Source organism: Haloarcula taiwanensis (assembly GCA_002844335.1).
GTDB lineage: Archaea > Halobacteriota > Halobacteria > Halobacteriales > Haloarculaceae > Haloarcula > Haloarcula taiwanensis.
This window is the reverse complement of record CP019157.1, coordinates 1-57,671: the sequence shown is the minus strand read 5'-3', so window position 1 is coordinate 57,671 and position 57,671 is coordinate 1. Positions and strand designations below refer to the sequence as shown.

Sequence of the window (57,671 nt, the reverse complement as noted above, 5' to 3'; positions counted from 1 at the left end):
GATGACGCCCTCGAAGCAGCCATCGAGAAACGACTGGTCGATATCGACTCCGGGCGCTACCGAACGAACGTCGCGAGCGTCCTCCGCAAGTTCGCCACATGGGCTCGCGACCGCCACGGCGTCGCCAGCCCCGACGACATCGACGAGAATGTCTGCCGACAGTACGCTCGCGACCTCGCGCGAGCTGAAGATCGGGACGACATCTCCCCCGAAACGGCACGCCGGTACTTCGCGTACGTCCGCTCCTTTCTCACGTGGGCCGTCTACGAGGGCCTGGTTCCAACAAACCCGGCCAAAACCAACCACGCTGAGGGACCACTGCCGACAGACGAAACCGAGAGTGACCAGCAGTACTGGACCACACGGGACCGCGACGCTATTTGTGCGACAGCCACCGCTCGCGTCGACGAAGCCAGCGAAAGCGACGGTATCAACCGCAGGGCGGCTTACCGTGACCAAGCACTCGTCTTCCTACTTGCCTACTCAGGTGCGCGTAGCGCCGAACTCGTCGCCGTCTCTGATGACGAAGCACGGAACGGGCTCCAGTGGCGACACGTCAACCTTGAGGACGGCACCATGCAGGTGTTCGGCAAGAACCGCACCCGGGAGGCCGCGCCGATCCTCGACGAGGCAATCGACCCGCTCCGACGCTGGAAGCAACTCCGTGACCCTGCCGAAGACGAAGCCGTGTTTCCCCGACTGGACAATGCGGCGAAAGCAATAGAGCCGACGCCCTCGATCACTACACAGTCTGCTCGAAACATCCTGGCCGACCTGTGTGAGTGTGCAGACTACGAGTTTGAAGAGCCGCTAAAACCTCACGGTGCCCGCCGTGGGCTCGGGCGGGAGATCTATCGTGAGAACCCACAGCTGGCACAGGATGTACTCCGCCACAAATCCATCGAGACCACGCATGAAGGCTACGCTCAGGAGGCTGCAAAGCGGACACGTGACGAAGCGAACGATATCATCTCTGGTGGGTAGACTAACCAACGAAAACGCGTAAAACTCTTTTTGTTGGTTAGCTCTTCCGAGACAGTCCCTGCGGAGAAGTCCCCAGGCTCCCTCTGGGATTACTCTGGTGGAACGATGTCTTCACACGTTGGACACTCGGCCCACATACCCTCCGTGTCGTCAGTTTTCTCGTATTCAACCAGCAGCCATGCAGTCGTGATACGCTCGTCGCAGTTTGGGCAGCGACCGAGACTGTGCGTGTCGTCGGACATGGAAAGGGTATGGAAGGAGCGCGTGACAGTGTTCCTTCCACGCAAAAATTCGATCGGTATCGAGTATAAGCGTCTGCTATGGTTCAGAGTGAATACATTTAGTACTGTTATCGCTAAGCTCTCGACACCTGCCCTTTGGTCCTCATCTTGGAGTGAACGTGAGCGATGTTCCAGAAGTTAGATTGTTGATACGGAACTTACGATTCGCTTCTGCCCCGAAAGCACAGCCTGTAGAGCATTCGATACCGACATCTCTGGTGAGGAAACGACCTGTGGTGTCGCTGCTCGTTCCGCCGCCGTGTCCGCTATCTTGTATTCTCAGACCGTCATTTGTGGTTTTTTGCGATGGCTGGACCGGTGTTGCAGACGAATTCGATACGGCCCCTGCATCTTGCATCGCATCAGAGCTACTGGGGAACGGACTATCTTCAGGAGGGTTGACCTGTATGAGCTGGTCGAAAAATGTTCCGACCTCGATAGTGTAACTATTGGGGGGTGTAATCTCTAATATCCAGTCATAGCGGCCAGGCTCCACATTCGAGTCAGCGAAATTAAATTCAAACACACCTTCGTCAGGTCGTACCTCCGGGGTGACCTCGGATTCGCCACTTGGATACGACAGTCTGAGTGTTCGTTCCCACTCAGCCGAAATTGATGGATGATGGGTGATGAATGCCGCCTCTGTGGACTGTGCAAAGACGTACTGATAGCCATAAATGAGAAGTTTCTCACCACTTGAAGCGATAACTGACCCGTCCTCTAGAACCTCAAACGAGTACCTTGCACAGGTCTGACGAGACATGATGGAAGTATCACCTTCCCACGTGCCGTTGATTTCTACTCGATTCCCGTTCGCTCTGGCGTACAGGGTTTCCGTATCACGAAGATCTCCATCGTCGAAATGGTCTAAATAGAACCTGTTTATTTCATGGGAACCGCTGCTTGCGGCTGAAGTGCCGGCTGCGTTTTCATCAACAGGTTGCGCTTCTGTGGTGGTGTCGGTACTTGGGTTCGGCGTCACCGTTTCTTCTCCACCGGAGTCGCCCTGCAACCGGAGACAGCCTGCGGTGTGTCCGATACCGACAGCCCCACCGATTTTAAGCAAGTCACGGCGAGATAGACCTGTCATATACTACGTGAAAATTACTAATAGTTATTAAGTATTTGGTTATATTATAAGGACGAAATGTAGATTAGCGTTGCTATAGTACTAAAAATGGGAATTACATATAGGATAAATCTAATAACGAACTGTATGGGCGAACACAGTGGATCCAGACGAAAATTCCTTACTGGCGTGGTGGGGTCGGGTATAATCGGATTGAGCGGGTGTTTACGAATGATTGGCGGTGGTGGGTCGAATGAGCTACAAGATGCGTCGTTTCGATTCGAACGCACTGGTGAGCGATTGAATATTGTCTATGAAGGTGGCGGGTCACTGGTGGCACGACAACTTCAGGTTCGTAGTAGTAGCGGCACTGTTTCGACATGGAACCAGCTCGGCTCGACGCAGGCCCAGGCAGACACGACACTATCCTCGGGGGCCGAAGCAACGGTCGGTCCAGCAATAGTCAATTGGGGCCAAGCTATCCGCCCGGGCACGACGGTTAGATTAGTCTACATGATCGACGGCGAATCACCGTCGACTCTCGCAACATTTGAACAAGAACGTGAGGCGTCACAGACGCCTACTCCTGACCAAACCCAATCAGACGCGATTAACACTCCAAGAGGCACACTGATCGCCGGTGACGACTTCGAGAGTGATCATCAAATGAACCCATATCGCATGGACACAGTTGACTCTCGATCGTACGACTGGGGAACGGTACAAATTGATGCACCCGACGGGGGAGAGTACTGCGGTCGCATAATGGAGAACGACTCGGGTCAAGGGACCCGTGTCACCGCGATTTCGAATAAGACGACAACTTGGGACAGGTCATACACATTCGAATTTCTCCTCCGTTGTTCCGAGTACTCCGTTGACGGACCTTGGAATAAGAACGACATCATGTGGCGAGGCCATCGAGAGGGGATGACCGACCGAATGTTGGGTCTCCGAGTGTTTGATACCGATGGAGCCGGCGTTGACGAACCGTTCAAATGGATCGGTGGTGGCGTAGCCGATTCATCAGATGGACATAGCATGGATTGGCAGCCGTCGGTGTGGTACAAAATCGAAGGCTATGTCGACGAAGAGACCGGAGAGGCAGAGGCGATGATCTGGCCCACAACTGATTCCCGACCCGAAGAGTACCAGATTTCTGCGACTGTCGAGACAGGAGTCAGCGATCCGCTCCCATACGCCGTCCGCGTTGCAGGACGGCGCGGATACAAGATCACCATGGACTTAGCACATCTCTATTGGAACGCCGTTGAAAACGACCGCTGAAGAATGTAATCGGTGTTGCGTTTTCGATATTGTATTGGCATTACTGGTTGCGCTGATTACAACGTTCCGTTTTGACGGTCGGATAATGTTACTCGCAATTTTTGATTGGTTAGCACTACTCCACTGAGGCGGCTCGGAGCTCAAGTGTTCTGTATCCCGAGTTGATGACGACTCCAGAGTTCGTCGCAGCGATGAACGTGAGATCGGCCGACATTGAAAACGCTGTTTCGCCTGATGTCGGAACAAGGCCGTACAGTTCCTCAACAGCAGTACCGTACCACAGGAGGCCGCCTTGGTACACCAGCAGCTCCGGGGTAAAGCCACTGTCATTCTCCAAGGTACGCGACCAGCGCTGTTGCCCATCTCTGACACTAGCACAGAGGAGGCCATCCGTTGTCGGGACGATAACGTTCTCTCCCACGATCACTGGTCGTCCGGCGACCTCACTTCCGACACTCCACTCGTACTCTAACGTCCCGGGATCGAGTCTGCGTAGCTCTCGATCCACATCGGCGACCAGATCGCCCTGGTAAGTCACTGGGTATCCGACGTTCAACGGTGCGCGGTACTGGATCGTTCCATCTGCCACCGCAAAGCCGGCGAAAAAGTTCGCAAAGCCGATATGGAGTGTGTCATTTAATCGGCATACTCCACTTGGGTACGCGCTGTTTCCGACCGTATTCCTCCATTTTTCATTGAGACTAGTTCGATCTAATACAATGATACGGTTCGCGTATCCTTCATACTCGGTTGACTCTTCGACTGTGCTGCAGACGAGCAGGTCTCCGACCGTGGTGAGTCTCGATATGTTTCCCTGAATCTCGGTCTCTGCCTGTCGCTCTCCATTCTCCGCGTCGAACCGGTAAATCGTCGAGACGGTGTCGTCGGCTGCCTGGCTGCCGACGTAGCAGTCCGAATCGGTCAATTCGACGACCGAACTGTTGACCGGCGCTGCAAGCGTAGCTAGCGGGGTCGACGAGCCAAAGTCGCGGAGTTGAACCTCGTCGAGCGTGGCGACCAGATACGATGTTCCAGCAGATGAGAGTGCGCTGATATCCATCGAGAGTGTTTGTACTGTCTCAACCGATGCGGCTGTCGACGCATACTCCGACGGTGTGCTGGTCGCTCTTTGTGTGCCTTGAGAACCGGCCGTCGCGGCTGACCCTGCCTGTGTCGCTGTTTCCGACTCATCAGCGTCTTGGAAACTCAGGCAACCACCGGTTCCGGACGCTGCCAGTACTGTGAGTAACTCCCGTCGTTTCATGTGTTTGTCTCCAGCGAGAACGCCACCATCTGGTTTTCCATCACGACTGCCAACGTGTTTCCTAACGCGAGGGCGTCGTGTGTTGACGCAGCGAAGCGAGTTCGGACCTGCTGTTCTCCTGTTTCAATGTCGAACCCGTACAACTCTCGATTGCGCTCTTCGTCGGGCAATTCGGTCGGCGTAACCCATACGTGGTCGCCGACGATAGCTGGTGATGATTTCATTGGTCGGTCGGTGGTCGTCTGCCACACCGTCTCACCTGTATCAAGGTCGACTGCGTGTACCTGTGAGTAGGACGCAAAATACGCACGATTGCGATGGAAGGTCGGTGCCGCAGTGTAGACATACATGGAGTCGGTCTGTTCCTCGAGTAGATGCCGCCAGGCAACCGAACCGTCGGAGTCGATTTTCACTAGCTCCACGCCACCCCCACCAGCAACTGGCGCGTACAGACTTCCGTCGTACTGCCGGAGCGGCGCGGTCACGTAGCCGTCAACGGTCCAAGTGACAGTTCCCGTGGCCGGATTCCGAGCTTCGATTCGATTTTGATCCCTAGTACCGAATCCGACGATAGCCTGTCCATTAAACGCAATACCGCCCGTGTACGATCTGTCCGTTTCAGAAACCGACCAAACCTGACTGAAATCACGTTTCGATAATCCGACGACTTTGTTTGTTGTGCCATCATTTGAGTTGTGGTCGGTTCCAACCACGACATAATCGTCCGTAACGGCAGGTGGCCCGCCAGCAGGACCGATATCCGCTGTCCCGGCGATTTCTCCGGTTTCAGTGCTCGCTTTGTACAGCCCAGGCTCTAAAAACGATGTATAGTAGAGTGTATCGCTGTCAACTGTTCCGAGCAGTGAGATGCGGTCTTGCTTCGTCTGCCAGCGCTCTGCACCATTGGTCACAGAAAGCGCCCGCACACCCTCACGGGATCCGGAATAGACCACGTTGTCGTCTACGACAGCGCTTCCTATCGGATTGAAAAATGCGTTCCATTCGCGGGCCAGTGACACTGGTGGTTCCGGTGTACTTGTCACCGAAGGTGATGTCGTCACTTCGGTTGTCGAACTTTCTGTGGTCGACTGCGCCTCGGTTGGAGTCGCTGTCGATGGTGTCTCAGTCCCCGTTCTCAGACACCCAGTGAGGAGTCCGCTACCAAGCGTCGCCAGTAGCGTCCGTCGACTATATTTTGTCAGACTTGACTCGGTCATGAGCGACACCAGAACAACTGAGAGGCATTGCCTCGGTGTGACTCAGAGATAGTCAACCGGGGCAGCCGTTTTGAAGCCTGTTGCCAATGTGTAGTTCTCGATGAAAACGGCTCAAAATCCAATTTTGTTCTCAAGCGAGCCAGAGGTGGTATGGTGGCTTGTATCAACGGTTCGAAGACGCTGCTAATGACAACGAAGAGCAGTAATCGGGGCCGATAGCGCAGCATAATCATGCCAAGAATATCTATAATAAAATGGTTTTCAAACGGGCAACATACCTGATATATATTGCTATTACAACGTGTATGAGCTATCAGACGTCAGCCATTCCGACATCAACAGTAACCCACTCAAACATTCACGGTTCTCAGAGAATTGGACCAGGGCGAACGAACAGGAACACGACGGCGTTCAGTGCTAATCCGAACAGCATGGTGACGCTTCCGGCTGTCAGCATAAGCGCCCCTTCCCGGGTGCTGTACTGTCGCCGAACCACGTAGCCACAGACGAGGGCGATTGGGCCGAGTACGTACGGGGCAATGACAACAGCGAGTGTGGAACTGCAGACACCAGAAAAGAAGAGCAAGCCGTGACGAGTGTTCGCCTTCCCGTGCCGACGCCGGAACTGCGACAGGGCGTATGTTGCTCCGACGAGTAGATTGAGTCCTGGAACGAGGACACCGACGATGACCAGCCACGAGAATGTCCCAGATCGGAGACTGTCAAGAAGTACAACGGGCACCAGAACAACTGAAGCCCCCCAACAGGCGAAAAATAGCTCTCGGGGAGACCCGAGGGTGAGCAAGTACCCGAGCACGAGTCCGGCAGTCCAGAGTGACACAGCCACAGTAATGATCAGGGGTAATCTCCCAGCCCGGCGAGTCATATTCAACCAATACAATTGTCGATACTAAAAACAGACTATTCAGAAGTACTATGAAAGCAAAAAATAAGTATCCTTGATAAAATAGGGAGGGTATATGCCTGTGAGAGGTGTGGGGGCAATACTACGTGGTGGATTCGATGCCATCTTCCGCCCACACAAATTTGTGGAATTTCAAACAGATTCGTATGGGGCTTCCCGGCTTGGTGTGATCCGACAATTGGGTTCACTCTTGGGAGTCTACTTTGTGAACCTTGCCGCATACGCGGTCCCGCTTACCCTCGCCGGCATTGGTGTTCAGTCTTCACAGTCTGCTCCGGAGGACTTCGCTAGAATCGCTGGTTCATATGGTATTGATCCGGTGGCCAGTTGGCAGTTGCTCACGGCATTCGTTCAGAACTCCCTGTTTATTTCGATAGCAACTGCAATCACACTGGTGACGTTCCATGTGGGCGTCCTCATCGTTCGAGATTCGCAGGGGATCGTCCAGAGTATGCACACTGTCGTGTACACGACAAGTGCGTATCTCGTCGCGACGTTCTCCGCGGTCTGGTATCTGACTAATCAAGCAGGCGTCAGTGGTGCACGCCAGCTCATCAGGAACCTCCAGGCCGCGTTCGTTTACGCTATCATTGATGCGCTTGGAGCGGGCGTCGAGCTTCCCGGCGGTCGACCAGATTCTCTCGGTGTCACCACTATTTCAGCCGAAGGACAGTGGATACTGGCGATACTCACACTGACGCTACTGTATTATCTCTTCTCGCTGTACCTCGGTGCTCGAATAAATCACCGGGCAACGCGGAGTAACGCGGCGATTGCTGTCGTCGCCGTCGCCCTCTCACCGGTTGTGTACGTTACCGGGTCCATCGTCGCATACATCATCGCCTAACATGTCACAACAAGACCAACAGACTTCGAATGGATCGAGTCAGTCGACCACCGCAGACCAGCCGAATGACCACAACGAAGTCATTCTCGAAACCAATCCGACGACCAAGCCAACGTTGATTCGACTGGCTGTCGTCTTATTCCTCAGTCTGGGTGTGGTTGGATACCTCCAACTTAATCCTGAAGCGCTGGGGTCACCCGACATCACAAATACGGCTGCACTCGTTGTTTTGCTGCTCGGACTCGTCTTGACCGTCCGGTTTCTGGTCCGAACTATTATTCTCGTCCGGACAACCTATGTCGTGACGAGCAGCCGTGTTGAACAGGAGTACGAACTCCTATTCCGTACCCATTCGAAGGGCATTCGATTCGATAAAATTCGCAGTCATGAACTCAACCAGAATCGTATTCAGTCGATTTTGGGGTACGGAACAATCTCGATGAACCGTGGGCTGGGTCCGCTTCGACTAGAGAACGTTGACGAGCCTGAGGCTGTCTACGATACCATTCGAACGTGTGCCAAGCGCGTCGCCTGATCTTGCGAGTATATCGACGTGTGATATCTGGATAACTCGGCGCTGAGATTAATTGACGCCCGTACGATTATTCTCTCCAAAATGGATGTCGTCCTATATCTCTGTGATGATGTATCCAACTGCTTCTTCTGGGCATTTAGTGAAACACTTCTGTCGTACTGAGAAGATTATAATAACCAGGCCCTGAGACCCAATATTCGTTAGTGAGAGGCTGCTTGTTGTCGATTACGTAGCCTAATTACAACATCTAATAATCGATATAAAACTATATGTCATCTGGACATTCACGATAATACATGGTTTATAAGGGCTGGATGCGGCGGCGTGTACTTACGTCCGCTGCAGGGCTCGGCACAGCTGGATTGAGCGGTTGTCTCCGGATGATCGGTGGTAGTGAGAACTCTGGTGGATTAGAGGCTGCAAACTTTCGGTTCGAGCGATCCGATGAACGACTGCGAATTATATACGAAGGTGGGGGATCACTGGTAGCGCAGCAACTTGAGATTCGTAGCAACGCTGGAACTGTGGCCTCTTGGAACCAACTTGGTTCAACACAGGCACAAGCGGACACAGCCCTGTCCTCAAGCGCAACGGCGACTATTGGCCCAGCAGTTGTCAACTGGGAGCAACCAGTGGCCGCTGGTACGGCAATCAGGGTAGTCTACATGATTGACGGGGAATCACCAACAACGCTTGCGACATTTGAAACAGAAAATCAAGCGCGCCAATCGCAGCCGAGGCAGCAGTCTGGTACAGAAACCGAGACGGACGCAACGAGGCAACCTGCGACAGAGACCGTTGCAGAGGAAGCGCTGGTGAGTCGATGGCCGTTCCAGTCCGGATTTAGTGATGTTGCCGGTGACAACGATATCTCGATTGAGCGAGGCAATCCTGAACTCGGAACGTATCAGGAACGAGAGTCGGTTTCGTTGGATGGTTCTGTTGGTATGATGATCGCTCGCGGCGCAAACGAGGAGTTGAGCATCATGGCTTCTAACAGCGGACCAGCAAGTATCGGCGGCTGGGTGTATTTTGACCAGCCTTCCGGGATGCGGCATCAAAATAACGACCAGCCGATACATCACATCTTCAGGAATGACGCAGAGTATGTGGTTCAGGGTGTCCCCGTAGACGATCAAGTGCGACTACGACTGAGTATCAGATCACAGAGAGGTGGTGTTAGCTACTCAACTGAAGATCAGACCACTGGCGAGATGACTATCCCGATAAATGAATGGCATCATTTTATGTATGTCGTTGATCCGCAGTCGTCAGTGAGATTCTTCCTCGATGGAGAGCAGCGCTTCGTTGACGAAACCATGCCCGGGTACAGTCCCAACGTCTCAGACTACTGGTCGCATGAGACTGTCGGGAGCTGGTATGGTACCAGAAATCCGGACTGGTATAATCTGATGGTCGGAAAGTTAGCCGATCTTCGTATTTACCAGACTGGACTCACTGGTGACGAAATTGAGCAAATAGTAACCAATACTCGCTAAAGGCTGCTGTCTTTAGTAAGGGACAGTCTCTCCCGGGTTAGTCACAATTAGTTGTCTAAACAATCAGCACACCGGCCAGCGCCTATGAACGATGGGTCCCCACACTCTATGCACGCATCAACTGCGGTGTGGTTCTCTGCACCCGACTCAAGGTACTGTTTGACCGTTTCCCGCACCCGCTGAATCATATTCGCCCGTATCGAGGACGGGATGATTGCGGAACGATGGGCGAGTTACGATGCACTCGGCATGATGAGACAACTCGGCATCCTCCCGGACGCCCCGTGACCGATACGCGCCCTCCATCTCGCACGCGAGTTTTGACAAGAAGTGGATAGACAGACGGTGCGAAGCTTTCTATGACACGCTCTGTAGAACGGTTAACAGCACTCGATCAACGGCATTGGTTTGGAGAGCTATAAGTTCTGTCTCAGTAATCATAGTAGTATTTCAACGCCTGATAAACTAAATGACACTGTGGTAGGTGTTATTACCGAGACTGATGAGCTGACGGTGATAGAAGGTGCGTATCTTTGATGAGTCGCACCGAGGCTCTACCGATTACGGATGTCGAGACGGCGAAGTGACGGTCCACCCACCGAACCCCTTCGGAAATCCACCGTCCAGTATTCAGTCGTCCTGACTGGTTCAGCACGAACGGACGTCCCGATAGACGATACCCTGTCGGTCCTGCTGGCTCGGGAGACGTCGATTTCGACTCACACCACTCTGAAGCCGGCCTGATGAGAGGGGTGGTCAAGCTGTACTACAGCCCGATAATGTCGTCCAGTTCGACGTCGGTGAGATGCCCGTCACAAACGGCACACGCATCCACGTGGTCGGGTGCAGAGCCGCCTTCCATGTGCAGGTTGCCACACTCGGTGCATACTTCGAATTCTGCGTCAAGCATACAGATTCCACGCCAGAGCTCACACACAAGAGTCTGGTGTGGTTGAACTCTGGACTCTCATGACCTGATCAGGGTACCTATACCTTCCCGTGCTGTGGAGTCTGGACTGGGGATATCGAGTTCCGCATCCCGAGTGTCCGACCTCGTGGTGCGCTGTGCGAGTGGAAAGATACCCACCAGACCTGCCAGAGGGACTCCGTACCCCTCTGCACCGTGCTGTGGCTGCCAGTCGTGGAATGATTATCACCCCCTCACTGCTGGGAGGAGAATACCCCCGACTATTACATATAGTCGCCAGTATGTCCGAATCAGATGCCCTCCCGTAGAGCCTTTCTCCGGGGTGTCGCTGCTCTATGTCCACCGGGGCTCTCAGCTGGATGTACAGGAATCTTCGGCAGGGACAGACCGACGGAACGGTACTCCACCACTGACCGTGCCGACCGCTCGGCGACGGCCTCAGCCACCCCGACGGAAACCGAAACAACTGCCGAGCCACTCAACATCGCAACGGTGGCGCTCACTGGTCCGGTCGCCCGCGCTGCGACGCTCTGGAACGGGAACCCCCTGCCGACGGACGACGAGTACGGCAGGTCGCTGGCCGACACCCTCGGAAGCGACGGGCCCAGACTGGCGGGATATTTCGGGCGCCAGCACGGACTGTCCCCGACTCGACAGGCGTTGTCCCCACCTTTCGAGATTACGGTCGCCAGCGCAACCCAGACCGACGCCCGTGACGCGCTCGCTACAGGATCGATTTCGATTGCCGGGCTCGGCACCGAGGCGTACGCCCCGATCGACAGCGAACTGGATCTCTCTGGATTCGTCCGGCACGACCTCTTTCGAGCGGGGACGGTGATTGTCGTAAGTACGGCGCTCTACGACAGTGGCGTGACCTCGATCACGAGGGCGGACCTACTCGGCATCTACAACGGGCGCCTAGACAACTGGGCATCGCTGGGCGGGCCGGCTCGTGAGATCCACCTGGCCGGGACAGTTGACGTGCAAGGTGGGCCGGAGATATTCAAAGAGACCGTCCTCGCGGGGCAACCCAGAGGCGGCGCGGACGAACTGTTTGGCCAGGTCGACCGGAAGGTGGACACCGTCAGCGACAGAGACGACACAATTACGCGAATTCCGGTTCGAGATGTCAGGAGCCTTCGTGACGGCGGGACAACCGACTACCGGATATTGCAGATCGAAGTCGATGGCGAGCCCCGTGGACCGGGAGATATCGGCTACCCCGCTACCTATCCGGTTCCACTGTTCACGACTGGTGCTCCGGGCCCGCGAGAGGCTGCCTTCCTCGATGCCCTGTCGGCAGACGCCTTACAACCCGAGATTCTGGATAGCGACGGCCGCCTCCATGTGCTACCGACTGGGGCTGACCCGAACTACTGACACCACGGTTACCTGCTCGAACCCCCCTCAGGCAGCACTATCCAGGGAGCATTGCACAGGTCGACTCAATCAGCAATCGAGGTCGACACTCCACCGGAGGCATCCCCACCGGACCCAGCAGTCTAGGCCTGGTGGGCCATAATAAGCATGCTGACAACGAGACAGAGCCCCCACAGCAGCGTCGACATTCCCACGATTGCGATGTCCGTCGCGGTGACCACCCAAATCGCCGTCGGGAGGAGCCACTGACCCACGAGATACAGCCCAGTAGTAGCCTGACGTGCTCGACCGACCACGTTCAGAGCGTCTACTTGCGATCCGACGACGATCGCAAGGATCGATAACATACCTATGTGAGCGTGACCGACGGTCAGCCACCCCACGTTGCCGTCTATGACTATTATATCGACGCGATGTATCTCGTGTTCGAACCGGCCGGCGATGGACGGACGAATCTCACGTTCTGCTACAGCGAAGAGGCCGTCGAAAACCCCGACTACCGCGGGGAACAATCACCGAAACTTTCCGAGCCGGAAGCCGTCGCGCCGACGCAAGCGCTCGCCGAAACCATTGCTGACGCGGCCCAGACGTATCTTGATACCATCCGGGAGTACGATCCCGATGCTGATTCTTAGTACGTCGAACCACTGTTAGATGAGTTACGTGAGAGACTCGGCGGCACCGAGAAGTAGCTGATCGGTCCCCTCTTTTGACGAATTTCGCAACTGATTGCCCGCCCGCCAGCGGACGACTCAGAAGTTGCGCGAGATGGACTCGGATACCTGGAAGTGAATCAACGACAACGGTGCCAAATTCACGTCGAAGACTACTCGCGCCATCCGGACAACCGGCGAAACGGGCCCCAAAGCGCTCGAATCGCTCGGAATCAACGTCAACGGTAGGGCCGCACTGCTGCAACTCTCCGAGGCGACTACGACCGTGCGAACGTCGATTCAGGTCTAGAAACGCGGCGTTCTCTCTGATACTGCACTTCGACTCCTACAAACAGCTTGACCGGGCTGTCCGGAAAGTCGACGAGCTTGACGCCAGCATCGTCGGTCTCAGCGATACTCTTCAACGTCTACGACGCGCTTGGTCTCTTCGTGCGTGAGATCACTGTCACCGGAGACCACAGGTGCATCAAGTTCTCGGCCCACAGCGGCGATGAGACCGTCCATCCCCGCGAGGAACGGGCCTTGCGGTCCTACCTCGCTAGCGATTTCGCCAGCTATCTCGGCTGTCTCCGCGTCGGTCTCATAAACTTCACCCCACGACAGGTCAGCTTTTACCGCTGCTACATCGCCGTCCGGGGCATTCCCCTCTCCGACAAGGACCTCGGCGTATGCTGGAGCCGGGATAATGAACCGTTCATCGTCATGGGCTAGTAGATACTCAGCGGTGGCGTCGATACCGTTGAGATAGTCGATGAGAAATGTCGCGTCGAGTACTTTCATTCGTCATCCGCCAGCCGACGCATCCGGTCTTTCGACTTCTGCTTGGACTTCTCACGTGTCTCTCGGGCCCGGTCAGCCTGTTCGTCTGACCACCGGCCGAACCCAGCCATGAGGTCGCGGTCGTCCTCAAGCATCCGCTGCAACACATCGTTATAGCTCTCGCCCTCCCGGCGGCGGCGGTCAAGCTCTCGCTTCACCGTGTCACTAACTCGAATCTGCTCATCTGCGGTCGCCATTGGTACGTTGACGTTCGCGTTGACAGGCATTAATACTTGTGTGGCAAACGATGGAATCCCGCCGGGAACAGCTGCTGCTAACCTGAAAAACTCAACACGCACGCTTACTGAGCGGTCATTTCAATGTCTGCTCGCGCTCGGATTCGTCGTCGCGTTGGTGTTTCGCGGTCTCGGTCCGGAGCTCCGCGAGCAGCGCGACGACGAGCGCTGGAAGCGCTACACCGACTACGCGTTCATCAGCGGGAGCGTGTTCGCGCCGCTCCTGTTGGGGATGCTCGCGGGTCGCTGGCTGTTCGGCGGGGCGACGCTACCAGTAGCGTTGACTGGCGTCGGCCTAGTCGCCGTCTCGATAGTCACGGGGGCGGCGTTCCTCGCAGCCAAGACCGAGCCCGGTCTGGCATCGGAACTGCGAGCGTACGGTATCGGTGCGACAGTGGCGTACCTTGGCGGTGTGGTCGTCCTGCTGGGAACCGTCGTCCTGACCGATGTGGGCGGTGCTGCCGACGCGGTGCTCTCGCTGCCCGTCGCTGCAGTCGTCGCTCTCTCGGTCGCCGTCGGGCTGAGCGGGAGCGTACTGGCCAGACGCGACCGGTACCGAGCCTGGCTCGCGAGCGCACTGGCACTGCCCACACTGTTGACGATCTTGGTCGCAATGCTGCTGTACCCGACGATTTACCCGCCGACCGGGTTGTTGGTTAGAGAAGCGGTCGTGTCGCCACTAGCGCTGAACCTCGTGACCGTCCTCGGGTTTCCGGTCTTGCTGCTGGTACTGTGGTACTTCAAATTCCTCTACGGCGTGTTTAGCGGCCCAATCGAGGGAGAGGGCTACGAGAGGTAACCCCACCAACCTCTCGTCGTTCCATTCTCCGCTCAATACTGGTGACTCTCCGATCGGGGATGTGTACGATATGATGGAATCACATCCTCGCGATAGTGTATCACTCTCGGTGTCACACATCACCAGTGCCGCCAACTGGAACGCGACTAAGCGTATCGGCTTGGACTGCTACAGACTGCATTCTGTTGCAGTTTGTCGAGCAGACCTCCAGTTGGGGCCATCAAAGGAAGATAGTTCGATATACATTGAGAACGCCGGTCTCAGCTTCTGAGATTATGCGAGCCCACCAGACTGACGATGCTGATAATCGCCAAAGCCCAGCAGTGGGAAGAAGAGGATACCAAGGAAGGTGAGCCCAAGCCCAAACCCGATACCTCTCCCAAACGCTCGAGCTACTCCAGCATGAATCTTATACAGCGCGTATAGATTTATCACCGGAATAAATATGAGGAGCAACCACCACCATGCATTCTCCCCGATCCGAAGCATGATATAGAGGTTGTATAGCGGAATGATTGCCTTCCACCCTGCATGACCAGCTTTCTTGAATACCATCCACATCCCGGCAATCTGGATGCCAGCAATCAGTAGGTTGAACAGGAGGAGCACAATACCACCGGCATCACTGCTTTGGAGGGGGGTAACTAACACCTCGAGGGGAACCATATCAGTAGTGGTTTACTGATTTAGTAAAAAATTGGTGAATCTTATAGGCGTGCTTGAACACTGTCTCTGTCGGACGATAGTATTGACTAATAAACAGCTACTCCGGCGCAACGACGTCTTCACACATTGGACACTCGGCCCAGATTCCGTCTGTCCCATCGTCTTTCTCGTATTCAACCAGCAGCCACGGAGTTGTGATACGCTCGTCGCAGTTTGGACAGCGACCGAGACTTCGCGTGTCATCAGGCATGGAAAGGGGATGAATGGAGCGTGTGACAGTGGTCCGTCCACGCAAAAATTGCCTGTCTTCGGAAATAAGTGTTAGCCAGGGTCTCGACCTCCCGACACAACGCTGGGGCACGGGCTCGCCGTACTGTCCCGGTTACGAACAGCGCTGGCACTGTATCGGCGATTGGTTCGAGGCAACCGAGGATGGGGAGCTGCCAGAACCGACGACCTGCCCCGAGTGCTCTAACATAGCTGAGTAGCTCGTGAACGTCGTCTTCGCTCATCGTCGGGTATGTAGCGACATCGAGACGAACACCGACACACCGGCCTGCTGCAGCTCGTCTAACGCCTGCCAGCGCGTCATCGACAGAACATCGTACTTTGAACGAAACGATCACCGTGACATCCACGCCATCGTCAAGACTGTTGAGAAGCCCATTGTCGCGACGACCAGCACCCCGAGAAGAGAGGCTTTCGGCAGGTCGTACAGCTGGGTCAGGACGACGACAGCGCCGGCAGTTTCGCGACGAAGAGCGTGATCTTCGCGGGGAGTTCGTACTGATCGCTGTTCATGCTCCCTCCATGGCGCCGACGGCGAGTCGAGCGGGCGATGCGATCGGTGTGGACCGTCGTCCGTGGTCCGGTGGTGGCGTACACTGGATCGACGCTCACGAGTGACAGCGATGGCTCTCATGTCCTGTCGCTCGGATTTACTCCCAGTGTGAGTGTTTCCACCACTGCCACATGCACCAGACTACCTACGTGAGTAACACTATATTCCCCATTCCACGGCGTTTGCGTTCGACGAGATCACGGGCCTCCAGACTGTCGAGCGTGCGGCTGACCGTCGCTTTCGAGAGGTCCGTTCGGTCGACAATCTCACTCTGAGGCAGGACGCCATCGGCGTCAAGCACCGTCTGATAAACTAGTTTTTCGTTGCTCGCGAGTCGTTCCGAGGTGGTCTCCCATTCCCGTCGACGAGCCTGCAGCAACTCGTTGCTAGCGTCGTCGGGCTGCTGGGCCGGTGGATCTGAGCGTTCGGTGTCCGCTGTGGCCACCGCTGACGAACCAGCGCCGCTGAGCAGCACTGTCGCGCTCGCTCCCGCAGCACACGCCCCGACCGCGATGACGACCGCGTCACCGAGGGAGAACTGCCAGCTACTGATTCCAATACGCTCACCACCAGCCACGACGGTTGGGGTCGCCTGCAGGAACTGTGTGACGAGGATAGCGGTAGCGATGACGAGAATCCCAGCTGCGAGTACCTCGGATCGTGGGCGGGAGCGAAGCGGTCTCATCGGGCACCCCTGTCGAGTCGAACGAGCGAGTCGACGGTCTCGGTGCGAAGGTTGACGACGACACTGTACTCGGTCCCGGAGTCAGGTGATGTCACGACGACGAGCACGCGGTCGTCGCTCCATTGCGGCTCGCGTCGCTCGAAGACCACGGTGTCGTCGTGCTGTCGGACGGTGAACGCAGACGCGTTGGGGGCGACCACCGCCTGCAGGGACGCGTTCGGAGTGGCTCCGAGCACTGCTGCGCGGTCGCTGGAGAGCTGTGTCGGAATCCGATGGACGGTGTACGCAGCGCTGTCTGCCGCCGGGATGTCGCCGCCGACTGTCTCGACGGATGTGACGATTTGCTGTGCTCGGACACGCATTTGCGTACCGACTGCTGGCGGCTCACGGTCGACCGTTCGGACGACGTACTGACTGTCACTGTGGCTGATCTCGATTCGGGACACCGTGTGCACGTCTTCGACCAGTTCGTGCCGCTGTCCGCTATCAGTCGTGGCGATGAGTGTGTCGTCCTCGACGGCGAACTCGTGGGTGTCGTCGGGGACGATGCCACTGACACTGCCAAATACTGCGAGGCTGCTCCCGAGGACGATCAGCGAGAGGACCAGCACCAGTCTGGAGGGAGGGACTGGGGACATGGTTGATTCTCGAAACATCGGTGATATGAACCTGATGGTTTTCATCAGTTTCAGCCTGTGAAACGCCGGTGAAACGCGTTTCATTCGTGTTCCACAGCTGTTTCCAACGGTACTTTACAAGGACTTTCTTGTAAGCCACGACCACAGCAGTCGGACGACCGTATGCAGCCGACCGCGGCTCTGGCTCGACGCTGGCCGGGGTCGCCCTGCAGGTCCCCGCCCGACTGGTGTCGGAGTAACCAATGCACCCGAATCAATCCACATGGAGTGAAAATCATGCAACGTGACTACAGACTCGCGATGTACGCCCTCGGCATCTCGACCGTGTTGTTAATCGCCAGTGGCGCGACCCAATCTGGTGGGATCGACGGCCCAATCAACGAGACGTCCGACGCCCCGGCCAATGAGACGGTTGACATGCGACTGGACACGGACCAGCAGATCAACGTAACGGCGACCCGGACCGACGACAGTGAGTACACCTTCCAGCAAGCGCAACGCACATGCAGCGGTGCCCTTCGCCTCGACAGTCCCGAGCGCAACAGCACCCGCCATCAGGTCAGAGACGTGACCGTCACACTTGTCACCCACCACGATGGTGCGACAGTCGACGCAATCGGTCGCCAGCGGCTTGCCGAACTCGCCGTCGACGAGACGAGCGACCGCGCAGGGCTCGGTGAATACAGCCACCTCGAAGTACAGGTCAATCAGTACTACGAGTCCACAGAGCGAGTGGAACCGCTGGACGTTGCCGGAATTCACGTCCGACCTGTCGACGACTGCCTCCCGTCGGTTCGGGGGACAGTCAACCGAACCAACGAGACGGTCGACGTGCGAACTGTCCGGCCAGACGTCGACGAGGTGAATCTGAACTTCGTCGACGAGGTCGGCGTGCTCGATCAGGATGACCGAGAACTGATAGAGCATCTTGTCGTGGCCGACGGACAGACAAGCTACAACGTTCGGACACATCTGGACGCAACGACGCTGGAAGCGACAGTCACGGAAGCGACCGCCGATGGTGCCGTCGATATCGAACTCCAGCGGCCCGACGGAAACGGGAGTACGGTCATGCTGACGGTCGATCTCGACGCGGAGACCGTTACCCACACTTGGGTCGAACTCCAGATAGCTGAAGAGAACATCGAAATGGCCGACGGAGACGGCCAGGCCGAAGCCGAAAATACATCCGAACAGACTGATAGCGTCGCTATCGACCTCGACGAGTCGACCGTAACAGTGGTGAACAACACGAGCGGATAACGGCCTCTCGACACTATCGCACGGACGTTCGACTCTCTGGTAGCGACTGGGGTCAGGTGGCTTGTAGCGGTTTTCTGGGGACGGCTATGAATAGCCATACTGCTGATAGCTGAGTCGTCGTATAATGGTCTCGGTGACGCCGGGGTGTTTTGGTTAGCTACCCAACTGACACCCGTCATATCACCGCAACATCCACGCAATCGTCAAGGCCGTCGAGAAGCCGGGAAAGAGTGGGCGGCCCTGGGTGAGTAGTTCGCGTGAGGTCGGTCAGTACAGGGCATATGCCGACTGACGTAATGCTTTTGTATACACAGATTCAACACAAAATATGGCTGAATCGGAATCTCCACCTGAGAAAACGACGGTCAATATCCGGATGACAGAGACGTTCTTGGAAGATGTCGATACGACGTGGGAAGACCACGGATTCAACAGTCGGAGTGAATTCATCCGAGCTGTACTGCGTGACGCGCTCAAGCATCCCGAATTCAATCGTGCGGACCTGAAAGCGATGCTCGCGGGTGAAGTTGAGATTCGTGAAGGTCGCACCCACAGTAGTGATGATGTGAAGGCCGAGTACGGGCTTGACGAGACAGCACGCGACAGCGATGAGTGACTGGGACTGGGAACTCACCGACACGGCACGGCGGGATTTCGACGGATTAGATGAGTATGCACGTGACCGCATCGCCAGCAAACTCGACGAGATAGCTACCGACGAATGGCGCGACCCACCCGAACATCTTGAACCACTTCAGGGTGCGCCCCATCAAAAGCTCCGTGTTGGCCCGTTCCGACTCGGGTGTCGTATTGACCGCACCGAGAGAGTCCTCTACGTTTTGCGGATTCGTAAACGCGGTGGCGATGCCTACCGCAGTGACGACGACTAGTAGGTCTGCATTCATACCGAGCAGTCGTTTCAGGTGAGCAACCGAGCAACAAACGAAGTTCAGAAAGCGGATTGGAAAGTGGCTAACCAACGAGCGTGGGCGCTATCCACCGTTTGTGGGTTAGCGATCTGCTACTCTACACCGTCGCCGCCACGTGCTCATATCCAGCCTGCGACGGTGTTGGCTGGAGCGTCAACCCGGCCAACGCTAACTCCCTGAGCACTTCCGGCGGCACACCCTCCGCGTCCCGAAGCACGGCATCAAGTGTCAACTCACAGTACTGACTCGCACTCGGTGCAAGCACATCCACGGACTCAGTAGCCACCTCCTCCCGAATCGCCCTCGCAGCTCGACGAACACGCTTGCGTTCTTCCACAGTGCAGCTCACGCCTCAGCACCTCGGATAAGATCGCCGACGAGCGACCCACCGACGTGCGGCTCAACGTCCCACCCGCGCTCCGAGCGCGTGTATTCGCACCACTCAGAAAATGTCTCGAAAGGCGTCTCGGCCAGCTCGACTTTCTCAGCGTCCACATCAGCCGCCACAACAGCCACGGCAAACTCATAGCTGTCCCAGTAGTGGGCGGCACCCTCGCTGTCAACGCCCAAGAAGAGTGGTCGGCCCTGGGTAAGTAGTTCACGAGCGGTACGGTCAGTATAGACTATACACTGACGGAACTTTTCGCTCAAATGCCGAGGCTATCTTTGATTGCCGAGTCGATTTTCACCATGTCTGATGACGGGACAGACCCAATGTTCTTTTTTACACGTTCGTCGATGTCGACAACCCGGATTTGACTTAGGTCTGCCACTGAATCGTGATCAAGGACAGTATCCGAAGCCAGTACTTCTACCTCGAACGGGTACGTGTCTCCAGATGTGTACTGCTTTGTGAATGGAGCGATGATGGTTGTCGGCGAGTACTGATTCCCAACATTGTTTTGGATGACAACACAGGGCCTGCTCTTCCCTTGCTGCTCACTCCCTTTTGTGGGATTCAGTTCAACAATGACAATGTCGCTGCGGCGTACCTGCACAATTGACTCCAGAATTCACTCGCTCCAACCGGGCGCGTCACCGAGATGCCCGGTTGCTTCTGAGGATGCTTCTTCCATTTCTTCAGCCAACTCACGAGACCGCTCGGCTCTCTTTCGGTATCCTTCAGCAAGCCGTTCCTCATCTGTCGGCGGTTTGATTATGATCTCGTCATTCACTTCGACGAATTCAACTTCGTCACCGCCTTCGATGCCACGACGGTCTCGCAGTTCCTTCGGAATCGTCACCTGCCCCCGATCTCCGACTTTCCGTTTGTGTTCAGGCATACCTATTCATACTTTTTTCATACTGATATAGATGTCGGTGGCATGGTCATTCAATTCGCACTCATACCGAGCAGTCGTTTCAGGTGAGCAACCGAGCAACAAACGACGGTCAGAAAGCGGATTGGGAGTTGGCTAACCAACAAACAAGCAGTATTGCCTACGTTTGTTGGTTAGAGCTCTGCTACTCTACACTGTCGCCGCCACGTGCTGATACTCGGCTTGTGACGGCGTCGGTTGCAACGTCAACCCGGCCAAACCCTGACGCGGTGCCTGATAGACACGTCAGATGAGATGCTCTATAGACTCGCCGTCCCGGGCTAACTCGGACTGCTGAGGCGAGGTGTGCATATCACGCTTAGAGAACGACTCCGGTGAGACGGCCTGTTGCATCGCGTTGAGCTTCGACCGCAGTTGGCCGCTCGTCGAGCGCACCAGCTCATCGTCTGGCCAGAAATGGACTTCGAGCCCGTCGAAGCGCGTTGCCACCTGCTGGACCGTGTTCAACTGTTCGAGGGCGTACTCAACCCAGTACTGGTGGCTGTCCTGCATCTGCTGGAGTTCCTCGGCCACGTCGTCGTAGCCGGCTTCTTTGGCGGCGGTCAGACACTGTTGGAAATTCGCGCCACGGGGATTGATTGGCTCGTGGAAGACGACAACCTCACCGAGCGCTCTAACATAGCTGAGTAGTTCGTGAAAGTCGTCTTCGCCCATCGTCGGATACGTTGGTGACATCGAGACGAACACCGACACACCGGCCTGCTGGAGTTCGTCTAAGGCCTGCCAGCGAGTCAACGGCGGAGACACAGATTGATATGGAGCAGCTGACCGATCTCATCACTGATCTCGTCGTGCAAACGGCGGACGGACCCACAGTGAGCCAGTAGCGGTCATCAGAAAGACACATACGGCGGCCCAGTACCAGATTGGGGCATGCATGAGGATGTTGCTGACGCGACCGCCTTGGCGGTAAACCGCGTCCTCGATGAGTTCCTCGCCACCTTGGCTGACGATGTCTCCAAGCGTGCGTTCAAGCGGCTCCTGTTCGGGAAACAGACGCTTGGGGACGTTGATCTCGGCTACAAGCCTGAGACATACACACGGTTCAACCTCGTTGAACCACTGCTGACAGCCATCGATCTGGAGTATCAACTCGAACCGCGGAGTACCGATATTAACCGAGATCGGTGGCCGGATATCAAGCTCACGAGCTCAGCAATTCCCTATATCGGGGAGGTGAAAGCACTGAATGATATCGAGAGTGGGCGCGAAGAAATCAAGGAATACCTGGGAATTGATGGGTTCATGGCACCCTATGGCATACTAACTGACGGTGCCGAATGGCTCGTCTTTGGCCCGCCGGATGACGGCGGCCGAACCTCGAATCCGGTCGTTCGCAAGCGCTGTTCGCTGGCTGATGCGCTCAAGACCGTTGCACTGGTGGAGGGGCACTGGGAAGAGGACTTGCTTTCGTCGAAGATTCGGGCGACCGGTATCGACCAGATTGAGGCGTTCCCGCGGACGTTCCATGCCGATGAATTGGATGCCTGGGCGCTGGAAAAGATGCCACCGACGTATCGAGCCGAATTCTTGAGTGAACACGAGTCACTACAGGCATCGCTGGACGGCGTATGGGAGTGATTAGGAACCTAAAGCTTTGGACAGCGTCGGTACAAGTTGGTAAATAAGTAACATGGGTTTATATATTGCCACTCGCATGAGCTAGCTAACCACTTCCCTGCTATCGATGAGTTCTACTGATCCATCTGCAAACCCGGCCCATTCTGTGGCAACGGAGTTTGTCACCGACGCCTTCGAAACAGAAGTTACGGAAGACGCTATCAGGGACCTCGCGACAGCTGTAGAGGCCCACGTCCAGACACTCCGCGAAAACATTGATTCCGATGATCGGTTGGAGGCATTGCTACGGAGCCATCCCGGCGGAGCGACTCTAGTCTCAAACGACTCGACGGAAAATGAAGATCCAGAGCCCCTTACACAGCGGGCCCTGATCAAGCCCCTACTTGAGGAACTGGGCTATCCTGAACTGGCCGTTGAAGCCGGTGACCTCTCAGAGGAATACGGCCAGCAAGCCGACTATTCGGTATCGCTGCGGGACTACGATGAGATTGACTCTGAGCGGTTGTTGATCGAAGCCGAGCCGCTGAATAAACCGCTTGATCAAGAAGCCCACGGCATCGGTCAGGTGAAAGACTGGCTTGAGAAACGCCACTTCGCTGCCGATTTCGGTATCGCAACCGATGGCGTCCGGTGGGTCCTAATCAAGTATGACGCTGATACGTATAGCTACGATACGCTCGCAGAGGTGAATCTGCAGCCATTGTATCTTGCCGCCTTCGAGAACCTCACGGGTCAAAAGGTACCGCTGGACGAATGGCTGGACGACGCCACCAAGACGATTGCCACGGAGTTCCTCCGGTCGTTCGGATGGCGGAACTTCCGGACTATCGCCGGCGAAGCTCGCGAGGTCATTCGAGAGCGCAAAGAAGCGATAACCGACGAATTCTATGACGACTATGTCCGGCTGGTTTTCGGGGAGTATGACGACGGAGAAGAAACCGCTCGGTCGCTGGTCGGCGACGGTGTCATCGCGCCAGAATCTGCGACTGGCGATGATATCCGGCTGTTCTCGGTCGGCCTGATGAACCGGCTCATCTTCATCAAGTTTCTTGAAGATAAGGGTCTGGTTGGAGAGACATTGCTGCAGGACCTCGTCGACGAGTACGAATCAGCAGGGGTCCCCCAGCGGTTCTACAAGGCATATTTAGAACCGCTCTTCTTCGGCGTTCTTGATGAACTCCCGGACGACCGGCCAGACCATGTTCAGCAGATGGACATCTACGATGATATTCCCTATCTGAACGGCGGACTGTTCCGACCGAGTATCGAGGGTTCGAATGGGTTTTCGGATAGGGACTTCGATGTTCGGGACTCGGTTCTGATTGCTATTATCGATCTGTTAGAGCGCTACAGTTTCTCTGCTGACGGTGGACCGACTGATCTGGATCCAAGCGTGCTAGGGAACGTCTTCGAGAAGACCATTAACCACATCACGACCGACTCGGCGGACACTCAGAAGGAGCTGGGTGCCTACTACACACCCGACGAGATTACGCGGTTCTGTGCCGAGGAGACCGTCCAGCCAGCACTTAAAGAGCGGTTTGCCGACCGTATGGTCGCTGACTGGGGCTGGACTGAGGAGATGGCTGCTGGATACGATGATGTCTATTCGCTCATCGAGGCGCTGCCGGCGACCAATACCGACGTTATCGACGATCTGTTGGATATTGTTGACCACTTCCGAGCGCTGGACCCTGCCTGTGGGAGCGGGCATTTCTTGACGAGCGTCCAGAGTGAAATCGTCGGGATTCGGAAGGCGTTATACGAGAAGCATGATGACGATCCTGCGAACTGGGAACTCCACAAGCAGACCGTCGTCCAGAATATCTACGGCGTCGATATCGTCGATCCGGCTGTGGAGATCGCGAAATTGCGGCTGTGGCTGTCGATCATCGCCGAGGTTGATCCAGCGACCGTCGACGAATACGATGATGACGAGTTGGCGCTACCCAACGTCGTATTCAACGTCCGGCAAGGCAACAGCCTGATCGGCTATACGGAATTGATGGAGACGACCGGTGATGGGGCACAGGCTCAGTTAGATGCATGGGGCCCCGACAGTGTCCGGTCAAAGTACGGCAACATCATCGCGAAGGTTGAGCGACACAAGCAGGCGACGGATACGAAGGAAGCACAACAGTATCTGGAGGAAGCGGAAGACTTGCTTTCGGAATATCGTGAAGACTTGGATGAGAAGGTACTTGGTGATTTTCGGGAGGCCGGCGTCGAAGAAATCACGCTGGAGCAGGTGCAGGCCTTCGACCCCTTCCACTGGGTGCTTGAATTCGCCAGTGTCTACGCCGACGGCGGATTTGATGTGATTGTTGGGAATCCTCCGTGGGACCAACTCCGTCCCAGTCGTGACGATTACTTCTCTCGATACGACGAGCGGTTCCGAAGCCGGATGCCGGCTGATAAGGATGCAACAGAGGCGGAGTTGCTAAATAATGATTCGATAGCTGAGGGGTGGGAAGAGTATCAGACGAATATCGACCGGCAGATGCGCTACTTTACTGATGGATCTGCTTATGAGTTGCAGACACCTACTGTTGCCGGGCGAAAAGACCCTAATGAGAACAATCTGGCTGCACTGTTCTTAGAGCGGGTCTTCAGCCTTGCAAGAGACGATGCATACATCTCACAGATTCTCCCAGGTGTAATATTCAGCGGGTCATTTGCGAAAGACCTGCGCACACAGATGCTTGATGAGGCAAATATCAAGGCGCTCGTGGAATTTCAGAATAGAGGGATTTTCGATGCGTTGCACCGGCAATTCCGATTCGGTGTGGTCGTGTTTGACAATTCAGGTTATACAGAATCACTGCAAGGAATTTTTACGCAATATGACCTTGATGTCTTGCAGTCACTTGAGAAAGTTGCTGTAAATATACCTCGTGATGTACTCACTGAGTATTCACGCGAGGGAGGGATATTCCCCTTTGTAAGTAGTCAAAAAGAAGTGGAAGTTCTCGAAGATATACTAAGTCATCCATCTTTAGGTGATAAAATCGAAGATACTTGGAACGTAGTCCCACACCGAGAATTGGATCGGGCCCGTGCTGCAGACCGTTTTGTAGAAGACGCTGACAGCGGTGACTATCCAGTATATGGGGGTAAGAATATTCACCAGTTTGTTTATGATAACTCTATTTTCGAGTGGGTAGATGCACCGGCGCTCTGGAGTGTCTCTGAAGATGATCCAGAAAACAGTGCGAAGTTCAGAATACGCGAAAGAAGCTACAATAGTGGCGATTTGAAGAAAGCTATTTATAATTCATTTGGGGGTGAAAATACAAGTAAATCTCAGAAGCAATTCGTTAACGACCTCTTGGATGAACATCGTGGAAAGCCACTCTCAATGGATGACGTTCTGCCAGACTTCACGGAGTATCGAATTGTCTACCGAGATATTACTAATGCTACAAACGAACGAACAATGGTGGCAACTGTTCTTCCGAAAGATATTGCCTGCGTTCATACTTTGCAGACATTTTCGCCATATGTCATTCAGCCAGAAGAGGACAACCTTTCTGATTATCCACTACACAGTGCCTACAATCGGGCATACAGTAATCAAGAGCTCTTTGTAATCGTGGGCTTGTTCAATAGTATTCCGTTCGATTTCCTTATGAGAACAAAAATAGAGCGTCACCTTGTTAGGTTTAAGCTTCAAGAGTCACAGATGCCCCGTCTCACAGAAGGTGACGACTGGTTTGAGTACATTTGGAGGCGTGCCTACCAATTGAATACGTACGGCAGTCCATTCGATGAAATGCGTGAACGGCTCGATGAGGTAGAACCAGTCACCAATTTAGAGGAGCGAAAGCGGTTGCGAACAGAAATTGATGCGGCCGCATTCCATGCTTACGGGCTTGGCCGAGATGAAACCAAATTTGTTCTTGATGACTTCCATCGAGTCCAGAACCCACGCATAATGACTGACGAGTACTTTGAGATGGTGTTAGAAAAGTACGACGAGTTGGCTGACGAGGGGCCGATGGAATGACACAGCCAGTACTAATCCATCTGAAGAACTATGTCGTAAGAGCAAACTGAGGTAGACCAATGGATGTTTCCGAGTTAATTGAGGCAGAGATTAGAGAGAATGAACAGTTGGAATACAAATCCACCTCTGCACGTCCTAGTGGCATAGTCAAAGAGCTGGTTGCATTGGCCAATCAGGAAGGGGGTAGAGTAATAGTCGGTGTGGATGATAGCGATGGAAAAATCGCTACTGTTGAGGATGTAGAAGCGAATGGAGATCCGGGTGGCCTTGAGGAGGCCCTACACAACTCAATCCGAGATACTGTTGACCCTGTTATTGAATTGGAGTTCGGAACTGTTGAATACCAGTCGAAGACACTCATTGAGATTGCTGTTGAAGACGCGAATGTCCTTCATTCTTGGAGGCCCAGTGGTAAGCCAACATTTCCAATTCGGCACGGTTCAACAACCCGGTATCTCAGCGGGTTTGAAATCGCTCGTGCATACGGACATCTTTCATCATCAAACCCAGCGATTGAAACTGTAGACGGTCTTGAACAAAAGAAGGACAGTCAGACATCTACCACCGATCAGACGCGACAACAAGACTGGAGTGGTGGCGTCTATCGAACTGCGACCACAGAAACACTCCCAACACCAGAGACACCAGTGTATTCGGCCCCGGAAAACCGACTAATTGTCGAGTCAGGTGGCCGTCAAATAGTCAATTTCGGACAGATTAGTCTCGACCCGTTTCAAATAGGCCATTCAACTGTGCGGTTAGAGGATTCAATCAATTTGATGGAACTGTCTGAACTTCCACAATGTCTCCAAAGTATCGATACCAAACTCACTACCGCCTCTTACCAATCATACTCGTACAGTATCAAGTATGGTCCCCGACAGCTTGTAGGACGAGGTCTAGAGAATTTCATAGAGGATGCATATCGGATCTCAAAGATTTGCGACCGGCTTACGCCGGGTAACAAAACTGCTGATGACAGAGTGCGCCCAATCGGCGTTCTTTCTTTCCCTGTCTCGGGAGGTGTCGGAATACTCGAACTGCAATGGGACGGTGATACGTTACGACGTGGCCGGAGCTCAATACAGTTGCTCATGCAGAACATACCGTTCAACACAGCACCATATAAAGAACTGAGCGACGAGTGGGGGTGGAACCCGCGAGGATTTCAGGAGCAGACACGTTTACAGTTATTACGCATTAATGGAGATGCAGAGCTCCAAGAGACACAGCAAGTGACGTTCAACCCCTCTGCTGAGTTTGTACAGGAAGAAATTGTCGCAGCAAACCCATTCTACGAATCACCTGAACAGGTTGCTTCGCCCTTTGATATTGAGGTACCGGAATACCTGTCTGAGGCGCTGGCTGGCATCAATCGGCTCCCCTTCGATATTGCTGGTGGACTGCACCCAGATGACAAAACCTTCACGTTTGATTCTATGGAAGTACTGCACCTCGATGGGTTACTTGAAACATTCATAATTTATTCGCTCGGTCGAGTGGCAAGCACTGATGCTGATATTCCAGAATTAGAAATGCCATTTTATGTGTCAGATAAGTCTGATACAGAAAATAACTGAAAATTCAATTCCAGCGGATCGCCCGTACACGATTGCTTAATGAGAGGTCAGATGTGAACATTCTGATCCTACTGATAGCTGACTGAACCGGTGATTCACTGACCTCTGTAGCGAAGACGAACTCGCTTGTGGATCGGCTGCGGAAGCTGACGTTGCCCGCCGTCGACGACCTTCGCGATGGATTGGCGAGTTACATGGAGACGGTGGAGCGAGCTGACGAATTGAAAGCGAAGATCGAGCGGACCGACGAGCTGATCGACGAGATTGTTTACGAGCTGGGTTGACCGACGGGGAAATCGAGATTGTTGAGGAAGCGGTTGGGAAATGACGCATTCTGATGACCCTTATCGGACCGTAAAGATCACTTCTGGTTCTCTGATTTGCTATGCAAGACGTTCATCATGGAAAATAAACATGACCCTAGAATTATATCCAGCTAACTACTTCTGGTAACCATCTGATACAGAAACTTCCCTATGATATCTACTGAAGAAGCCGAGGCCCTCCACAATGCACCCAAAATCATATTCGAGGATTTCATTTGGGAATGGGATGGATCAAAATACCACGGAAGTGTTCGGGTAGAGTGTCAAGACCGGGATGATATACTCCGTCTTGTTGGCTGGGTGAATGACCGGCGATACTCATATTCGCTTATCTATCGAAATGCGATTACTATCCGTCGTTGGGGCAACCATCCTGGACATCGGAATCCAGACGGAAAACTAGTCGAGGGGCCACACAAACACCGATATGAGGAAGGTCACGAGGATGACTGGGCATACAATGTCGATGATGTATCCACTTCCGATGTGCGGCAAGCCTTTTTCGACTTCCTCGACGAAGAATCAATAGAACTAGCTTCCAGAGCGACCTATCAGGGTCGTATGGGTGAGTATGATGACTAATTGTAACGCCCTTATCCGCGACCGGCTTCGAGACGCGTTTGACGGGCGAGTCTCTATCGACGAAGATCAAGGTGATTGTCGCGTGGTCCTTCCGTTCTATCGTGTCGACGGCGACCCAATAATTCTCTACGTGACCGAGAAAGACGACCAGTATCAGATATCAGATGAGGGGGAGACACATGGAATGCTGTTGACCTCAGGCGTGGATATTGACACTGAAAAGCGGGAAAATCGAGTCGAGGCCGCTAGAGAGCGGTTCGACCTCGACACATCGAAGACAGAGATCACACTCACCGCTTCGGCTGATGAGTTAGGGTCCAGATTGCTTGATGCGTATCAGGCCGTTCAGTGGATTTCGTTTCTCATCTACACGCGGCGGCCTTATTCGCCAAGTTATTTCAGGGACAAAGTTGCCGGCTTCCTACGGCAGAATGAGCTACCGTTTGAAGAGGATGTCAAAGTGAGTACCGGGACCGATGAGGAAGAAGTTGACTTCCGTCTGGATACGCACGGATATGGTACTTATCTTGAGGCGATTCAGGCCCGAAATGGAAGCGATCTAGAGAACAAGAGTCGAGACACGGCGCTGAAATGGATCAGAATCAACCGTGCTGAGCCAAATGCACGATTCATTACAGTGCTTGATGATATCAATGGAGAGTTCAAAAAAGAGCGAATGATGACGTTGTTCGACGATTCCGACGCTGTCGTCCCTTGGTCAGAACGAGATGACCTTCTTGAGGTCGTGAAGTGACCAGCGGAACGTATCTGTCCTATCTCACATTTTCTGTTGGCTGGTTATTTTATTACCAAAGCACACCAAGCGGGCAACTACCCAAAGACTGTCAGGAGTGAGGTGCTGAATATAGAGGATCAAGTCAGCACAGCAACTTCGTTTCTTTCAGCTACTCTCCACTGAACCACCCTATCAGTTTAATTGCGTATTGAGTATTTAGTCCAGTAAATGGAGACGAGGTTAAAAGGTCTCTAGAAACCCAGAATATATATTAATAATTCCTACCAAAAGACGGCGATTGGGTTAATCGTGGCAGTCTGACCCTCGAGCTGCCAATCATCAGGCTCCATTGGAATATTCATTTCAGCTGCTACAATTTCCAACTGACTTCTCAATTCATCAGAGGCTTCGTTTTCGGGGAGATACCGATCTAATATACTCGTAGCTTGAATCGGGTCCCAATAGCCTCCATCTGGAATGTGCCGTTCTACTCGTCCAATTAATTTAAATTCTGGTTCGTCTAAAAATGCCGACGGTGGGTCAACACGCATCTTACTTCGGTCCAAAGATACCCCGTACTGCCAGTCGTCCGATTCAAATCGGAGTGGAATATTCTCTCCTGTGAATTGCTCAATCAAATTCTCGATTACAGAGAGCTGGCCCAATTCTTCTTGATCGACATCATCTAGCTCCTCGTCTAACTCTTCCATCGATTCTTGCATTTCCGCATTAAGCAGTGTCCGTATGGTTTTTATAGCAACTTCAAATTTGAACAGAGACATCGGTCGCGCAGAACCCTCTATGCGAACAACGTCTCCCCGGTCAAGAGATTGCGGGTCAGGGTTTTCATGAATCTCGATATCTTTTTCACGTAGTATTTCTAGGAAATCTTGAAATCGGTAGGGGGCAGTAATCGTCATTGTTGTCTCAACGGCATCACGGTCAATATTGGAATACTTCCCGCCTAAACTGAATCCCATAAAACCTCCTCCCGCATTCCCTCCTTTTTCGGTCTCGCCTTCTGCCGAGTGAACGATCTCCGAGGGAATCCCTTGGCCAAGTGAGGAAAGGTTACTATTCAGGCTATCATCATCTAAATATATGAACTCTCTAAGTTCGCTCACGATTTGTAATCATAGTCTCTCGGAATAAGCTTATTCCCCTCACTTACAGGTCAAACAATTCAGGTACTCAGTGCAGTGGGTACTGCATACGCGCGTTGCATCTTGCACAGATATCAGAACATCTCTCTGAATTGGTAGAGATCTCGACTGTCAGTTCGCGTACTCTCTGAGCAGGCACTTCTGGTAAGATTGTGAGAAACAAACAACAGTCGGAAACCAATCGGCCATTGGCTAACCAACAATCGCAGGTATCGGCCAGCTGTTGTTGGTTAGCGCTCTACCCTACACTGTCGCCGCCACGTGCTGAAACTCGGCTTGCGACGGCGTCGGCTGTAACGTCAATCCGGCCAACGCCAACTCTCGCAAAACTTCGGGCGGCACACCCTCCGAATCACGCAACACAGCATCGAGCGTCCATTCTCCGTACTGACTTGCGCTCGGCGCAAGCACGTCCACCGATTCAGTAGCTACTTCGTCTCGAATCGCCCGCGCGGCTCGACGAACCCGCCGCCGTTCCTCTACAGTGCAGCTCACGCCTCGACACCTCGCACGAGATCCCCGACGAGCGACCCACCGACATGCGGGCCAACGTCCCAGCCGCGCTCCGAGCGCGTGTATTCGCACCAATCCGAGAGCGTCTCGAAGGGCGTCTCTGCCAGCACAACCTTCTCTGATTCACCATCGACCGAAACAACAGCCACGGCGAACTCGTAGCTGTCCCAGTAGTGGGCTGCACCCTCGCCGTCGACGCCGAGAAACAGCGGTCGGCCTTGGGTTAGTAGTTCACGAGCGGTACGTTCTTGTGGATTGGATTGCGTAGTTGCCATTGGTTCTTTCCCGGAACCACGCGCCTCGGTGCTACAACACCGGGGCGATTTCGTGAGAAATCGACCAGCAGCGCGTGTGTTCCTATTCTATATGTATATCTCAACCACCATAAAACCTTTTGCACGTAGCAGAATATAGTTCAGACACGATGCCACAAGGTGAGAAGACAGTCACAGACAGCGAAATCGTACAGTGGATGCGTGAAACACCAGAGCCTGCCTTTACAACCGCTGAAATCGCTGAAAAGTTTGATATGACAGCTGAGGGAATGCGCAGGAGATTAGAAGCCCTTCGGGATGGGAAGCACGTTTATCGAAAGAAGCCAACATCAAGGACAGTCATTTGGTGGACTGACTCAGATCACGATGGGTCGGCATTGTCAGCGTAGTGTCGGCGTCCTTCATCTGTAATCCAATAGATGACAACGCGAGATGTTGGCTTTTTTCGCGCGAGCAGTCCTCTTTCCACTAATCTCTCCATCTGGTGTCGTGCCCCCTCTTTCGTCACGTCAAGGCTCTCTGCGATTTCCTTCGCAACGAATGCAGGCTCTGGTGACACGACGAACTGACGAAGGATATCTATCGGTTCTATCTCTGGGTCAGGACCGCGAGGCACACGTGACAAAACCGGGGCACCAGTTATCAACCCTGCCATGCTTTTCCTCATGCACGTACCAAAGGTTAAGTACGGTCAGCATAACAGTCTGAGATAGGCGACGCCTACTCTCGGACACAGCGTCGCACTGACCCATGACAACCGGCAAGCCCACCCACGAAGAGTCGCATCGCTCGCCACCGACCGGCACTTCCGGTCATTCGGAAACCACCAGACGGCGGAACATTCGCTCACTTCCGTTCAGTTTCCGTTCATCGCCTGAGCGACCCACGAACACGCCACAGCGGGCCAGAGACGAAATTCGAACCCCGAAAATCCACTTCCGTTCACGCGCGCCCCAGGCTCTTACCATGTCATCTCCCAGCAGTAGCCAGATGCATATCACGGGAGGCAACCAATGACCGCCTGGCACACTTGCACCGCCCTCCAGCGGGATCTCCTGAAAGCGATTGCCGACCACGACCACTACGACCGCGCGGCCACCGCCGACGCCCTCCAGATCGCCGTCGAAACCCGACGCGAGGCCACGCTCGACGATGCCCGCGTCACGGACAGCCTCGCCGAGCTCGAAGCCAACGACCTTGTCACCACCACCGACGGCGGCACCACCATCCCCTCACACACGGCGGCAGCCACCCGACTCGACACCGTCCTGCAGGCCGCCGAACCTGCCCTCGCTGACGAGGAACTCGAACTGCTGGACGCTGTCAGCACCTACCTCCGGAACACGGACGGCTTCGTCGTCGGGACCCACGCCGAGCCCGCAATCCGCAGCCACGCGCTTGAGGTTATCGCCACCCGTGAGGACGGCCACGGCGCACCCGCCGGGGACGTACTGGACACGCTCGCCTGCGAGTACGGAGCCCAGCGGGCGATGACGGCGCTGTTGGACCTTCTGGTGCAGGGCGACTGTTATCAGCCACAGCCAGCGACGTTGCGGCGCGTCGACACCGACACCAGCGAGCCGGGAGGAGACCGATGACGACCTATCACGAGCTGACGGGCTTCCAGCGCGACCTCCTGGAAGCCATCGCCGCCGTCGACGACGACCCGTATGGCCTCGCGCTCAAGGACTACCTCGACGAGCGCTACGCCGACCCCATCAACCACAGCCGCCTCTACCAGAACCTCGACCAGCTCGTTGAACAAGACCTCATCAACCGCGACGCCCTCGACGCCCGCACCAACGTGTATACGCTGACTGACGCTGGCAGACACAAGCTCCAGCGCCACGCCGAAACGCTCGCACAACTCTGTGAACTGCCCCGACCCGTCGCTGACGGAGGGACACAGTAATGGCCCGGCACCCAACGCAGCGCCGGCCTTCAGTAGTCAAAAGGGAGGGCACAGTCGGTCGATGTTGTCAGAGGCACGGTATCACTGGGCGGGTGATTACCGACTGGTACCCTACGGTAATAATCAGAGAGCTCCTACATAACCGTTGCTGTCAGGTCGTCGTTCACAGTTCGATCCGTGAGCCAGTCCGCCGCCAAACGCGACGGCGGACCGGATCGCGTGCCTCTGACAATATCCCAGTACAAAGTGCCCAACCTTGTGCTGGCAGTCGTGATCTAGCTCACAACAATAAATGGGATTTGCGGTTCACATTAGAGCCTGAATATATCTCCCGATGTCTCGGAAGACAGCCTCTGGGACCGAAACAACTGGCACAGGTATCAGACGCACGCCTGTGTGAGGTGCCCCAACCCGCCGCTGAAGTCACACTGACTCAGAAGCGTCGTGAGAACGCACGAGTTCACAGTGTCGGTCAGCAGACCACTGGTTGCCAGCTACAGGGAGCCCAGCTGAAGCCACTCATCTGCTGGTATCAAAAACCCCCCGGGGTGCTGGTCCCAAGATGGTGCGTTGCACGGACCCGGCGGCGAGGGCTCCAGAGTCGGGAACAACACCCGCATAGGTGTAAACAAAACATCATAAATAAGTCTTGTGGCGGCTGGTCACAGCGGCGCGGTCACATGACTGGTATGCCCGACGCTAGACACACTGCAGGTACGGCGTCGCCCAAGACTAGCCAAAACGACCGATTTCGCTGTGTAGGCAATGCAAGGAATGGTGGGCAGCCGGGGGGGAGTGGCGTGCAACGCACCATTGGAAGTCGTCATCCACGACGACAGGTCCTGGTCCCGGGCCAATCGATGAATTGGGTGGGATCCATAGGGAGATGGAGCGGGGACCAGAACCCAACCGACCGGTACTCACTTGGTAAGCAAAACGTCTGTGATATCCTCCCGCAGTTTACTCATTCGCTACCCAGCGCGAACCCGCTGATAGGCCGCTCCCGCCACCGGGAGGTGGCCCGATGACCGCCCAGCCGAGTGTCGGCGAGATCGTCGCCATCACGACCACCGACAGCGAGCCGCTGTTGCTGGTCTGTCACTGCCACGAGGGGTACGCTACGGGCGTGTTACTGGCCGACCTCGCAACGGAAACGCTCCATCGGCTGCGGGCGTCCGAACCCGACACAGCCACACGCCAGCAACTGGCGCAGGCCATCGGTCGGACTGACGAGCTAATGTCGTTCACGGTCCCGACCACAGATTGTGCGCTAGTTGAACGCGACAGCAGCCGTCCTGGTCCTTTCGAAGGGGAGGATGCCTAATGGCCCGCGCCGACCCAGCGCCGGGCACTGCGACCGACACAGCGACCACAGAACCCGATCAGTGGCGACTCCGCTACATGGTCGGCGACCTGGAACACTACACCGAGTGGACGGCCGACTTCCCCACCATCGAGAACTACTACGACCAGTACCGCCGCGGTGACTACGCCCACGACGTTGTCATCGAGCGCCGGGCGGTGGTCGACAGATGACGGGTCACGGCAACCACTACGGCGTCGATTTAGACGACTGCGAGCCACCGGGGTGGCGACAGGCGTCTGAATCCACCGACACCGGAGCCACCCAATGAGTGGTGCTGGTTGCTTCCAGTTTGTTGCCACAAGGCAAATTCGCTGGACTACCCGGCATTGCCACGAGCCAACTACCGCGTCGGGATAACGCCCGCTACGTCGCCGATAGCCCGTGCCGTGGTCGGCACTGCCCGGTTCGATTCCGGGGACGGGCACTGTGGTCACAATGCCACGACAACCCACCAACGACGACAGCGGGACCGACAGCACAGCCACCGATCAAGCGCTCGCCGACGAACTCGGCATGGATATCAGAGAAGATGGGGTGGACATCAACGAACTCCAGTCATTCGTCACGGCGCTCGACGAGGAAGTGCCACCCCCCGTTTCGAGTGTTCTTGAGCTGCTGGTCGGGACCATCGAGGGCCTCCAGGAACGCGTCGACGACCTGGAGGACGACGTCGAACGGACCCATGACGTTGCGACCACAGCGGTCGGCAACGCCGCCACGAACGACCAGCGCCTCGACGATCTCGAAACTCAGCAGGAGGCGACCCACGATGTCGCCAAGAGTGCCATCGCGAAAGCCCAGCAACTCGAAGCCGATAGCGACCACCAGGAAGACGCCGAGCAACTGCCCGAGGGCATCGAACCCAGCAGTTCGCCGCTTGATTTCTTCGCGAACTGCCGGCAGTCGAAAGTCAAGACGATGTTCGTCGAGCGCTCGAACCGCCAGAACACCTACCGTGCCATCAGCATCGCCAAGCGCTGGCCGGAATTTGCCACGACACGAACCGACGGCAGCGGCGTGTTCATGACGAAAAACGATATCGAGACGGCCCTGACCGCCGAACTCGGGAAGGAACCCCATCGCCAGACAATCAAGCGCGTCTGGGAGAAACTGATCGAGATCGGCGGCGGCGACATCGTCGAGAAAACCCGGCAGGTCGGACGCGACCAGACGCAAACCGAGATTCTCGCGATGGATACGGCAACAGCCGAAGGGTTGCTTGAGAAGCGCTACGTCGGCCTCGATCTGTTGGAGAACAGCGACCACAAAGCCACGATGGGTGGCGTCACACCCGTTGTGGTGGAGTCCTCGCCCTAACCCTGTGACACACACCGAATAGAACGACAATCGCCACTGATCCGACGCTGTTGGACGCGGTGGCACGTGCCCTGCCGCCGCTGACGCCGCTGTCTGCTAGCTGCAGGAACCGGGAGCGACCCCCTGTTTTCAGGAGTGTAGTGAGTGGTCGTAACACGAACGGAGCGACCAGAGCAGTTCAGTCGTTCACAACGGGTGTGACGGCAAAGTTGGATCAAGCTCCGTCTAGCGGTTCACTAGAACGGATTATCCGCCGTCTCTAGTCGAGTGATATCAGTTGTTGTGAATACATTTCTTTATTCACGGAACCGCGTGATGTTCAAGCTGCTCGATGTCGCCTGCCTCCACGGGACGACCATGCAGACGTCACAGGAGGTGATCGAGGGGAAGCCGTGGATGTGGAGCGGCGAACCGCCAAAGCGCCGAAACTTCCTCACTCACGTCTCGAAGTCCGACCGCCGGGAAATTATGTCGATGTATCTGGCGGCGAACGAGTCGATGATTCAGCTGCTCGAAGAGGAGTACGACTACTTCGGGGACACGGTGGAAGTCGCCATCGACGTGACGCCGTGGCCGTGGTTCGGCAAGTACGAAGACGGCGAGATACCCGAGTGGGTCTCGGGGACGAAGGCCGGTCGCAACTACGCCTACGCGTGGAAGTTCGCTACGCTGGCTCTCGTCGGCACGAACACGCCGATCACGGTCGTGTCGCTACCGGTGAAGTCGGCCTCGAACTTGGATAGCGTCGTAGACCGACTGCTCCGGTTCGCAACGGCAAAGTTCGACATCGATTGGGTCTATCTGGACAGCGAGTTCTACCAGGGCGGCGTGGCGAACAACGTCCGGAGCGAGGCCGATTTCATCATCAAGGGGAAGAAGGGCTCAGACAAACTTCAGGAGGTCAAAGAGCGGTTCATCGAAGAAGACAAGGAGTGGGACGACTTCCGGTGGGGCGTCGGCGACGTCAAGGACGGACGGGACTACATATTCGTACTGCCGGAAGAGAAGAAGTCGCGTCTCCAGAAAGAGGACTTTGGCGACCCAACTGACGCACTGACGCAGTTCTACACTAATCGTGACCCGCGCGAATTCGCCACTGATGAACGAAACGGCGCGGAAGTTCTGGCTGAGAAATTCCGCGGAAGATGGGGTGTAAAGACTTCATATCGGGTGATCAAGAATCGGTTCTTGCCACAATCAGGTCGGGTCAGATCGAACACCGGATGTTCCTGTTCGGGTACGCGGTGCTGCTGTACAACATGTGGACAGTGGCGAACGCGGTTGGTGCCGACCGGGATGGCGATCACGACTTGGGTGAAGACGGGAAATACTGGAAGGCGGTCGTATTCTTGAGTAACATGACTGACGACCCAAAACAAATCGAAATTGGAGAAATCGGTGAGGGTGAGCTGGCTGAGTACAGTAAGATGATTAGGAAGGACTTCTTCCTCCGAAAGGAAGTATAGGTGAATAAATGCCAACAACGTCACCAACTGATCTTCAAATTGCGGGCATAATACTCACAATACTCACTGCATCAATTGGGATTCATAAATTCATAATTCAACGACCTAGAATCCAGTTGAAAGTGGAGAAGGAACGAGATTTCCTCCGCGATGATGGTGTGAAGAGCCATCTAAATTTTATTATTGTTAATAATGGGTTTCGATATGCTGAAGACACTTATATTGAAATGCGGTTACCTGATTGGAACTTTGGAAAACAGCGGAGAAGAATAGACTGGGACGTGTCAGTCTCTACGAAGGACTCCGATGAGAAAGATGATGATTCCGATGAGGAGGTATCTGACACAGAAGAAAACGAAGACGAGAATACTCAAACCGATTCTGAAGACGTTGTGCGCAAAGTAGACTCTGTTCTTGATATCCGCCATGATATCGATACCTATTTTTTAGCTTCTGGTGAGATAAATCACATTTTCATTGAGGACACTGTGTATAACGAGGCAGAATTTCCCATATTTTATGGAGAAATCCATCTTGAACAGTTCGAAACGTATCAGTTAGAGTATTCTGCTGGATGTCAATCGTACAGTCCTCGGAAAGGCGTAATTGAGTTTGATGTTGGTTACGATGAAATAGAGATCAACCACAACCCGCCACGGTTCTGGAATGCCTGGTATCGCTATTTGGGCAAGATCTACGGTAATCTACGCTCCTTCACGGTGAGTCAAATAGATACTCGACTTGGCATTGATCTTTCAACAGATGATGTTCGAGTAATCCATTCTAAGCTAGAGCGGGAAAATGAAACAAACTCGGAAACTATCATTAATCCGGTTGCTAGTGTCCTATTGAGCAACGATCTTGAGGAGCAGCGGTCAGTCAGCATTAAAGGAACTCTCTATCTACTACATGAGGGCGAAGATGTCATCCTTGGAACGGTGACTTTCCGTGCCTATTCTCTGGATGCGGGTGAGTATTGGGAAACGCGTCCACCACAACAGCAGTGGGGAACACATAGGTTTAGATACAATAAGGAATATGGCGGAAGTGCTTTTGAAGGCGCACTTCCGGTGAAAATGATTGTACCTGAAGAGGCTGAGGAAGCGGAGTTTTCCGTCGAATGGACAGTAGATTCATGGGTGCCTCGAAAGGGGAATCTCAGGGGTCTTGATCTCAGCAAATGTGAATTTGACACCGACCGTACTGTGGCAAAAGGGGTAATTCAAAATACGAGTAGTGTGGATGTGACTGTCTTCGTTATTGCTAAGCTCTATACTGAAGACGACATTTTGCTCACAACCCCATCATCAGAGATAACTGTGGAAGCGGATAGTGATAAGGAGTTCAGCATACGTTCTGACCTTGATCCGGAGCAGAATGAGCGAATCACATCCTGCGAATGTGTTTTGAGTAACGCATTATGACTGCCTGTTGGAATGTAAATCAGTTTCTCGGGTGAGGCTGCTGTTTAAAATCTTGATCAGATTGCAATTGAAACCCATCGTCCGATGGAGAGGTATTATAATCGTACTGATGGGAAATGCGTTGGGATTCACAAACTACGAGTGCTCTCAAATCACGACTTAACTTTCCGATCTCACCCTGAATAACTTCGACCACATTGCCAACAACTGATATGAAGAAATTGTGCTACCAACTACTGTAAATTCAAAATTAATAAAACTGGCGTGTGATGTTGATGTTATGCTTATAGGCCACTCGGCAGGGGAGTATGTGAACTACTATGAATGCTCTGATGGGTCAACTCCATCACCGACAAGCCTTAATTACGATGAAGAAACGGTACAGCTTGACTCGCAGGGTCGAGTGTTCTTTGATGTTCCAGAAAACGCTGATAGAATACAGGAGGATTTACAAGGGGAAGTAGACTGTGAACTGAAGTTAGTCGCACTCGGCCAAGAGAGAGAGGAAGATTATTTAGTATTTGTTCCGTATTCTTCTAATTTAAGTGCTGTAATAGAAAAGGAAGTAGAGGAATTAGTTGATGAAAATATAATTGACATAAATGGTGATAAAATAGGGGAGTTAGCAGAAAATATGGTTGCAGAGCATCATTATCAGGAGGGACTAGGCACGGGGATATTAGATCCAGAGTGTCATCTTTTGCTTATCGACAAAGCTGATGAGGCTGATTTGATTAAATATATTGGTGAACGGGAACAATCACCAGATTTGAATGATAGAGTACTTGGGGTTTTGAGAGATATTGGGATAAGTATCACTGGCGGACTGGCGGTCTACAAGATCCTCGAATTCGTTACTACCCATCCAGAGGTAATGCCTTCGGCCGGAGAAGCTGAGTTACCTGATGAATTACTTGACCGAATGGAGCAAGAAGTTACTCCAGAAGAAATGTCTGATATATGGGGTGTGTCCGAAATCGAAGCAATAATGAAATTAAATTCTTTGTCTCCAGGTGTCCAAAAAGTTGAGTCCGACGAAATGAAATATAGAATAGTCAGTGAAAAATATCACACCGCATTTGCAGCATATCAACCTGGTGGCCCACCAACAGATCTTGATGAAGATGGCAATCCAGTCCAGCGTCCTGAGGGTCTAGGGAAGGTTGTAGATTCTTTAGGTCTGGAGTGAACGATATGCACGCTCGGTGAGTAGATTATTCGAGAGTATTGCCCGGAGCCAATGGGATCTAACTGCTGACTTGCTCAATATTCGGCACCGAATGCCGGTTATATGACAATAATTATCAAAACACCTCGGCCTAGTATTCCTCATTCTTCATCTTGGAATTAGCTCATCTTAGTTTCTGCCCGATACTGAATAAAGAAATCGCGCTACCATCTACTGGTAAAGCCAGACTCATCCTCATGTCCAGCGAGGTCGTGCGTCTCTTGCCCATCGCCACCCATCGAGACAGGCTCAAAGTCATCAAACGCACCGTAGTGTTGCTTGACAACCTCTACGACGAGCGTCCCATCATCGTCAGTGTCCCAGCGGAGTTTGTCGCCTGGCTCGATATCGAGCCGACGACGCAGCGATGCCGGAATCGTAACCATCCCCCGGTCGCTAACCTTTGTCTCTTCAGGAGCGTCGTCTGCTGCCATACTCGGTAGTACCGCTGCGTACGTCATACATGTTGCGCCACATGTACCTCCGGATGAGCACTAATTGAGAGATATGCCCTCCATAGCAGCCAGAACCGACGATAACGAGCCCACCAGTCACGCCAGCAGTCAGTCATCACGAGCGGACGGAGACACCAAACGGTACTCAATGCGGCCGTCGCCGAGATACTCCGCATTGTACCCGAACTCTCCGGTAATCCCACGGTCGTGACGGATGTCGGAGGGCAGGCACCACTGAATGTCCGTTTGGACGTCGACGGGATCGATGTCGAACTGTCCCGGTGGGTTGTCACTATCGCTGTAATCTTGGTCGATAAACAGCGTGACAGTCAGTGCGCCATCCTCAACACCGCCAAGCTGCAGTCGGCACGTGTCTTCCATATCAAGCCCCGCACGGGACACCCAGTCAGCGTCAATGCTCAAATACAGTGAAACCTGCCCCCGTAGGATAATGTCCCGCCCCAGAATCGCTGTCTGTGACATATGACTTCATTGGCAACATTCTAGAATAAAGCCATCGGCTCAGGTGGCAGTCAACTCTTACATAGCTCTTACAGCATCTTACAGCAGTGTTTCAGGCCCTGACAGCATCGTACAGACTCTTGTAATTTTACTAGGGTGTTTATCCGGCCATCGCGACTCCCGTCGCGTCCGTAGTCTAGCTTCGGACAGTACCCCTACCCATGCGCGAACACGACCCCGGCGACCGACAATCGCCGGCCAACGCGGCCAAGCCCGCGTATCAACCGTATCGAACCGAATGGCACAGGGTCGACACCCGTCGACGCGTGCGAACACGGCATGAGATTGCCGGCGCGAGTCGGGATCTCACAGCAACCCTGATCGCTGGAGGTGGCGTGTGAGCGTCATCGAAGTCGACAACGCGCGCCGGTCGGACCTCTCGGTGGTCGGCTGGCTCGGTATCGGACTCGCCGCCACTGGGCTGGCCTACGCCGGCTGGACGCTGATGACTGCGGCAACTGTCGGCGGCGGCATCGTCGACGGACTGGTCGTCGGCGTCGGTGCTGCCCTGCTGGGCGGCTATGTGGCCTATGAGGTTGCCACGCCGGAGGTAGATGGCTCGTGCGACCACTGTGGCGACCGGATTGTCAACCACTCCGGCCGGGACAGCTTTGACGAGCATACCGTCGTCCACTGCAGTTCGGGCCCGCGGCGGGGCCGACTCGGGCCGCTGTCGGTGGTGATGCTCCGACGACAAGCGGCCTTCTACTACTGTTCTGGCGATTGCGCTGATGCCGATGCTGACCGACGGCGGCTGCAGAGTCCGTCGAGGGTTGACGACTCGACTGCAGCTGCCCGGCTGGCGGCCACCGACGGCGGCACCGAACAGACAGACAACCAGGGCGTTCCCCAGCCCGAAACCGGGGATTCAGACCTATGATAGGACTATTCTCGACTGACAAGAACAGTTCACGACCGATTGCGCTGCTGCTGGCTGGCCTTATCTGTGCCAGCATGGCCGTCGCTGGCGTTGGCGGCGCGGCCGCAGCGACGACCGAGACCGCGACAGCGACGGAGACTTCGACCTCGGACACGCTGGCGGACAAGACCGTCGCAGTGGACAACCAGACCCAGCAGGTCTACCTCGAAGTGACCAACACCAGCGGGCAGAGCGTCGATTACACTGTCTATGGCGTGTCTGACGGCATCACTACGCAGGTTGACTCTGGGCAGGTGTCGGCGGCCAGCGGCGAGACCACGGAGAAAACCTTCGCCGTTGACTCGTCGGAGTACGACAGCTACCGTATCCTCGTCGAAGAGGACGGCACGGACAGCGACTCCGAATCTGCGGAGTCCATCGAGATCGGCGAGATCGTCCAGCAGGAATCGGGCGGCGGTGGCATCTTCGGCGGTGGCGGGGATGGCCTGCTGACGCCGGTGAACATCCTCATTGCAGCGCTGCTGGGGGCGGCGGCGTTCCTACTGGGGCTGTTCGACCCGATCAAGCGCCGGATTGCGGGGTGAGACGGGATGAACCAGACCGGTGCTGATGGCGGAGGCAGCGATGATCCGAGTCTTAGCCTCGGTGACGGCAGCGGACAGGAGTCTCTGAGCGGCATCACGAACTTCCTTCAGAATGGTGGAGACGCGGGTAAAGTGCTGTCTGCGTCGATTGTCGGCCTGATTGTCTCGCCAGTCGTCGCAGTCATTGATGTCATCAACGCGGTGGCGAACTTCTTTGCCCAGCCGTTCAACAACGCGGGCGATGCGATTGGGTCATTGCTGACTGGGCTCTTCGAGGCTCCCGGGAATCTGCTGATTGCTGGTGCGGATGTCTCGGAAACCGTCCTGCGTTCGGTTCTGGGCGAGACGTTGGCCGGACTGTTCGCGTTCCCAGTGACTGTCGGGCTGGTGATGATCGGGCTGTACGCAGTCGTGCGCTATCTCCGTGAGGACGAGACTGGCGATGTGCTGCCGGGCCTGCCTATCGACGTGCCAACGGATATCTTCGGCGTCGAAGAGGAGGAGACGATAGACGAATGACGGCTCGCCAGCTTGACTTGCTGGGAGTGGTCGTATTGCTGTTTGGGTCCGTTGTGGTGGTCCCGACTGCCGACTTCAGTGCCGCCATTGCAACCCTCATCGTTCGTCCATTCGCGACGAATCCTGTGCTGTCGGCAGGCATCGTCGCTGCTGCCAGCAGCGCTTGGTTGATTGCCTCGTTTATCCGATTAGAGCGGTCTGGTCCGCCCATGCCGCCGATGTCGGTGCCAGAGTGGCTGGCAGACCGCCTAACTGAGGAGGAGACGGTCGACGAATGACGGCTCGCCAGCCCCACAACTCGGAGGTCGCTGCCGATGGCTGATGACTCGGGGCTGACGGGCTTGATTAATAACGCCGACTCCAACTCGAAGTTTGAAGATTACCGCATCGTCGATACGGCGAACCCGGTCAACTGGACTCGCGTCGGCGCGTCGATACTCCTGTCGACGGTCGCGACGGTGTACATCGGCCTTCGGCGGTATATCGACGAGCTGTTCGGCATCCCGGAGCGGCTCATCGAGGGCGCAACGTCGTTCGTCGGGGAAGTGTCGACCGGCGAGACCCCGACAGGATCGGGCGTGCTGGGTGAGCTGTTCGTCCCGATTCTGCAGTGGTATCAACAGGACCTCTGGGCCAGCAGCGTCGAACAGTTCGGACTCTGGGGCTACCTCGTTGCGGTGGGGTTCACCCTGTTGACGCTGTTCGTCGTCGTGCGCGGCCTTCGAGAGGGAGCCCAACGGCTTTCCGGGGGTGACTGACAGTGTCACAGTCATCCAACGGCGGCGGCGATGGCCCTGCCCTCCCGCCGTCGCTGAAAGCATTCGCGTCCTCTCCGACCGGCTTCATTCTGGGGCTCATCTTGACGCCGCTGCTGAACGGCGTCGAGGGAGTCGTTGAGAAAGTCCTCTGGGCCATCAACTACGTGTTTTTCGGCCATTCGCGGTCGTCGACAGTTGGTGACCTCGGGCTCGTGGATGTGCCGGTCGTCATCGCGACGACGCTCATCGACGCTGGGTCCGCAATCGGTGAGCCAGTGCTCAGTGTCATCGGCTCTGGTGTCCAGTTGCTAATCGACTTTTTCAACTGGACGGGACCGGCGGGACTGCTGGGCGCGGCGATTGTGTTCGCGATTGTCGTGGTCGCGTACTCGACGTACCTGCGGACAGCCATCGAGATTGCGCTGGACTTCATCCCCGGCGGAGGTGCCTTCATCAACTGATGTCGCTCAAAGACTTTCTCACCCACCCAGCAAGTGCGGCAACGGCAACGGCGACGACACTGTTCGGGGCATTCCAGTTCGACGTGCTAGCGGTGCTACTGCAGTGGGGCTGGGCGAACCTCGGACAGTTGTTCTACGGGGCGACGTTGTTGGTCAGCTCCACGCCGGTCCTGCCGATCACGCAGGCGACGGCCTCGAAGTTCGTCGCTGGGCTGGCGGCGCTGTTGTTGCTGAAACTGCTGCTGAAAGCTCGCGAACAGATTGACAACCGAACGGACGGCTAAACTCATGATTCAGAACGAACACATCAAGCGGACGTATCGAGCAAGAACGGCGGACAGCGTGGAGGTGAGCCGATGCCAGACGTGACGACGGCAACGGTGACCGGCTGGGCCATCATCGGGATGGTGTTCTACGTGATCGGCGAGTACACGTCGGTGCTGACAAAGACAGCCTACCCGATCAAGTGGTTCAAAGGCCGCCCGGCCCGGCTGACGACGGGACTGGTGGGCGGCTTTTTCGGTGGCGTGTATGCCGGCGGATTCCTCTGGAGCGCGGCGGCGTCGTTCATCGGGGCTGGCGCACTGGCTGGCGGTGGTACAGTGGTTCTCGGACTGACGGCGAAAGAGACGCTCATCGTGTTCCTGGCGGCGCTGGTCGTGGGGCTGGCGCTGTACACGGGCGCGGCTGCAGAGGAGGCGGTGGATGCAGATTAACATCTCGGGCTGGGGTGCGGTCATGCTGGCCGCGGTCGGGCTCGTCGCCATCGCGATGTTCGTGGCCCCGGAGGCAACGACAGACTACGTCAACGGCGTCGCGAGCGCTCTGTCGGGGGGCTAACCGTGAGCAGACACGCACTCTCGGGAGGTGATAGGGCCGCCGTCGCCGCGGTTAGTGTTGCGGTCGTCCTCGTCGCTGTCACCGTGGCGGGCGCGTTCGCGATGCCCGCATCGGCAGCGGTGGCTGACGGACACTACCAAGCGACCAACGAGACGGGCGACAGCGCGTCGAGCGACTGGACAGCGCCGGGACCGTTCAACATCTCGGAGCTGCGGACGGGCGGCGACCAGATATCAAGTGGTGGCTCACAGGGGCCGCCGGAATCGACGCGGATGCTCCCGACCGGGGGGATCGTGCTGAAGTACCTGCCGTTGAATCCGGCCCAGTCGTCCTACCAGCCGCTCGGTCGGAATCAGGCACTCAAAACGGACTACCTGCTGGCCTACACATCCGCATTCGGCGAGAGTGTCGGTGACTACGAGTTCGTCGTGGTGTTCTGGCAAGAGCGGACGACGAGCGTCAACGGGACACAGCAGACCTACGCGGCGAACCAGACTGTCCAGCGGATTAGCTTCGAGGCAGATAGCGGTTACTCGGCGTCGAAGCTGAAACTGCAGTCCCATTACGACCAGCAGTGGCAGGCAACGGCGTGGCTGGAACAAGACGGCAGCCGGGTCGAAGGCGCACGCTGGCGGTTCGCGCACCAAACGAACCCGCTGACGGCATCCCCGGCCTACCCGACGAACTCGAAAGGCGACCTCTGGCGCTGGGGTGCGCTGAATCTGATTATCCCGGCTATCTGTGGCATCATGTTCTCGGGGGCATCAGCGAAGCACATCCTCTCGCGAACGATTCTCGGGACGCTAAAAGGAGTGAGTTACTGGGCCGGCGTGGTCGCCGTCGTGATCGGCATCGCAGCGATAGTTGGTACGTGGCAAACGTCGATTATCCTCGCGAACGCACCCATCGCGGTCGGCATCCTGATGGGATTGCTGGCGTTGCCGGTGATGCTTTCCATCCGGGACAGCGACCTCTCGAAAGCCGGGTTTTTCCAGCGAAAACTCCGGCAGGGCGCTATCTCACCGAGTGGTGACGAAACGGTCGGGACGCGGCGTGTGCCGAACAAAATCAAGTCTGTGTACCGACACGGCGACCAGTTGTACGCGCCGATAGCCGGCCTTCGGCCGATGCTGGCCCGCTACTGGGCTGACCCGGCGAAGATACCGACCGAGGACTGGAAGTCCTACGACAGCGGCGAAGGCGACCTCGACCAACTCTTCGAGGTCGACCCAGAGTCCGACAAGGTGCTGCGGCACAAGCCGGCGCGGCTGAAGTTCTCGCCAACACTGACGAAAGAGGTCGACGAAGCGGACCTCGCGGACCCGCCCGAAGGTGAGGGCATCGCGGCACTGCCGGCGGCTATCTCGGCAACGGTGTCAAACTGGGTAGCCCGTCGGAACTGGCGATTCATCGCGATAGCGCTGGGTGGCGGGGCAGCGGTCTACCTCGGGACAGTCGCGGCGCTGGGCTCGTCGATTATCGGGCTGGGGCTGGCAATGCTGCCGGCGCTGATCGAGGGCCACGAAGCCCGTGACGGCTCGCTCGAAGTCGACTGGGGACCGTCCCACTGGAACGACGTGCAGGCACAGGTCCAGACCGAGCGCCACGAGTACGAAGAGCGCAAGACCTTCGACCAAGTTCTGCAGGCAGTCACCGAGCTGGAATGGTCTGACCACGAGAAAGGCCAGCAGATCGTCGACCGTGTTCGCACGGAGATTCAGAAAGCGCTCGACGACGAACACGGCGGGAACAACCCGTCAACGAACCTCTCGCCGTCGTCGCCACAACAGGGGGTTGATGCGGATGACTGACCCGATGGCGGCCGACGGGCATCATGCCCTCAAATGGCTCGCGAGCGACGACGGGTCGGTCGACCGCTCGTTCGCAGCTGGGCTCGACTCGCTGCGCGCCCAGCAGCGGCACCTGCAGCAGTCCCTTCGCGATGGGTTCCAGAGTCGCACCGAGGTCTTGGAGTGGTGCCACGCCGTCGACGTGGTGTCGGGCGGGCAAACCCCGGAGACGTGGCACGAGGAGCTCGTGCAAGACCGCTGGGAAGTCGCTTGCCTCATGGCAGATGCGGACGACCGGGTCGCAATCTGTGACCAGGCACCCAGCGACGACGAGACTGCTGATGCGTTCCGGCGGCGGCTCATTCGGAAGGTGCTGCTGCCGGCGTTTCAGGACGCCACTGAACTGCTGCGTGAGCGGGTCGGGGAGTTCTCTGATGAAGAGGGCGTCAAAGACGCCGAACGGATTCAGTACGTCGCTGGGCGGCCACGATTGCATCAGCGCGCCGTCGAACAGCATGGGATGCTTCGGTGGACGCTACGGGACCCGCCCCGCGTCGAGTCTGAGGTGATGGCGTGGGCTGAGGATATCATCCACATGACCGAAGGGCACGTCCGTAGCGGGTTCATCGAGGACGTGCTGGACCGCCACGGCGACTGGTGGCACTCACTGACTCGCGGGCCGTCAGTCCGGCTTGAGTGGCTGCTGGCCAGCGAGATATTCCCGGCGATGAACTCGTCGCTGTCGGAACTCGTGACCAATAGCAACGAACTGGCCGACGTTGCTGGCCGCGCCAAGGAGGTGCCGCCGGGATAATGGATATCGAAGCAATCCGGGCGGCCCGGGCTCGCGAACAGGACGCGGCGTCACTCGTCCAGCTGGCCGAACCGACAATCTTCGAGCGCACACAGACTGCCGTCGACGACGGGGAGATCGACACCGACGACGCGGTGCAACTGACGACCGAACTGGCCGACGAGCGGGCCGGGAAGCTCCTGAAACTGGCGTCGTTCCGGGCTGCCGGGATGGCGGTCAACTGGGATGGCGTCACCGACCAGGAGCGCGCGCTCGTCGAGGACCTCGTTGCCCGACTCGAAGAGTGGCGCGACTCGGTCACGCCGACCACGGAGGACAGCGATGACTGACGAGCTGTCCGAGCGGGTCGCTCAGTATCTCCGCTGGCAGGTCAGCGACAAGGTGGCGCTGCTGGCCCAGCGCTATCCTGATGACACGTCGCTGACGCTGGACTGGACAGCGCTCGCGCGATGGGACCCAACGCTGGCCGAAGATATCCTCGATGCGCCCGATTCGATGCTTGAGTACGTCGAAGCGGGCATCACGGACACGCCGCTGCCGGTCGACACGTCGCTGGGGCAGGCGACACCGCGCTTCGAGAACCTGCCTGAGTCCCACACGACCGCGCCCGGGGAGTTCTCACCGAGCGACCGACGTGGGCAACTGCTGGCGCTCGAAGGGCAGGTCGCGAAGCGAACGCAGGTGCAGCCGCGGCTCGTCGAAGCGGCCTTCGAGTGCCAGCGCTGCGGCACCCTCACCCGGATACCATTCGAGCCCGGACAGTACATCGAGCCCTTCGAGTGCGTCGGCTGTGAGATGAAAGGCCCGTTCCGGATCAATCCCGACCAGTCCCGCTATGAGGACTATCAGAAGCTCCTGTTAGAGAATCCCAGCAGCGCGGCACTGGGCGGTGACACATCGGATATCATCGCGCACCTGCAGGGCGACCTCGCGGGACATGGGGCCATCGCGAACTGTCAGGACGTGGTGCTCGTTGGTGAGCTGCAGTTCCGCGGTGGCGGGCCGATTCCCGAGCCACAGGTCGTCGTGAACTCCGTGCAAGCGGCCGGCCAGACCTATCAGGACGCAGAGTTCACGGCCGACCAGCGGGACCTCTTCGAGCGCCTTCGCGAGCGCCCGGAGTCCTTCGACGTGGATATCGAGAACCCGTCGACTGCGGATGTGCTGATGGCGGCTGCAGCCCCGAAGTTCGTGTCGGGCTCGCACCCACGGGACCGGCAGGTGGTTCGCGGGCTCGTGCTGCAGCTGGTCAGCGCGTCGACGTTCGACGGGCCGGACGGCTCGCACTATCGGGGCGACGTTCACGTCCTGCTACCCGGCGACCCGGGCACAGGGAAGTCCGTGCTGGCGAAGTGGGCCGCGGCGGTCGCGCCCCGGTCGGCGTTCGCGAGCGGCGAGCGTGTGTCGGGGCCGGGACTGACCGCGGCGGCGGTGAAAGACGACTTTTCCGACGGCGGGTTCAGCATCGAGCCCGGCGTGCTGGTGCGCGCCCACGAGGGGATCGCGGTCGTCGACGAGCTGGACAAGGCTGGCGAGGACGCCATCGAAAAGATGCACTCGGCGCTGGCCGACCAGATACTGCCACTGTCGCTGGCCGGCCAGTCGATGACGCTCCCAGCCGAGTGCGGGCTGCTGGGCGTGTGCAACCCGCTCGGTGGTCACTTCGCTGGTGACGAGTCGCTGGTCGACGCGCTGGGCATCAACAGCCCGCTGCTGTCGCGGTTTGACCTTATCATGCAGATGCGGTCGAAGCAGGACCGCGAACACGTCCGGGAACTGGCTGAGTCGATGATTCGGACGTGGTCAGCATCGCTGAAAGACGCGACTGGGCAGGCACTCGACACGGCTGACGCCGATGCTATCGACCCAGTGCTATCGATGGATGAGTACCGTGCAGTCCTGATGCGGGCCCGACAGCTGCATCCCACGCCCGCGAACGACAGGGTCATCGAGGCGCTGGCCGCGTGGTTTGAAGAGCAAAAGATGGCGCTGCCCGAGCGCTATCGCGATGCACTCGCGGACGCGGACGGCCGGTATCATGGCCCGCCCGTACCCGTGACTGCCCGCAAGCTCGGGGCCGCTCGACGTGTCGCACAGGCGAGCGCTCGGGCGAACCTGCGTGAAGAGATTACGATGGCGGATGTCGAAGTCGCGAAGGAAATGGTCAGCCGGTCGCTGGCCGACCTCGATATCCCGATTGTCCACAACGCCGGGCTCGGCGGGGGCGACGTGAACCGCCGTGAGCCGGCTGATTTGACTGGAGTGAGCTAACGATGTCACAGAGAAAACCAAAGTCAGAACAGGACGGATTCACCGAACAGACGAAACAGGGCGCACAGATCGTCTATGGCAACGAGCCAGACCCGATGTGGAACGAGGACGCTGAAGAGATTCGAACCCGGTTCGATATCCCGGCGTTCGACCCAGAGGCGTTCTATCCACGCGAGGGAGCGGCGCTATCGGGCGTGTACCCGGACTTTCTCGTGCATATCGAGAGCGCTGCAGAGGGGCCGTCGACGGTGAGCTCACCCGGAGCGTCACTGACGATGGTTGAAGCCCCGAAGGGCTCCGGGAAATCGACCGTCGCTGACCAGTTTGCCACGTACCAGATGGAACACAACGATGAGCGTATCGTCAGAAATGGACGGCAGAAAAGCTCGGACTGGCGACGGATGCGTGACTGGACAACGCTGTGGCTGCCCAGTGGTGTCGATATCGAAGGCCGGTGGATGGAAGTGGTCGACCGTGGCGAGCCCGATCCCGACGAACTCTGTCGGGACGTGCGATACTACAGTGACGTTTATGAACTCGTTGAGCGGCTACAGGATCACCCTAAGGGCACGTACAACGTGGTGTTCCCGGACCCGTACTTCCGGAAATGTGAGGATGCGCTGTCGACGGCGGATGCGACAGTCAAGCAGCCTGAGTTCGTGCCGAAAAACGAGGCGAACCCGACGCCGGCATCGCACTGGTGGTTCGGGTTCTTGGCCGCTCGCACGTTCGATGGACTCCGTGTTGACGATGATGGCGAGCGTAACTGGATGACCGCGCATATCGACGAGTTCGGCATGGTCGCTCCGGAATCTGCGTCTGGCGGTGAATCCGGCCACTGGACGTATGAGTGCGTGCGGATCATGGCGAACATCTCGAAGGAAATGCGGTCGGCTGGGCTGTCGCTAATCGGCTACGGCCACCACGAACAAGACGTCCATAATCACTGGCTCAAAGAGTTCGACTTCTGGGTCGAGCTGTCGAATAATGAACGCGGGAATCGGACGACCAAGAGCGAGGCTCCAAAGCCGTTCCGCGATATCGAGCAAGACAACGATCTCCTCTCGAAGCGACCAATTGGCTTCGGGCTGTGCTACAACGAGAACCGGTTCTCGGAGTTCCAGTTCTCGGACCTCGGCTACCCACACGACACGCCAGAGTTCCAGCTGCGGCTCGGGATTCCAGAAGCCGTCGACGTGTCGACCAGCGACGACGACGGCATGGTCGTCGAGGAGCTTCAGGTGGCGACCGACGACGAGGACCAGCCGACAATTCTCAACGAGTACCGCGCGGCCGGTGGCGCTGTGCACGAGCTGCGTGTCCTCGCGCCCGGCGACGGCATCATCGATATCTCTGGTGACGCGCCAGAGGTGCTCGAGCAACTTTCGAGCCCGTATGCTGACGGCACGTTCCCGGAGAACCCGATCAAAACGACCCAGAACCACTATGATATTATGTTCAACCCCGACAGTAGCACGGAGATCGTGGCGGCACGCATCCCGAGACGCACTGGCCCCGGCGCGACCGGAGGTCGTGGCCGATGACTGACCCAGCAACGCCGCTAGTCATGACCGATATCGACCGGCCTTTTACGTTCACGACAATCGGCTGTGGCGGCCGGATTGGCGGGCGCCGCGGCCCCGATCACCGCGAGCGGAAGAAAAGTTCCGTACGGTACGCGCGCGTATCTGGAACAGGAACGGAAGGGGGGACCCCCCTGAACGCTGTTGGAGGTGATTCTGATGGACAGTGATGACCTGCCACTCTCTCGCGAACAACTGTCGATTGTCGGCATGGCGCTGGCGGTCGTCGTCGTGTCCGTCGCCGCGCCGATGCTGTTCGCACCACAGTCGAACGCCCCCGACGACGCGAACAGCGGGACCGTCTACTCGACGCCGACTGCTGACGGCCAGCAGGCAGAGTCAGCGTCGACGCCAGCCGAGCCAGCCAGCGACCCTATCGAAGAGCTGAGTACCGCGCCACGCGACCCAGACAAACCATTGTCGAAGGTACCAGACACGCACGTCGAGAGTAACACGACCAAACCGTCGCTGTCGGCCTCGGCGGGCGCACAGACACTCCGGGCGTCGACAACGACTGTCGACGGCGAGCCCGCGCTGAATCTGACTGACGACCGAACCCACGACGGACGCTGGGTCGGCGTCTCAACGGACTGGCTGGAACAACAGCACGGGTCGGTGCCAGCCGTCGTCGGTGTCGTGCATGAGTCCGGCGCGGTATATCAAGAAGAGGTGCACGTCCGCGATGGCGAAGCCCAGTTCTGGGTGAGCGGGTTCTCGACGAACACGATCACGTTCGGCGGGACACTGCAGATCGACGGTCAGCCGGCGACGACCGGCACGACCCACCTGTATGAGGTTCGGGACCTCGACAGTGCGACGGACCCCGAGATAACGCTGACCGGGCAGGTCAACACCGAACGCGACACGAAACAGGTCATCGGTGCGATCGACAGCCAGCTGATTCCACTGTCTGTCGCTGGCGACAACCTCGAGCCACGCAATCCCGAAGTGACGTTCACGGGCGTCGAACAGACCACGACGGACGCGGGACTGTTCTCGACAACGCTGTCGGACGGTGAGACTATCGATTACAATATCGATGGGAACCAGCCAGCGACGAACGTTTCCACGACGTTCATCGGTAAGTCGACATCAAACCGCCGGACGGTTTCAGCCTCGAACCTTGCCAACGGCGACACGTTCAGCTACACGGCAGATGGGAACACTCTGGCGAACGACGTGTCGGTGACGTTTAAAGGAGATTCGTCGTTAAAATCGGCCTCAGACAGTGGCACGCTATCGGCTGGCGGGTCGGACTCGCTGAACCTCGAAGGAAACCTAAACCCGAGCAACGAGCAACTCACCGTCTCTGGCGGAGACTCATACTCTCAGGGAGAGCATACCTACGTAGCTGGTAATAAGTGGTCATCCGAATTAAAACGGGTTCCAAATTCGGCAATTACTGAGATTACATTTCATATGGAGGAATATTCTAGTGGTGGGTCCTATGAAATATATCTCACTCGTGAAGGAGTAGACGAAGACCACACTGAAGGGACGCTAGTGGCGTCTGGAGTGAGTTTCAACAAGCGAACCAAAACCGTCGATATTGAGACATGGGACCCAAAAAATTCGGATAATGTCACTCTCTCCGTTAAAAAAGACAAGAGTCCAGACCATGATATCCATTTTGAACGGAGCGGTGGCGGTGCTCAATCATTCGTCTACGACGGATATACCTACGATTCGTACATCCATATTGATTACAAAACCGGGGCAGATGTGACAATTTCGGCGGGCAGCGGCACGTCTAAGAGCTTTTTTGTGGAGGGTGGAGGGTCGCAAACTAAGAGTTTCCCGGTCGCTCTGGGTGACAGTATATCCGTGAGCGGTGCTGGGGCAGTCGACTACTCGCTTGATTATACAGCCCGTACCGGAACCGAAAACCCGAGCATCGACATCAACGGCGACGGCTCCACCGATGCAAGCTACTCTGGCATCCTTCAACCAGGACAGACAGCGACGGTCAGCGCATCGAACGTCCCAACCGGCTCACACACTGCGACGGTCTCACTTGACGATGGTAAAGTCGATACAGACCTCTCGTTCACCGAGCGCACGGCGACAAAGAACCCGTCGATAGATATCAACGGCGACGGGACGGCTGATGCCTCGTATGACGGCGTCCTGATGGATGGCGAGACGGTTACGCGGTCGCTGCCGGACATCCAGTCCGGGTCACAAACCGCACAGGTGGCGACCGGCCACAAGGTCGGCGTCGAAGCCGGCTCGACGGTCACCACGACGACCGAGGACCCAACGCTGGATATCGACGGCGACGGCATGGCCGAAGCGGAATACTTGGGCAAGCTCAATGAGGGCGAATCGCAGACCGTCCAGATTGACCAGTTCGACTCGTCGGTCAGCAATGCCACAGTCGGCACGCAGTCGGGCGCTGTCGACGTGGCTATCGGCTACACGGAACGCACGGTCACCGAGGACGCTGGTGTCATTATCAACGGCCAGCCGGTGCGGATGTCCGGCACGCTCAGCCAAGACGACACGACGACGCTCACGGCGAATCAGAGCTGGCTGCAGTCCGGCCAGAACAACGTCACCGTCGTCGCTGGCGATGGCGACACCGGCACTGATGCCCCAGCGCCGACCGTCGACGTTGACTACCAGCACGAGCTGACGACCCGGCGGGCGGTCACCTTCCAAGACGAAGCGTTCAGCGAGCGCTACAACATCTCGCGAACGTACCTTTCCAGCCGCGAGAGTGCCACGCTGACGATACCGCACGCACAGAACATCATCTCCCTGCGGTCGCTCGAAGTGCGGGTCGGGCAGTCCGGGAGCTGGACCCAGATACCGGCGTCGGCCCGCACCATGCAGGGCACCGAACTGCAGATCGACATTGCCGAACTGACCGGCGGCACCGTCCCGAAGGGAACGACCGTCGAAGTGCGCTCGGTCGGCTCGAAGGTCGACGTTCACAACGGCGCGGTGACTGTCCTCGATGCGACACCCGTCGGGACTGATCTCGATTCGCGGGTCCGGCTGGACAGCTGGGCCAGCGATTCCTACATCAGTGTCGGGAACACGTCACAGTCCCAGCAGCTTCACTACGGCGTCAACGAGAGTTACTCAGCAGAGGGCGATTACGCCGAACTCTCGACACGCCACGCCCAGCGGGTTCACTTCCCGGAAGCCACTGCAGGCAGCGAGGTCGGCGTCCGAACCGCACCCGTTCAACTCTCGCCGGTCAATGGCACTATCCGGGCGAGCGTGCCAGAACAACAGACGAACGCCACCAGCCCGGCGTTTACCGTCGCTCCGGGACAGCGCTCGGGTGAGTCGTTCACCGTCGAGTATCTGGGCGCGACCGAGGGCTCGTGGTACGGCGTCTATGAGGTTGACACGACCAAGCGATTCGACCGCGTGCAAGGCCGTGAGCCGATGACGGTGCCGAAAGACAACATCGATTCGGTGATTCGAGTCAAAACGGCGTCGGCACCGACGGCCAACCCGGACGGGGCGTCGACAATCTTCGGCGCGGCCGACCAGGGCAACCTCGTCGGGCTGGTCGCACTGTTCGGCTCGATTGCGATGCTGTTCGTGATCGGCCGGCGGCCCAAGCGCTCCCGTAACGTGGTTGACTCACTCGCGGCCAGCGCCGGGGCGGCTGCCGGACAGCTGCCCCGCGTCGGCGGGATCGTCGAGGACGGCGTCACCAGCAGCATCGAAGCGCTCGGTGACGCCATCGTCACGCTCGGTGAGAACACCATATTGACCAGCGCTGTCGGCGCGGCGGCACTGGTGGCAGCCATTCAGTCGGGCTACATCGATATCGGACCGGAACTGGGCGCGATGCTGGCGGTCACCGGTCTCGCTATCGGATCGCTCGTATTCCTGCAGCGGATCGGCGAGTTCACGACGGCCCGGTGGATTGCGATTGTCGGTGTACTCGGTGTTTTGGCGCTGCAATGGCTCGGTGAGGGCGACCTGCTGACAGCGCTGGTGAACTCCGATGCGTTCGTGCTGGTGGTGGTCATCGCTGGCTTCGCGGTCATCCAACTCGTGCGAGAGTATCGCGCGAACAACTCGCCCGATGACGACCAACCGCAGGTGAACATCATCGCTCGTCGCAGTGGCGGCAACAGAGGGAGTGACGACTGATGTTCGACTGGTTCGGCGCGCTCGTTGCCGAGTTCGGGAAAGAGGTGGCGCTGGTCACTGCTGTCGTGTACGGCGGCTACAAGTTCCGGCGTATCAAGAGTATCATCGGCGGGCTGGTGGCGGCCGTCGGCACAGTCGCGACGTTTGGCGCGCTCACCGTCGGGGCACTCGTGCTGGGGATGGCGACGGGCTGGGTCAGCGTCGACGTGGGCCAGATGATCGGTGATATCGTCTCTGGGGCTGGCACCGCGTGGGACGTGGCCGGGAAAGGGGCCGTCGACTGGCTCACAACGGAGGTGCTTGGATGACGGACCTCGGTGGCGTCGAGGACGACCCGGACTGGGCGGCCTTCGCGAACCTCTCGCCGGTCGCACAGACCTGCCTGCTTGTGGTCGAAGCCCACGACGGCGACGGCTGGCGCGGACTCATCGCACAGAAAGCACAGGAGGGACTCGGCACGAGTGACCGCTGGGTCCGGGAACAACTCTCGGAACTGGAAGCGGCGGGGCTGGTCGAAGCGTCGGGACCGAACAAGCGACGAGAAACGTACTCGGTGACCGAGGACGGCCATGAGGTGCTGGCCGGGATGCGGGACAGTCTTGACCGGGCGCTGGGGGGAGACTCGTGATTGTGCCCGAGGGTTCGTGGGTTGCCGAAGCCCGCGGTCACCCACGGAAGCTCGCTTCGCTGGTCGTCGGGCTGGGGCTGGTCGGGATCGGCGGCCCGATGCTGTGGTGGCTGGGGCTCGCGCTGTCGAGTCTTGCTGTCGGGCAGTTGGTAGCCTACTGGGGCGATGAAACGGACCCGGCCGTCGACCGGAGGGCAGCATGAGTAAGCGAATCTGCGTGCCACATCCTGGGGTAGTGGGCGTGGTCGTGCTGGGCTTCGTCGCGGTGGCGCTCGCGATGGGGGCGGCCGGCGCGCTCTCGGACACTGCAGGCCCGTCCGTCGAACTCTCTGGCGCTGACAGTGTCTCGCCAGGGGACTGCCATCTGCGCGGGCACGCGGACCCCGGAAGCGCTGACCGTATCCTGATAGATGTCGCTGGCCGTGAAACGGCCTCCATGACCATCGACAGGCCGACAACGTGGGGATTCGACGTGCCAGCGAACTCGACGGTGACTGCTGTCGCGGTTGACTTCGGTGGGGAAGCCGATGTCCTCGCCGAGCGCCAGCTGACCGCCGGCTGCACTCTTACGGAGGGGCCGTGATGCTCTTCGCTGTTCTATCGCTAAGTGGCTCTCGCGGTCGGGTCGTTCATCATACTGCAGCGGCTCGGTGAGTTCACAGTTGGCCGATGGATCGCAATTGTCGGGGTCAATTGTGTCGTGGCACTGCAGACATTCAGTGGCGGAACCCCACTGAGGACGCTGGTTACCCCCGACGTTTTCGTGCTTGTGTTGGTCGTCGCCGGCTACGCGGTTGTCCAGCTCATGCAGGGAGATCCTGTCTGAGTAAGGAGGTAATTGGGATACCTCTAGAAGTCGTTGTCTT

General features: G+C 56.8%; 57 protein-coding genes and 5 pseudogenes (1 of these 62 running past the window's edge). 42 read left to right on the top strand and 20 right to left on the bottom strand.

Translation table 11 applies throughout. From position 1 onward, the window contains the following. Positions 1-984: the 3' portion of an integrase gene (locus tag BVU17_18435; protein ID AUG49553.1), read on the top strand. It extends 39 nt beyond the left edge of the window; only the last 984 of its 1,023 coding nucleotides appear in the window; the start codon falls outside the window, past its left edge; it ends in the stop codon at positions 982-984. A gap of 2,280 nt (positions 985-3,264) precedes the next feature. Further along, positions 3,265-3,621: a hypothetical protein gene (locus BVU17_18430; GenBank protein ID AUG49552.1), complete on the top strand. Its 357-nt coding sequence runs from the start codon at positions 3,265-3,267 to the stop codon at positions 3,619-3,621. A 115-nt stretch (positions 3,622-3,736) separates the two neighbouring features. On the opposite strand, the gene BVU17_18425 is transcribed toward BVU17_18430, so the two are convergent. The 3 genes from BVU17_18425 to BVU17_18415 all read right to left on the bottom strand — a co-directional run bounded on the left by BVU17_18425 (position 3,737) and on the right by BVU17_18415 (position 6,844). Continuing rightward, on the bottom strand, positions 3,737-4,681 hold the full coding sequence (locus BVU17_18425) for a hypothetical protein (GenBank protein AUG49551.1): 945 nt from the start codon (positions 4,679-4,681) through the stop codon (positions 3,737-3,739). 200 nt (positions 4,682-4,881) lie between these two features. Beyond that, a complete protein-coding gene (locus BVU17_18420) occupies positions 4,882-5,904 on the bottom strand; it encodes a hypothetical protein (GenBank protein ID AUG49550.1) in 1,023 nt (340 codons plus the stop codon). Positions 5,905-6,469: 565 nt separating this feature from the next. After that, the gene (locus BVU17_18415) at positions 6,470-6,844 is read right to left on the bottom strand and encodes a hypothetical protein (protein ID AUG49549.1); all 375 of its coding nucleotides are present in this window, start codon (positions 6,842-6,844) and stop codon (positions 6,470-6,472) included. A gap of 577 nt (positions 6,845-7,421) precedes the next feature. Between BVU17_18415 and BVU17_18410 the strand changes: the two genes are divergently transcribed. The 5 genes and pseudogenes from BVU17_18410 to BVU17_18390 all read left to right on the top strand — a co-directional run bounded on the left by BVU17_18410 (position 7,422) and on the right by BVU17_18390 (position 12,216). Beyond that, positions 7,422-7,874, top strand: coding sequence for a hypothetical protein (locus tag BVU17_18410; protein AUG49548.1), 453 nt, complete (start codon positions 7,422-7,424; stop codon positions 7,872-7,874). Between the two features lies 1 nt (position 7,875). Next, complete coding sequence (locus BVU17_18405; GenBank protein ID AUG49547.1) at positions 7,876-8,409, top strand: hypothetical protein; 534 nt, start codon at positions 7,876-7,878, stop codon at positions 8,407-8,409. A gap of 950 nt (positions 8,410-9,359) precedes the next feature. Beyond that, positions 9,360-9,908, top strand: coding sequence for a hypothetical protein (locus tag BVU17_18400; GenBank protein AUG49546.1), 549 nt, complete (start codon positions 9,360-9,362; stop codon positions 9,906-9,908). A 183-nt stretch (positions 9,909-10,091) separates the two neighbouring features. Next, positions 10,092-10,196 (top strand): annotated as a pseudogene (locus BVU17_18395) (ester cyclase). Between the two features lie 934 nt (positions 10,197-11,130). Further along, positions 11,131-12,216, top strand: a complete 1,086-nt coding sequence (locus BVU17_18390; protein AUG49545.1) for a hypothetical protein — start codon at positions 11,131-11,133, stop codon at positions 12,214-12,216. A gap of 122 nt (positions 12,217-12,338) precedes the next feature. Here the strand turns inward: BVU17_18390 and BVU17_18385 are convergent, their stop codons facing one another. After that, positions 12,339-12,659 (bottom strand): hypothetical protein, encoded by a 321-nt coding sequence (locus BVU17_18385; protein ID AUG49599.1) that lies wholly within the window; start codon positions 12,657-12,659, stop codon positions 12,339-12,341. On the opposite strand from BVU17_18385, the gene BVU17_18380 reads away from it, so the two are divergent. Further along, complete coding sequence (locus tag BVU17_18380; protein ID AUG49598.1) at positions 12,630-12,851, top strand: hypothetical protein; 222 nt, start codon at positions 12,630-12,632, stop codon at positions 12,849-12,851. The two genes, BVU17_18385 and BVU17_18380, sit on opposite strands and share 30 nt — an antisense overlap. 426 nt (positions 12,852-13,277) lie before the next feature. Here the strand turns inward: BVU17_18380 and BVU17_18375 are convergent, their stop codons facing one another. Both BVU17_18375 and BVU17_18370 read right to left on the bottom strand, forming a co-directional pair. Next, on the bottom strand, positions 13,278-13,670 hold the full coding sequence (locus BVU17_18375) for a VapC toxin family PIN domain ribonuclease (protein AUG49544.1): 393 nt from the start codon (positions 13,668-13,670) through the stop codon (positions 13,278-13,280). Then, positions 13,667-13,906, bottom strand: coding sequence for a hypothetical protein (locus BVU17_18370; protein AUG49597.1), 240 nt, complete (start codon positions 13,904-13,906; stop codon positions 13,667-13,669). The genes BVU17_18375 and BVU17_18370 overlap by 4 nt, the downstream gene beginning before the upstream one ends. A gap of 95 nt (positions 13,907-14,001) precedes the next feature. Between BVU17_18370 and BVU17_18365 the strand changes: the two are divergent. After that, positions 14,002-14,744 (top strand): annotated as a pseudogene (locus BVU17_18365) (cytochrome D oxidase subunit II). A 273-nt stretch (positions 14,745-15,017) separates the two neighbouring features. On the opposite strand, the gene BVU17_18360 reads toward BVU17_18365, so the two are convergent. From BVU17_18360 to BVU17_18350, 3 genes are all read right to left on the bottom strand, one after another. Next, positions 15,018-15,410, bottom strand: coding sequence for a signal peptidase I (locus BVU17_18360; GenBank protein ID AUG49543.1), 393 nt, complete (start codon positions 15,408-15,410; stop codon positions 15,018-15,020). A 986-nt stretch (positions 15,411-16,396) separates the two neighbouring features. Beyond that, positions 16,397-16,936 (bottom strand): hypothetical protein, encoded by a 540-nt coding sequence (locus BVU17_18355; protein ID AUG49542.1) that lies wholly within the window; start codon positions 16,934-16,936, stop codon positions 16,397-16,399. Continuing rightward, positions 16,933-17,574, bottom strand: coding sequence for a hypothetical protein (locus BVU17_18350; protein AUG49596.1), 642 nt, complete (start codon positions 17,572-17,574; stop codon positions 16,933-16,935). Before BVU17_18350 ends, BVU17_18355 begins: the two co-directional genes overlap by 4 nt. Before the next feature lie 300 nt (positions 17,575-17,874). On the opposite strand from BVU17_18350, the gene BVU17_18345 reads away from it, so the two are divergent. The 3 genes from BVU17_18345 to BVU17_18335 all read left to right on the top strand — a co-directional run bounded on the left by BVU17_18345 (position 17,875) and on the right by BVU17_18335 (position 19,727). Continuing rightward, on the top strand, positions 17,875-18,837 hold the full coding sequence (locus tag BVU17_18345) for a hypothetical protein (GenBank protein AUG49541.1): 963 nt from the start codon (positions 17,875-17,877) through the stop codon (positions 18,835-18,837). A 328-nt stretch (positions 18,838-19,165) separates the two neighbouring features. Continuing rightward, entirely contained in the window at positions 19,166-19,453 is a 288-nt protein-coding gene (locus tag BVU17_18340; protein AUG49540.1) for a CopG family transcriptional regulator, read from the top strand. Next, positions 19,446-19,727, top strand: coding sequence for a toxin (locus BVU17_18335; protein AUG49539.1), 282 nt, complete (start codon positions 19,446-19,448; stop codon positions 19,725-19,727). The genes BVU17_18340 and BVU17_18335 overlap by 8 nt, the downstream gene beginning before the upstream one ends. 136 nt (positions 19,728-19,863) lie before the next feature. Here the strand turns inward: BVU17_18335 and BVU17_18330 are convergent, their stop codons facing one another. From BVU17_18330 to BVU17_18310, 5 genes are all read right to left on the bottom strand, one after another. Continuing rightward, on the bottom strand, positions 19,864-20,115 hold the full coding sequence (locus BVU17_18330) for a hypothetical protein (GenBank protein ID AUG49538.1): 252 nt from the start codon (positions 20,113-20,115) through the stop codon (positions 19,864-19,866). Continuing rightward, positions 20,112-20,393 (bottom strand): hypothetical protein, encoded by a 282-nt coding sequence (locus BVU17_18325; protein ID AUG49595.1) that lies wholly within the window; start codon positions 20,391-20,393, stop codon positions 20,112-20,114. Before BVU17_18325 ends, BVU17_18330 begins: the two co-directional genes overlap by 4 nt. Positions 20,394-20,413: 20 nt before the next feature. Further along, on the bottom strand, positions 20,414-20,764 hold the full coding sequence (locus BVU17_18320; protein ID AUG49537.1) for a growth inhibitor PemK: 351 nt from the start codon (positions 20,762-20,764) through the stop codon (positions 20,414-20,416). A 15-nt stretch (positions 20,765-20,779) separates the two neighbouring features. Then, positions 20,780-21,049 carry an AbrB family transcriptional regulator gene (locus BVU17_18315; protein AUG49536.1) on the bottom strand — a complete coding sequence of 90 codons (270 nt, stop codon included), beginning with the start codon at positions 21,047-21,049 and terminating at the stop codon, positions 20,780-20,782. Positions 21,050-21,331: 282 nt separating this feature from the next. Next, positions 21,332-21,841 (bottom strand): radical SAM domain-containing protein, encoded by a 510-nt coding sequence (locus BVU17_18310; protein AUG49594.1) that lies wholly within the window; start codon positions 21,839-21,841, stop codon positions 21,332-21,334. Positions 21,842-21,979: 138 nt separating this feature from the next. On the opposite strand from BVU17_18310, the gene BVU17_18305 reads away from it, so the two are divergent. The 5 genes and pseudogenes from BVU17_18305 to BVU17_18285 all read left to right on the top strand — a co-directional run bounded on the left by BVU17_18305 (position 21,980) and on the right by BVU17_18285 (position 29,935). Beyond that, positions 21,980-22,687 (top strand): hypothetical protein, encoded by a 708-nt coding sequence (locus tag BVU17_18305; GenBank protein AUG49535.1) that lies wholly within the window; start codon positions 21,980-21,982, stop codon positions 22,685-22,687. Between the two features lie 106 nt (positions 22,688-22,793). Further along, positions 22,794-26,693 carry a hypothetical protein gene (locus tag BVU17_18300; protein ID AUG49534.1) on the top strand — a complete coding sequence of 1,300 codons (3,900 nt, stop codon included), beginning with the start codon at positions 22,794-22,796 and terminating at the stop codon, positions 26,691-26,693. A 59-nt stretch (positions 26,694-26,752) separates the two neighbouring features. Then, positions 26,753-28,273 carry a hypothetical protein gene (locus BVU17_18295; GenBank protein AUG49533.1) on the top strand — a complete coding sequence of 507 codons (1,521 nt, stop codon included), beginning with the start codon at positions 26,753-26,755 and terminating at the stop codon, positions 28,271-28,273. 113 nt (positions 28,274-28,386) lie between these two features. Continuing rightward, positions 28,387-28,601: pseudogene (locus BVU17_18290) on the top strand (restriction endonuclease). A gap of 569 nt (positions 28,602-29,170) precedes the next feature. Further along, positions 29,171-29,935, top strand: coding sequence for a hypothetical protein (locus BVU17_18285; GenBank protein ID AUG49532.1), 765 nt, complete (start codon positions 29,171-29,173; stop codon positions 29,933-29,935). 263 nt (positions 29,936-30,198) lie between these two features. On the opposite strand, the gene BVU17_18280 is transcribed toward BVU17_18285, so the two are convergent. The 3 genes from BVU17_18280 to BVU17_18270 form a co-directional block, all read right to left on the bottom strand. Next, the gene (locus BVU17_18280) at positions 30,199-30,699 is read right to left on the bottom strand and encodes a hypothetical protein (protein ID AUG49531.1); all 501 of its coding nucleotides are present in this window, start codon (positions 30,697-30,699) and stop codon (positions 30,199-30,201) included. Between the two features lie 624 nt (positions 30,700-31,323). Then, a complete protein-coding gene (locus BVU17_18275) occupies positions 31,324-31,575 on the bottom strand; it encodes a hypothetical protein (GenBank protein ID AUG49530.1) in 252 nt (83 codons plus the stop codon). After that, complete coding sequence (locus BVU17_18270; GenBank protein ID AUG49529.1) at positions 31,572-31,868, bottom strand: hypothetical protein; 297 nt, start codon at positions 31,866-31,868, stop codon at positions 31,572-31,574. Before BVU17_18270 ends, BVU17_18275 begins: the two co-directional genes overlap by 4 nt. A gap of 1,013 nt (positions 31,869-32,881) precedes the next feature. Between BVU17_18270 and BVU17_18265 the strand changes: the two genes are divergently transcribed. From BVU17_18265 to BVU17_18240, 6 genes and pseudogenes are all read left to right on the top strand, one after another. Beyond that, on the top strand, positions 32,882-33,466 hold the full coding sequence (locus BVU17_18265; protein AUG49528.1) for a transcriptional regulator: 585 nt from the start codon (positions 32,882-32,884) through the stop codon (positions 33,464-33,466). Continuing rightward, positions 33,463-33,780: a DNA-binding protein gene (locus BVU17_18260; GenBank protein ID AUG49527.1), complete on the top strand. Its 318-nt coding sequence runs from the start codon at positions 33,463-33,465 to the stop codon at positions 33,778-33,780. The genes BVU17_18265 and BVU17_18260 overlap by 4 nt, the downstream gene beginning before the upstream one ends. A 1,024-nt stretch (positions 33,781-34,804) precedes the next feature. Further along, the gene (locus BVU17_18255; protein AUG49526.1) at positions 34,805-35,104 is read left to right on the top strand and encodes a hypothetical protein; all 300 of its coding nucleotides are present in this window, start codon (positions 34,805-34,807) and stop codon (positions 35,102-35,104) included. Next, complete coding sequence (locus BVU17_18250) at positions 35,104-35,316, top strand: hypothetical protein (GenBank protein AUG49525.1); 213 nt, start codon at positions 35,104-35,106, stop codon at positions 35,314-35,316. The genes BVU17_18255 and BVU17_18250 overlap by 1 nt, the downstream gene beginning before the upstream one ends. A gap of 265 nt (positions 35,317-35,581) precedes the next feature. Then, a complete protein-coding gene (locus BVU17_18245) occupies positions 35,582-36,463 on the top strand; it encodes a hypothetical protein (GenBank protein AUG49524.1) in 882 nt (293 codons plus the stop codon). 993 nt (positions 36,464-37,456) lie between these two features. Further along, positions 37,457-37,929: pseudogene (locus tag BVU17_18240) on the top strand (transposase). A gap of 2,816 nt (positions 37,930-40,745) precedes the next feature. Here the strand turns inward: BVU17_18240 and BVU17_18235 are convergent. Together BVU17_18235 and BVU17_18230 are read right to left on the bottom strand one after the other, a co-directional pair. Next, positions 40,746-41,015: an AbrB family transcriptional regulator gene (locus BVU17_18235; protein ID AUG49523.1), complete on the bottom strand. Its 270-nt coding sequence runs from the start codon at positions 41,013-41,015 to the stop codon at positions 40,746-40,748. 129 nt (positions 41,016-41,144) lie between these two features. Continuing rightward, entirely contained in the window at positions 41,145-41,519 is a 375-nt protein-coding gene (locus BVU17_18230; GenBank protein AUG49522.1) for a hypothetical protein, read from the bottom strand. Between the two features lie 200 nt (positions 41,520-41,719). On the opposite strand from BVU17_18230, the gene BVU17_18225 reads away from it, so the two are divergent. The 8 genes from BVU17_18225 (at position 41,720) to BVU17_18190 (ending at position 45,044) form a co-directional block, all read left to right on the top strand. Then, a complete protein-coding gene (locus BVU17_18225; protein ID AUG49521.1) occupies positions 41,720-41,899 on the top strand; it encodes a hypothetical protein in 180 nt (59 codons plus the stop codon). A gap of 182 nt (positions 41,900-42,081) precedes the next feature. Continuing rightward, a complete protein-coding gene (locus tag BVU17_18220) occupies positions 42,082-42,438 on the top strand; it encodes a hypothetical protein (protein AUG49593.1) in 357 nt (118 codons plus the stop codon). Positions 42,439-42,593: 155 nt separating this feature from the next. Further along, positions 42,594-43,022, top strand: coding sequence for a hypothetical protein (locus BVU17_18215; GenBank protein AUG49592.1), 429 nt, complete (start codon positions 42,594-42,596; stop codon positions 43,020-43,022). A gap of 6 nt (positions 43,023-43,028) precedes the next feature. Continuing rightward, a complete protein-coding gene (locus tag BVU17_18210; protein ID AUG49520.1) occupies positions 43,029-43,541 on the top strand; it encodes a hypothetical protein in 513 nt (170 codons plus the stop codon). Further along, the gene (locus tag BVU17_18205; protein ID AUG49519.1) at positions 43,538-43,819 is read left to right on the top strand and encodes a hypothetical protein; all 282 of its coding nucleotides are present in this window, start codon (positions 43,538-43,540) and stop codon (positions 43,817-43,819) included. Before BVU17_18210 ends, BVU17_18205 begins: the two co-directional genes overlap by 4 nt. 36 nt (positions 43,820-43,855) lie before the next feature. Further along, entirely contained in the window at positions 43,856-44,299 is a 444-nt protein-coding gene (locus BVU17_18200; protein AUG49518.1) for a hypothetical protein, read from the top strand. 2 nt (positions 44,300-44,301) lie between these two features. Then, positions 44,302-44,760, top strand: a complete 459-nt coding sequence (locus tag BVU17_18195) for a hypothetical protein (GenBank protein ID AUG49517.1) — start codon at positions 44,302-44,304, stop codon at positions 44,758-44,760. Continuing rightward, on the top strand, positions 44,760-45,044 hold the full coding sequence (locus BVU17_18190) for a hypothetical protein (GenBank protein AUG49516.1): 285 nt from the start codon (positions 44,760-44,762) through the stop codon (positions 45,042-45,044). The genes BVU17_18195 and BVU17_18190 overlap by 1 nt, the downstream gene beginning before the upstream one ends. 9 nt (positions 45,045-45,053) lie before the next feature. On the opposite strand, the gene BVU17_18185 is transcribed toward BVU17_18190, so the two are convergent. Then, positions 45,054-45,527 (bottom strand): hypothetical protein, encoded by a 474-nt coding sequence (locus BVU17_18185; GenBank protein ID AUG49515.1) that lies wholly within the window; start codon positions 45,525-45,527, stop codon positions 45,054-45,056. 174 nt (positions 45,528-45,701) lie between these two features. On the opposite strand from BVU17_18185, the gene BVU17_18180 reads away from it, so the two are divergent. The 11 genes and pseudogenes from BVU17_18180 (at position 45,702) to BVU17_18130 (ending at position 57,631) form a co-directional block, all read left to right on the top strand. Further along, the gene (locus BVU17_18180; protein ID AUG49591.1) at positions 45,702-47,411 is read left to right on the top strand and encodes a hypothetical protein; all 1,710 of its coding nucleotides are present in this window, start codon (positions 45,702-45,704) and stop codon (positions 47,409-47,411) included. Further along, entirely contained in the window at positions 47,398-48,204 is an 807-nt protein-coding gene (locus BVU17_18175) for a hypothetical protein (protein AUG49514.1), read from the top strand. The genes BVU17_18180 and BVU17_18175 overlap by 14 nt, the downstream gene beginning before the upstream one ends. Further along, positions 48,204-48,533 carry a hypothetical protein gene (locus BVU17_18170; protein AUG49513.1) on the top strand — a complete coding sequence of 110 codons (330 nt, stop codon included), beginning with the start codon at positions 48,204-48,206 and terminating at the stop codon, positions 48,531-48,533. Before BVU17_18175 ends, BVU17_18170 begins: the two co-directional genes overlap by 1 nt. After that, positions 48,526-50,475, top strand: a complete 1,950-nt coding sequence (locus BVU17_18165) for an MCM / cell division control protein 21 (GenBank protein AUG49512.1) — start codon at positions 48,526-48,528, stop codon at positions 50,473-50,475. Before BVU17_18170 ends, BVU17_18165 begins: the two co-directional genes overlap by 8 nt. A gap of 2 nt (positions 50,476-50,477) precedes the next feature. Further along, a pseudogene (locus BVU17_18160) lies at positions 50,478-52,023 on the top strand (hypothetical protein). A gap of 194 nt (positions 52,024-52,217) precedes the next feature. Then, positions 52,218-56,177 (top strand): hypothetical protein, encoded by a 3,960-nt coding sequence (locus tag BVU17_18155; GenBank protein AUG49511.1) that lies wholly within the window; start codon positions 52,218-52,220, stop codon positions 56,175-56,177. After that, entirely contained in the window at positions 56,177-56,485 is a 309-nt protein-coding gene (locus BVU17_18150; protein ID AUG49510.1) for a hypothetical protein, read from the top strand. Before BVU17_18155 ends, BVU17_18150 begins: the two co-directional genes overlap by 1 nt. Continuing rightward, complete coding sequence (locus BVU17_18145; protein AUG49509.1) at positions 56,482-56,805, top strand: transcriptional regulator; 324 nt, start codon at positions 56,482-56,484, stop codon at positions 56,803-56,805. Before BVU17_18150 ends, BVU17_18145 begins: the two co-directional genes overlap by 4 nt. Next, positions 56,802-57,008 (top strand): hypothetical protein, encoded by a 207-nt coding sequence (locus BVU17_18140; GenBank protein AUG49508.1) that lies wholly within the window; start codon positions 56,802-56,804, stop codon positions 57,006-57,008. The genes BVU17_18145 and BVU17_18140 overlap by 4 nt, the downstream gene beginning before the upstream one ends. 32 nt (positions 57,009-57,040) lie before the next feature. Continuing rightward, positions 57,041-57,388, top strand: coding sequence for a hypothetical protein (locus tag BVU17_18135; GenBank protein AUG49507.1), 348 nt, complete (start codon positions 57,041-57,043; stop codon positions 57,386-57,388). Positions 57,389-57,412: 24 nt separating this feature from the next. Next, positions 57,413-57,631, top strand: coding sequence for a hypothetical protein (locus BVU17_18130; protein ID AUG49506.1), 219 nt, complete (start codon positions 57,413-57,415; stop codon positions 57,629-57,631). The last annotated feature ends 40 nt before the right edge of the window (positions 57,632-57,671 follow it).

Coding starts and splice junctions, on each gene's coding strand:
- BVU17_18430 (AUG49552.1), top strand. CDS start 3,265: ATGACCGACCGAATGTTGGGTCTCCGAGTGTTTGATACCGATGGAGCC.
- BVU17_18425 (AUG49551.1), bottom strand. CDS start 4,681: ATGGATATCAGCGCACTCTCATCTGCTGGAACATCGTATCTGGTCGCC.
- BVU17_18405 (AUG49547.1), top strand. CDS start 7,876: ATGTCACAACAAGACCAACAGACTTCGAATGGATCGAGTCAGTCGACC.
- BVU17_18400 (AUG49546.1), top strand. CDS start 9,360: ATGATCGCTCGCGGCGCAAACGAGGAGTTGAGCATCATGGCTTCTAAC.
- BVU17_18390 (AUG49545.1), top strand. CDS start 11,131: ATGCCCTCCCGTAGAGCCTTTCTCCGGGGTGTCGCTGCTCTATGTCCA.
- BVU17_18380 (AUG49598.1), top strand. CDS start 12,630: ATGTATCTCGTGTTCGAACCGGCCGGCGATGGACGGACGAATCTCACG.
- BVU17_18375 (AUG49544.1), bottom strand. CDS start 13,670: ATGAAAGTACTCGACGCGACATTTCTCATCGACTATCTCAACGGTATC.
- BVU17_18370 (AUG49597.1), bottom strand. CDS start 13,906: ATGGCGACCGCAGATGAGCAGATTCGAGTTAGTGACACGGTGAAGCGA.
- BVU17_18360 (AUG49543.1), bottom strand. CDS start 15,410: ATGGTTCCCCTCGAGGTGTTAGTTACCCCCCTCCAAAGCAGTGATGCC.
- BVU17_18355 (AUG49542.1), bottom strand. CDS start 16,936: ATGAGACCGCTTCGCTCCCGCCCACGATCCGAGGTACTCGCAGCTGGG.
- BVU17_18350 (AUG49596.1), bottom strand. CDS start 17,574: ATGTCCCCAGTCCCTCCCTCCAGACTGGTGCTGGTCCTCTCGCTGATC.
- BVU17_18345 (AUG49541.1), top strand. CDS start 17,875: ATGTACGCCCTCGGCATCTCGACCGTGTTGTTAATCGCCAGTGGCGCG.
- BVU17_18340 (AUG49540.1), top strand. CDS start 19,166: ATGGCTGAATCGGAATCTCCACCTGAGAAAACGACGGTCAATATCCGG.
- BVU17_18335 (AUG49539.1), top strand. CDS start 19,446: ATGAGTGACTGGGACTGGGAACTCACCGACACGGCACGGCGGGATTTC.
- BVU17_18315 (AUG49536.1), bottom strand. CDS start 21,049: ATGCCTGAACACAAACGGAAAGTCGGAGATCGGGGGCAGGTGACGATT.
- BVU17_18305 (AUG49535.1), top strand. CDS start 21,980: ATGCATGAGGATGTTGCTGACGCGACCGCCTTGGCGGTAAACCGCGTC.
- BVU17_18300 (AUG49534.1), top strand. CDS start 22,794: ATGAGTTCTACTGATCCATCTGCAAACCCGGCCCATTCTGTGGCAACG.
- BVU17_18295 (AUG49533.1), top strand. CDS start 26,753: ATGGATGTTTCCGAGTTAATTGAGGCAGAGATTAGAGAGAATGAACAG.
- BVU17_18285 (AUG49532.1), top strand. CDS start 29,171: ATGATGACTAATTGTAACGCCCTTATCCGCGACCGGCTTCGAGACGCG.
- BVU17_18280 (AUG49531.1), bottom strand. CDS start 30,699: ATGTCTCTGTTCAAATTTGAAGTTGCTATAAAAACCATACGGACACTG.
- BVU17_18270 (AUG49529.1), bottom strand. CDS start 31,868: ATGGCAACTACGCAATCCAATCCACAAGAACGTACCGCTCGTGAACTA.
- BVU17_18265 (AUG49528.1), top strand. CDS start 32,882: ATGACCGCCTGGCACACTTGCACCGCCCTCCAGCGGGATCTCCTGAAA.
- BVU17_18260 (AUG49527.1), top strand. CDS start 33,463: ATGACGACCTATCACGAGCTGACGGGCTTCCAGCGCGACCTCCTGGAA.
- BVU17_18255 (AUG49526.1), top strand. CDS start 34,805: ATGACCGCCCAGCCGAGTGTCGGCGAGATCGTCGCCATCACGACCACC.
- BVU17_18250 (AUG49525.1), top strand. CDS start 35,104: ATGGCCCGCGCCGACCCAGCGCCGGGCACTGCGACCGACACAGCGACC.
- BVU17_18245 (AUG49524.1), top strand. CDS start 35,582: ATGCCACGACAACCCACCAACGACGACAGCGGGACCGACAGCACAGCC.
- BVU17_18235 (AUG49523.1), bottom strand. CDS start 41,015: ATGGCAGCAGACGACGCTCCTGAAGAGACAAAGGTTAGCGACCGGGGG.
- BVU17_18230 (AUG49522.1), bottom strand. CDS start 41,519: ATGTCACAGACAGCGATTCTGGGGCGGGACATTATCCTACGGGGGCAG.
- BVU17_18225 (AUG49521.1), top strand. CDS start 41,720: ATGCGCGAACACGACCCCGGCGACCGACAATCGCCGGCCAACGCGGCC.
- BVU17_18210 (AUG49520.1), top strand. CDS start 43,029: ATGAACCAGACCGGTGCTGATGGCGGAGGCAGCGATGATCCGAGTCTT.
- BVU17_18205 (AUG49519.1), top strand. CDS start 43,538: ATGACGGCTCGCCAGCTTGACTTGCTGGGAGTGGTCGTATTGCTGTTT.
- BVU17_18200 (AUG49518.1), top strand. CDS start 43,856: ATGGCTGATGACTCGGGGCTGACGGGCTTGATTAATAACGCCGACTCC.
- BVU17_18190 (AUG49516.1), top strand. CDS start 44,760: ATGTCGCTCAAAGACTTTCTCACCCACCCAGCAAGTGCGGCAACGGCA.
- BVU17_18185 (AUG49515.1), bottom strand. CDS start 45,527: ATGGCGACGAGCCCGACCGCGGCCAGCATGACCGCACCCCAGCCCGAG.
- BVU17_18180 (AUG49591.1), top strand. CDS start 45,702: ATGCCCGCATCGGCAGCGGTGGCTGACGGACACTACCAAGCGACCAAC.
- BVU17_18175 (AUG49514.1), top strand. CDS start 47,398: ATGCGGATGACTGACCCGATGGCGGCCGACGGGCATCATGCCCTCAAA.
- BVU17_18170 (AUG49513.1), top strand. CDS start 48,204: ATGGATATCGAAGCAATCCGGGCGGCCCGGGCTCGCGAACAGGACGCG.
- BVU17_18165 (AUG49512.1), top strand. CDS start 48,526: ATGACTGACGAGCTGTCCGAGCGGGTCGCTCAGTATCTCCGCTGGCAG.
- BVU17_18155 (AUG49511.1), top strand. CDS start 52,218: ATGGACAGTGATGACCTGCCACTCTCTCGCGAACAACTGTCGATTGTC.
- BVU17_18150 (AUG49510.1), top strand. CDS start 56,177: ATGTTCGACTGGTTCGGCGCGCTCGTTGCCGAGTTCGGGAAAGAGGTG.
- BVU17_18145 (AUG49509.1), top strand. CDS start 56,482: ATGACGGACCTCGGTGGCGTCGAGGACGACCCGGACTGGGCGGCCTTC.